Origin of the sequence: Pseudomonas chlororaphis subsp. piscium (genome assembly GCF_003850345.1) — a bacterium.
GTDB lineage: Bacteria > Pseudomonadota > Gammaproteobacteria > Pseudomonadales > Pseudomonadaceae > Aquipseudomonas > Aquipseudomonas piscium.
The window spans coordinates 6,736,082-6,790,080 of sequence record NZ_CP027707.1 but is presented as its reverse complement, the minus strand read 5'-3'; the positions used below and the strand labels follow the sequence as shown (position 1 = coordinate 6,790,080).

55 protein-coding genes and 2 pseudogenes (2 of these 57 running past the window's edge) are annotated in these 53,999 nt (G+C 62.9%); 32 read left to right on the top strand and 25 right to left on the bottom strand.

What is annotated here, in order from left to right; genetic code table 11:
• Both C4K38_RS30970 and C4K38_RS30965 read right to left on the bottom strand, forming a co-directional pair.
• On the bottom strand, positions 1 to 703 hold the 5' portion of the coding sequence (locus tag C4K38_RS30970; RefSeq protein WP_053281396.1) for a CDP-glycerol glycerophosphotransferase family protein. The gene continues 359 nt to the left of window position 1, outside the view; 703 of the gene's 1,062 nt are visible here — the first part of the coding sequence; the start codon lies at positions 701 to 703; the stop codon falls past the left edge of the window.
• A 227-nt stretch (positions 704 to 930) separates the two neighbouring features.
• Positions 931 to 1,191, bottom strand: coding sequence for an accessory factor UbiK family protein (locus C4K38_RS30965; protein ID WP_053281395.1), 261 nt, complete (start codon positions 1,189 to 1,191; stop codon positions 931 to 933).
• A gap of 416 nt (positions 1,192 to 1,607) precedes the next feature.
• Between C4K38_RS30965 and glnK the strand changes: the two genes are divergently transcribed.
• The 4 genes from glnK to sutA all read left to right on the top strand — a co-directional run bounded on the left by glnK (position 1,608) and on the right by sutA (position 4,382).
• Entirely contained in the window at positions 1,608 to 1,946 is a 339-nt protein-coding gene (glnK, locus tag C4K38_RS30960; RefSeq protein ID WP_002555808.1) for a P-II family nitrogen regulator, read from the top strand.
• A gap of 35 nt (positions 1,947 to 1,981) precedes the next feature.
• A complete protein-coding gene (locus C4K38_RS30955; protein WP_009051452.1) occupies positions 1,982 to 3,319 on the top strand; it encodes an ammonium transporter in 1,338 nt (445 codons plus the stop codon).
• A gap of 211 nt (positions 3,320 to 3,530) precedes the next feature.
• Positions 3,531 to 3,956, top strand: coding sequence for a secondary thiamine-phosphate synthase enzyme YjbQ (locus tag C4K38_RS30945; protein WP_016703180.1), 426 nt, complete (start codon positions 3,531 to 3,533; stop codon positions 3,954 to 3,956).
• Between the two features lie 102 nt (positions 3,957 to 4,058).
• The gene (gene sutA, locus C4K38_RS30940; protein ID WP_007926654.1) at positions 4,059 to 4,382 is read left to right on the top strand and encodes a dormancy-specific transcriptional regulator SutA; all 324 of its coding nucleotides are present in this window, start codon (positions 4,059 to 4,061) and stop codon (positions 4,380 to 4,382) included.
• Positions 4,383 to 4,478: 96 nt separating this feature from the next.
• Here the strand turns inward: sutA and C4K38_RS30935 are convergent, their stop codons facing one another.
• The 6 genes from C4K38_RS30935 to lptM are packed head-to-tail and all read right to left on the bottom strand — an operon-like array spanning position 4,479 to position 9,065.
• Entirely contained in the window at positions 4,479 to 5,183 is a 705-nt protein-coding gene (locus C4K38_RS30935; protein ID WP_053281394.1) for an HAD family hydrolase, read from the bottom strand.
• The gene (gene xerC, locus C4K38_RS30930) at positions 5,183 to 6,079 is read right to left on the bottom strand and encodes a tyrosine recombinase XerC (protein WP_016703181.1); all 897 of its coding nucleotides are present in this window, start codon (positions 6,077 to 6,079) and stop codon (positions 5,183 to 5,185) included. Before xerC ends, C4K38_RS30935 begins: the two co-directional genes overlap by 1 nt.
• 2 nt (positions 6,080 to 6,081) lie before the next feature.
• Complete coding sequence (locus C4K38_RS30925) at positions 6,082 to 6,807, bottom strand: DUF484 family protein (RefSeq protein ID WP_053281393.1); 726 nt, start codon at positions 6,805 to 6,807, stop codon at positions 6,082 to 6,084.
• Between the two features lie 13 nt (positions 6,808 to 6,820).
• A complete protein-coding gene (gene dapF, locus C4K38_RS30920; RefSeq protein WP_053281392.1) occupies positions 6,821 to 7,651 on the bottom strand; it encodes a diaminopimelate epimerase in 831 nt (276 codons plus the stop codon).
• 4 nt (positions 7,652 to 7,655) lie between these two features.
• Entirely contained in the window at positions 7,656 to 8,903 is a 1,248-nt protein-coding gene (lysA, locus tag C4K38_RS30915) for a diaminopimelate decarboxylase (protein WP_053281391.1), read from the bottom strand.
• Between the two features lie 9 nt (positions 8,904 to 8,912).
• Positions 8,913 to 9,065, bottom strand: coding sequence for an LPS translocon maturation chaperone LptM (gene lptM / locus C4K38_RS30910; RefSeq protein WP_007926668.1), 153 nt, complete (start codon positions 9,063 to 9,065; stop codon positions 8,913 to 8,915).
• 239 nt (positions 9,066 to 9,304) lie between these two features.
• Here lptM and cyaY point away from each other — a divergent pair, with 239 nt between their 5' ends.
• From cyaY to rnk, 3 genes are all read left to right on the top strand, one after another.
• On the top strand, positions 9,305 to 9,637 hold the full coding sequence (gene cyaY / locus C4K38_RS30905; protein WP_025807051.1) for an iron donor protein CyaY: 333 nt from the start codon (positions 9,305 to 9,307) through the stop codon (positions 9,635 to 9,637).
• A 4-nt stretch (positions 9,638 to 9,641) separates the two neighbouring features.
• Positions 9,642 to 9,875: a DUF1289 domain-containing protein gene (locus C4K38_RS30900; protein ID WP_053281390.1), complete on the top strand. Its 234-nt coding sequence runs from the start codon at positions 9,642 to 9,644 to the stop codon at positions 9,873 to 9,875.
• A gap of 147 nt (positions 9,876 to 10,022) precedes the next feature.
• Complete coding sequence (rnk, locus tag C4K38_RS30895) at positions 10,023 to 10,436, top strand: nucleoside diphosphate kinase regulator (protein WP_007926672.1); 414 nt, start codon at positions 10,023 to 10,025, stop codon at positions 10,434 to 10,436.
• Positions 10,437 to 10,453: 17 nt separating this feature from the next.
• Here rnk and C4K38_RS30890 read toward each other — a convergent pair whose 3' ends face one another.
• The 3 genes from C4K38_RS30890 to C4K38_RS30880 all read right to left on the bottom strand — a co-directional run bounded on the left by C4K38_RS30890 (position 10,454) and on the right by C4K38_RS30880 (position 14,208).
• Positions 10,454 to 13,303, bottom strand: coding sequence for a class I adenylate cyclase (locus tag C4K38_RS30890; RefSeq protein ID WP_053281389.1), 2,850 nt, complete (start codon positions 13,301 to 13,303; stop codon positions 10,454 to 10,456).
• 176 nt (positions 13,304 to 13,479) lie between these two features.
• Positions 13,480 to 13,725: a TIGR02647 family protein gene (locus C4K38_RS30885; RefSeq protein ID WP_023967863.1), complete on the bottom strand. Its 246-nt coding sequence runs from the start codon at positions 13,723 to 13,725 to the stop codon at positions 13,480 to 13,482.
• 186 nt (positions 13,726 to 13,911) lie between these two features.
• A complete protein-coding gene (locus C4K38_RS30880) occupies positions 13,912 to 14,208 on the bottom strand; it encodes a hypothetical protein (protein ID WP_025807054.1) in 297 nt (98 codons plus the stop codon).
• Between the two features lie 125 nt (positions 14,209 to 14,333).
• Between C4K38_RS30880 and C4K38_RS30875 the strand changes: the two genes are divergently transcribed.
• Positions 14,334 to 14,990 (top strand): glutathione S-transferase family protein, encoded by a 657-nt coding sequence (locus tag C4K38_RS30875; RefSeq protein ID WP_053281388.1) that lies wholly within the window; start codon positions 14,334 to 14,336, stop codon positions 14,988 to 14,990.
• Positions 14,991 to 15,059: 69 nt separating this feature from the next.
• Here the strand turns inward: C4K38_RS30875 and argH are convergent, their stop codons facing one another.
• Positions 15,060 to 16,454, bottom strand: a complete 1,395-nt coding sequence (gene argH / locus C4K38_RS30870; protein ID WP_053281387.1) for an argininosuccinate lyase — start codon at positions 16,452 to 16,454, stop codon at positions 15,060 to 15,062.
• Positions 16,455 to 16,915: 461 nt separating this feature from the next.
• On the opposite strand from argH, the pseudogene C4K38_RS33060 reads away from it, so the two are divergent.
• From C4K38_RS33060 to C4K38_RS30835, 8 genes and pseudogenes are all read left to right on the top strand, one after another.
• Positions 16,916 to 17,050, top strand: a pseudogene (locus tag C4K38_RS33060) (sensor histidine kinase); the annotation flags it as partial.
• On the top strand, positions 17,047 to 17,793 hold the full coding sequence (locus tag C4K38_RS30865; protein ID WP_053281386.1) for a LytR/AlgR family response regulator transcription factor: 747 nt from the start codon (positions 17,047 to 17,049) through the stop codon (positions 17,791 to 17,793). The pseudogene C4K38_RS33060 and the gene C4K38_RS30865, both read left to right, overlap by 4 nt.
• 141 nt (positions 17,794 to 17,934) lie before the next feature.
• Positions 17,935 to 18,876, top strand: a complete 942-nt coding sequence (gene hemC, locus C4K38_RS30860) for a hydroxymethylbilane synthase (RefSeq protein ID WP_053281385.1) — start codon at positions 17,935 to 17,937, stop codon at positions 18,874 to 18,876.
• Positions 18,873 to 19,640 carry a uroporphyrinogen-III synthase gene (locus C4K38_RS30855; protein WP_053281384.1) on the top strand — a complete coding sequence of 256 codons (768 nt, stop codon included), beginning with the start codon at positions 18,873 to 18,875 and terminating at the stop codon, positions 19,638 to 19,640. Before hemC ends, C4K38_RS30855 begins: the two co-directional genes overlap by 4 nt.
• Before the next feature lie 17 nt (positions 19,641 to 19,657).
• Complete coding sequence (locus C4K38_RS30850) at positions 19,658 to 20,797, top strand: uroporphyrinogen-III C-methyltransferase (RefSeq protein ID WP_053281383.1); 1,140 nt, start codon at positions 19,658 to 19,660, stop codon at positions 20,795 to 20,797.
• Positions 20,794 to 22,032 carry a heme biosynthesis protein HemY gene (locus tag C4K38_RS30845; protein WP_053281382.1) on the top strand — a complete coding sequence of 413 codons (1,239 nt, stop codon included), beginning with the start codon at positions 20,794 to 20,796 and terminating at the stop codon, positions 22,030 to 22,032. Before C4K38_RS30850 ends, C4K38_RS30845 begins: the two co-directional genes overlap by 4 nt.
• A gap of 162 nt (positions 22,033 to 22,194) precedes the next feature.
• Entirely contained in the window at positions 22,195 to 22,716 is a 522-nt protein-coding gene (locus C4K38_RS30840) for a disulfide bond formation protein B (RefSeq protein ID WP_053281381.1), read from the top strand.
• Between the two features lie 208 nt (positions 22,717 to 22,924).
• Positions 22,925 to 23,383 (top strand): Rsd/AlgQ family anti-sigma factor, encoded by a 459-nt coding sequence (locus tag C4K38_RS30835; RefSeq protein ID WP_025807062.1) that lies wholly within the window; start codon positions 22,925 to 22,927, stop codon positions 23,381 to 23,383.
• Between the two features lie 63 nt (positions 23,384 to 23,446).
• On the opposite strand, the pseudogene C4K38_RS30830 reads toward C4K38_RS30835, so the two are convergent.
• Positions 23,447 to 24,111, bottom strand: a pseudogene (locus C4K38_RS30830) (FKBP-type peptidyl-prolyl cis-trans isomerase).
• Between the two features lie 193 nt (positions 24,112 to 24,304).
• On the opposite strand from C4K38_RS30830, the gene C4K38_RS30825 reads away from it, so the two are divergent.
• Positions 24,305 to 25,477, top strand: coding sequence for an AlgP family protein (locus C4K38_RS30825; RefSeq protein WP_081001605.1), 1,173 nt, complete (start codon positions 24,305 to 24,307; stop codon positions 25,475 to 25,477).
• Here C4K38_RS30825 and C4K38_RS30820 read toward each other — a convergent pair.
• Positions 25,474 to 25,938 (bottom strand): TIGR02444 family protein, encoded by a 465-nt coding sequence (locus tag C4K38_RS30820; RefSeq protein WP_053281377.1) that lies wholly within the window; start codon positions 25,936 to 25,938, stop codon positions 25,474 to 25,476. The genes C4K38_RS30825 and C4K38_RS30820 overlap by 4 nt on opposite strands.
• A gap of 50 nt (positions 25,939 to 25,988) precedes the next feature.
• On the opposite strand from C4K38_RS30820, the gene C4K38_RS30815 reads away from it, so the two are divergent.
• The 5 genes from C4K38_RS30815 (at position 25,989) to C4K38_RS30795 (ending at position 31,974) form a co-directional block, all read left to right on the top strand.
• Positions 25,989 to 27,899: an ATP-binding cassette domain-containing protein gene (locus tag C4K38_RS30815; protein WP_053281376.1), complete on the top strand. Its 1,911-nt coding sequence runs from the start codon at positions 25,989 to 25,991 to the stop codon at positions 27,897 to 27,899.
• A complete protein-coding gene (locus C4K38_RS30810) occupies positions 27,899 to 28,477 on the top strand; it encodes a mechanosensitive ion channel family protein (protein WP_053281375.1) in 579 nt (192 codons plus the stop codon). The genes C4K38_RS30815 and C4K38_RS30810 overlap by 1 nt, the downstream gene beginning before the upstream one ends.
• Positions 28,478 to 28,624: 147 nt before the next feature.
• Positions 28,625 to 29,257, top strand: coding sequence for a LysE family transporter (locus C4K38_RS30805; protein WP_053281374.1), 633 nt, complete (start codon positions 28,625 to 28,627; stop codon positions 29,255 to 29,257).
• A 260-nt stretch (positions 29,258 to 29,517) separates the two neighbouring features.
• On the top strand, positions 29,518 to 31,416 hold the full coding sequence (locus tag C4K38_RS30800; RefSeq protein WP_053281373.1) for an FTR1 family protein: 1,899 nt from the start codon (positions 29,518 to 29,520) through the stop codon (positions 31,414 to 31,416).
• 102 nt (positions 31,417 to 31,518) lie between these two features.
• Positions 31,519 to 31,974: a YaiI/YqxD family protein gene (locus tag C4K38_RS30795; protein ID WP_053281372.1), complete on the top strand. Its 456-nt coding sequence runs from the start codon at positions 31,519 to 31,521 to the stop codon at positions 31,972 to 31,974.
• A 48-nt stretch (positions 31,975 to 32,022) separates the two neighbouring features.
• Here the strand turns inward: C4K38_RS30795 and elbB are convergent, their stop codons facing one another.
• Entirely contained in the window at positions 32,023 to 32,691 is a 669-nt protein-coding gene (gene elbB / locus C4K38_RS30790; RefSeq protein ID WP_053281371.1) for an isoprenoid biosynthesis glyoxalase ElbB, read from the bottom strand.
• A gap of 113 nt (positions 32,692 to 32,804) precedes the next feature.
• Between elbB and C4K38_RS30785 the strand changes: the two genes are divergently transcribed.
• Positions 32,805 to 34,040: a sterol desaturase family protein gene (locus C4K38_RS30785; protein WP_053281370.1), complete on the top strand. Its 1,236-nt coding sequence runs from the start codon at positions 32,805 to 32,807 to the stop codon at positions 34,038 to 34,040.
• Here C4K38_RS30785 and C4K38_RS30780 read toward each other — a convergent pair.
• Positions 34,021 to 34,653 carry a DedA family protein gene (locus C4K38_RS30780; protein ID WP_053281369.1) on the bottom strand — a complete coding sequence of 211 codons (633 nt, stop codon included), beginning with the start codon at positions 34,651 to 34,653 and terminating at the stop codon, positions 34,021 to 34,023. The genes C4K38_RS30785 and C4K38_RS30780 overlap by 20 nt on opposite strands.
• Positions 34,654 to 34,860: 207 nt before the next feature.
• Here C4K38_RS30780 and hemB point away from each other — a divergent pair, with 207 nt between their 5' ends.
• On the top strand, positions 34,861 to 35,874 hold the full coding sequence (hemB, locus tag C4K38_RS30775; RefSeq protein ID WP_053281368.1) for a porphobilinogen synthase: 1,014 nt from the start codon (positions 34,861 to 34,863) through the stop codon (positions 35,872 to 35,874).
• An 18-nt stretch (positions 35,875 to 35,892) separates the two neighbouring features.
• Positions 35,893 to 38,112 (top strand): polyphosphate kinase 1, encoded by a 2,220-nt coding sequence (gene ppk1, locus C4K38_RS30770; protein WP_053281367.1) that lies wholly within the window; start codon positions 35,893 to 35,895, stop codon positions 38,110 to 38,112.
• A gap of 119 nt (positions 38,113 to 38,231) precedes the next feature.
• Here ppk1 and ppx read toward each other — a convergent pair whose 3' ends face one another.
• The 5 genes from ppx to C4K38_RS30745 all read right to left on the bottom strand — a co-directional run bounded on the left by ppx (position 38,232) and on the right by C4K38_RS30745 (position 42,798).
• On the bottom strand, positions 38,232 to 39,734 hold the full coding sequence (gene ppx, locus C4K38_RS30765) for an exopolyphosphatase (protein ID WP_025807073.1): 1,503 nt from the start codon (positions 39,732 to 39,734) through the stop codon (positions 38,232 to 38,234).
• Positions 39,735 to 39,951: 217 nt separating this feature from the next.
• The gene (locus C4K38_RS30760) at positions 39,952 to 40,689 is read right to left on the bottom strand and encodes an amino acid ABC transporter ATP-binding protein (protein ID WP_025807074.1); all 738 of its coding nucleotides are present in this window, start codon (positions 40,687 to 40,689) and stop codon (positions 39,952 to 39,954) included.
• On the bottom strand, positions 40,676 to 41,326 hold the full coding sequence (locus C4K38_RS30755) for an amino acid ABC transporter permease (protein WP_053281366.1): 651 nt from the start codon (positions 41,324 to 41,326) through the stop codon (positions 40,676 to 40,678). The genes C4K38_RS30760 and C4K38_RS30755 overlap by 14 nt, the downstream gene beginning before the upstream one ends.
• Complete coding sequence (locus C4K38_RS30750; RefSeq protein ID WP_053281365.1) at positions 41,323 to 41,991, bottom strand: amino acid ABC transporter permease; 669 nt, start codon at positions 41,989 to 41,991, stop codon at positions 41,323 to 41,325. Before C4K38_RS30750 ends, C4K38_RS30755 begins: the two co-directional genes overlap by 4 nt.
• Positions 41,992 to 42,012: 21 nt before the next feature.
• Positions 42,013 to 42,798 carry a transporter substrate-binding domain-containing protein gene (locus tag C4K38_RS30745; protein WP_053281364.1) on the bottom strand — a complete coding sequence of 262 codons (786 nt, stop codon included), beginning with the start codon at positions 42,796 to 42,798 and terminating at the stop codon, positions 42,013 to 42,015.
• Between the two features lie 254 nt (positions 42,799 to 43,052).
• Here C4K38_RS30745 and C4K38_RS30740 point away from each other — a divergent pair, with 254 nt between their 5' ends.
• The 6 genes from C4K38_RS30740 to C4K38_RS30715 all read left to right on the top strand — a co-directional run bounded on the left by C4K38_RS30740 (position 43,053) and on the right by C4K38_RS30715 (position 49,150).
• Entirely contained in the window at positions 43,053 to 43,751 is a 699-nt protein-coding gene (locus C4K38_RS30740; RefSeq protein ID WP_025807078.1) for a FadR/GntR family transcriptional regulator, read from the top strand.
• Positions 43,752 to 43,877: 126 nt separating this feature from the next.
• Entirely contained in the window at positions 43,878 to 44,207 is a 330-nt protein-coding gene (gene trxA / locus C4K38_RS30735) for a thioredoxin TrxA (protein WP_003206727.1), read from the top strand.
• 247 nt (positions 44,208 to 44,454) lie between these two features.
• Complete coding sequence (gene rho, locus C4K38_RS30730) at positions 44,455 to 45,714, top strand: transcription termination factor Rho (protein ID WP_007926725.1); 1,260 nt, start codon at positions 44,455 to 44,457, stop codon at positions 45,712 to 45,714.
• A 141-nt stretch (positions 45,715 to 45,855) separates the two neighbouring features.
• Complete coding sequence (gene ubiD / locus C4K38_RS30725) at positions 45,856 to 47,322, top strand: 4-hydroxy-3-polyprenylbenzoate decarboxylase (protein WP_053263060.1); 1,467 nt, start codon at positions 45,856 to 45,858, stop codon at positions 47,320 to 47,322.
• Positions 47,322 to 48,290, top strand: coding sequence for a CDP-6-deoxy-delta-3,4-glucoseen reductase (locus C4K38_RS30720; protein WP_053281363.1), 969 nt, complete (start codon positions 47,322 to 47,324; stop codon positions 48,288 to 48,290). The genes ubiD and C4K38_RS30720 overlap by 1 nt, the downstream gene beginning before the upstream one ends.
• A 212-nt stretch (positions 48,291 to 48,502) precedes the next feature.
• Positions 48,503 to 49,150, top strand: a complete 648-nt coding sequence (locus tag C4K38_RS30715) for a gamma-glutamylcyclotransferase (RefSeq protein ID WP_023967891.1) — start codon at positions 48,503 to 48,505, stop codon at positions 49,148 to 49,150.
• Here the strand turns inward: C4K38_RS30715 and glpT are convergent.
• Both glpT and C4K38_RS30705 read right to left on the bottom strand, forming a co-directional pair.
• Positions 49,147 to 50,496, bottom strand: a complete 1,350-nt coding sequence (glpT, locus tag C4K38_RS30710; protein WP_053281362.1) for a glycerol-3-phosphate transporter — start codon at positions 50,494 to 50,496, stop codon at positions 49,147 to 49,149. The genes C4K38_RS30715 and glpT overlap by 4 nt on opposite strands.
• A gap of 249 nt (positions 50,497 to 50,745) precedes the next feature.
• Entirely contained in the window at positions 50,746 to 51,723 is a 978-nt protein-coding gene (locus C4K38_RS30705; RefSeq protein ID WP_053281361.1) for an NADPH:quinone oxidoreductase family protein, read from the bottom strand.
• 158 nt (positions 51,724 to 51,881) lie between these two features.
• Here C4K38_RS30705 and C4K38_RS30700 point away from each other — a divergent pair, with 158 nt between their 5' ends.
• Positions 51,882 to 52,289 carry a flagellar basal body-associated protein FliL gene (locus C4K38_RS30700; RefSeq protein WP_053281360.1) on the top strand — a complete coding sequence of 136 codons (408 nt, stop codon included), beginning with the start codon at positions 51,882 to 51,884 and terminating at the stop codon, positions 52,287 to 52,289.
• Positions 52,290 to 52,395: 106 nt separating this feature from the next.
• On the opposite strand, the gene C4K38_RS30695 is transcribed toward C4K38_RS30700, so the two are convergent.
• Both C4K38_RS30695 and rbbA read right to left on the bottom strand, forming a co-directional pair.
• Positions 52,396 to 53,511 carry an ABC transporter permease gene (locus C4K38_RS30695; RefSeq protein ID WP_053281359.1) on the bottom strand — a complete coding sequence of 372 codons (1,116 nt, stop codon included), beginning with the start codon at positions 53,509 to 53,511 and terminating at the stop codon, positions 52,396 to 52,398.
• Positions 53,511 to 53,999: the 3' portion of a ribosome-associated ATPase/putative transporter RbbA gene (rbbA, locus tag C4K38_RS30690; RefSeq protein ID WP_053281358.1), read on the bottom strand. 2,232 nt of this gene lie beyond the right edge of the window; the window shows 489 of its 2,721 coding nt (coding positions 2,233-2,721); the start codon falls outside the window, past its right edge — the gene reads right to left on this strand; the stop codon is at positions 53,511 to 53,513. Before rbbA ends, C4K38_RS30695 begins: the two co-directional genes overlap by 1 nt.

Sequence of the window (53,999 nt, the reverse complement as noted above, 5' to 3'; positions counted from 1 at the left end):
AGACGCGGGTAATCACCGCGGTGAACGGGTATTGCTCGAGCAGTTTCAAGGCCTCGGGATCGGCCTCGACCGACAGCGGATGGGTTTTCACGATGACGTTGTAGCGATCGCACAACCCGGCCATGGCGTCGGCGAAGCGGCTGATCGACGACAGCTCCATCCAGGTCGGCAGCCACAGCACCGTCTTTTTCGCCGGGTCCAGGCCCAGGTCCGCCGGGTGCTGGCCTTGCAGCGAGGTTTCGCGGAAGTAGGCGTCGTAGCGCGGGTAACCCATCTGGAAGGTCACCGCATCGCAGCATTCGCGCAGGCGCTCGGCCTGCCAGGGGCCGAAGCACAGAATCAGGTCGTAGTGCTGGTTCCAGCTGGAAAAGTTGTGTTTGTACTTGCCCAGGGCGTACATGAAGCGCACCTGCCGATGGCCCAGCGCCTTGATCATCGGCTGGGAGCCGTGGTCGTACATGCTGTGGTTGGAGACCACCACGTCATAGCGGTGATTGGCTTTGATCACATCCAGGCTGCCGTGGCAGCTGTAACCCAGACCACCAATGAGCTCGCGGCTTTGCGCACGCTCTTCATGGGTACCATGCAGGACCACATCGAAAGCGTCGGCCCCGAGCAGGCTCCAGACTGCCTGATAGTGATTGAGCATCTCGGCGGTATGGACGAAGAAGGCCAAGCGGCTGAAGGGTTTTGGCGCGGTCATAGGGCTACCTGGTGCAATTAAGTCGAGGCAAGCGTTCGCGTTGCTTGGTGGTGTTGCGGGGCATGACTCGCCCAGGGGTGGCCAGGATCGCAAACGCTGGACATGTTATCGGCGGAGTAGGGGGGAAATGAACGGGCGGGGCGGAAAATCTTTGCTGGCAGGGCCCGGCTCGACCGATGGCAGGTGCTGCCCGGTCGAGCCTATGCGCAGGAGCGCGGTCGAGGTGGTTATTGCTCGCTCGGATTGAGCTTGGCTTCCAGCTCGGCCACCTTCGCCTCCAGGCTTTCCAGGCGGGCGCGGGTGCGGGCCAGGACGACCATCTGGCTGTCGAATTCTTCCCGGCTGACCAGGTCCAGCTTGCTGAAGCCGCTTTGTAGCAGGGCCTTGAACTGGCTTTCGATTTCGGCGCGGGGCAGTGGGGTTTCGCCGCTGAACAGGCGGGCGGCATGGCCGCTCAGGGCGTCGAGGAGGTCTTTGGGCGCGAGCATGGGGAGTGTCCTGAAAACAATGGCGGGCAGTGTATCACGCACTGTCTATAGTCAATCGGCAGGCGGGGATGCACGCTTTTCGCGCATAGCGCCGGGCAGTGGCGCACCGTTGTTGTGCGTATCCGTGGCGATGATGGCGAAGTGGCTTCTTCAGCAGCGGCCAAGGGACTGAAATCAGTGGGTTTTCACGAGATGGCAAGGTTTCTGCTTAGTCGCTGATGACCCATGCACTGATGCAGTCGCTGTGACGAATGCAGTGCGGCAGGCGGAGCGGGGAAGTGTTTCGTCAGCAGCGGTTAGCTGGCGTCGGTCTGGTCGAGGAAGGCCGACGATGCGTTACAAAGCCAGGCACTGCGCTTAGACTTGAGTCGGGTTTGTTTTCCTGGGGCAAGTCCACCAATTCGGGAGAAAGTTTCATGAAGCTAGTCACTGCCATCATCAAGCCGTTCAAGTTGGACGACGTGCGCGAGTCGCTGTCCGAGATCGGCGTGCAGGGCATTACCGTTACTGAGGTCAAAGGCTTCGGCCGGCAGAAGGGGCACACCGAGCTGTATCGCGGCGCGGAGTACGTAGTCGACTTCCTGCCCAAGGTGAAGATCGACGTCGCCATCGACGACAAGGATCTTGACCGGGTCATCGAGGCGATAACCAAGGCCGCCAACACCGGCAAGATCGGTGACGGCAAGATCTTCGTGGTCAATCTGGAACAGGCGATTCGCATCCGTACCGGCGAAACCGATACCGACGCCATCTAAGCCGCCCCAAACCCAACGCCCCAGGAGAAAACAATATGACTCTGCGTAAAATCGCAGGGCTAGGAGCCCTGTTGTCCCTCGTAATGCCTGGCCTGGCCATGGCGGCGGACGAAGTGGCAGCCCCAGTCCTCAATTCCGGCGACACCGCCTGGATGCTGACCTCGACGGCCCTGGTGCTGTTCATGACCATTCCCGGCCTGGCGCTGTTCTACGGCGGCATGGTGCGTTCGAAAAACATTCTTTCCGTGATGATGCAGTGCTTCGCCATTACCGGTCTGATCAGCATCCTGTGGGTCATTTATGGCTACAGCATCGCGTTCGACACCACCGGCATGGAGCAGGGCGTCGTCAACTTCAACTCCTTCGTCGGTGGCATGGGCAAGGCCTTCCTGGCCGGCGTCACCCCAGCGAGCCTGACCGGCCCGGCGGCGCTGTTCCCCGAGGCGGTGTTCATCACCTTCCAGATGACCTTCGCCATCATCACCCCGGCGCTGATCGTCGGTGCCTTCGCCGAGCGGATGAAGTTCTCCGCCATGCTGATCTTCATGGCCATCTGGTTCACTCTGGTCTATGCGCCGATCGCACACATGGTCTGGTCCGGCAACGGCGGCCTGATGTGGGACTGGGGTGTGCTGGACTTCGCCGGCGGCACCGTAGTGCACATCAACGCCGGTATCGCTGGCCTGGTAGCGTGCCTGGTGCTGGGCAAGCGTAAAGGCTTCCCGACCACCCCGATGGCGCCGCACAACCTGGGTTACACCCTGATGGGCGCGGCCATGCTGTGGATCGGCTGGTTTGGCTTCAACGCCGGTTCCGCCGCCGCCGCCAACGGCACCGCCGGCATGGCGATGCTGGTGACCCAGATCGCCACCGCCGCCGCGGCGCTGGGCTGGATGTTCGCCGAGTGGCTGACCCACGGTAAGCCAAGCGCCCTGGGCATCGCCTCGGGTGTGGTTGCCGGCCTGGTGGCGATCACGCCTGCCGCTGGCACCGTAGGCCCGATGGGCGCCCTGGTGATCGGCCTGGCAGCGGGCGTGGTGTGCTTCTTCTGCGCGACCACCCTGAAACGCAAACTGGGCTACGACGACTCCCTGGACGCCTTCGGCGTGCACGGTATCGGCGGTATCCTCGGCGCGATCCTTACCGGCGTGTTCGCCGCGCCATCGCTGGGCGGCTTCGGCACCGTGACCGACATCGCCGCGCAAGTGTGGATCCAGTGCAAAGGCGTGGGCTTCACGGTGATCTACACCGCGATCGTGACCTTCATCATCCTCAAGGTGCTGGATGTGGTCATCGGGCTGCGTGTCACCGAGGAAGAAGAGTCGGTCGGCCTCGACCTGGCGCAACACAACGAGCGTGGTTACAACCTGTAATCCCGCCAGAAAAAAGTGCCCGGCTTGCCGGGCATTTTTTTGTCTGCGTTTTGTCATTGAGAGACAGCTGAAAGGTTTTTCCCAGAGCTTGTCAGCCAGTTTGATGAGCGCTTTTTTTTCGGGTCAATGACTTACAGCATTGGAGGAATATTCGGCACTTTGTTTTTTCCCTGAGCGCGCTAGAATGCGCGCCGAATGTGCGGAGAACTGTATGTGGCAACAGACTCTGATTACCCTGCGGGCAAGGCCCCGGGGCTTTCATCTGGTAACGGACGAGTTACTCGCCGGCCTGCCTGAACTGAAGGCATGTCGGGTCGGTCTGTTGCATTTGTGGCTGCAGCATACCTCGGCCTCGTTGACCATCAACGAGAATGCCGACCCTGCGGTTCGTCGTGACTTCGAGCGTTTTTTCAACACCCTGGTGCCTCAAGGCATGGCCGGGTATGAACATGACGACGAAGGGCCCGATGATCTGCCGGCGCACTTCAAGGCCAGTTTGCTAGGCTGTCAATTGAGCTTGCCGGTATCGGCGGGTCGCTTGGCGTTAGGCAGCTGGCAAGGCGTTTATCTGGGCGAGCATCGCGATCATGGCGGTGCCCGCAAAGTCCTTGCCACCTTGCACGGTGATAAGGCATAAGCCGCTGGTTATCAGTGGATGTTGATTTTTTTCCAGCGGCCTTCGACAGTCGGCTCAGCTGGGCTATAACTAATCTGCTTTTCGCAAGTCATGAGGTAGAACATGAGCGACGATGATCTGGAAAACGACGACCTCGAAGTAGGCGACGAAGACGAAACCGAAGAAGGTCTTGAAGCGGCCGCCGACGATGTGGCGGAAGACGATGGCAGTGATGTTCCTGCCCCGACCGCCAAAGGCAAGGCCAAGGCTGCCGTCTCGGTAGATGAGTTGCCGAGTGTCGAAGCCAAGAACAAAGAGCGTGATGCACTGGCGCGCGCCATGGAGGAGTTCCTGGCCCGTGGCGGTAAAGTGCAGGAAGTCGAGGCCAATGTGGTTGCCGATCCGCCCAAGAAGCCTGATAACAAGTACGGTAGCCGGCCTATCTAAGCGCCCGCCACTTGCTTGCTGAAAAAGCCCGCCGTCGCTGCGGGCTTTTTCATGGGCGTTTGTTGGGTGATGACACTGTGTTGCGGTGAGCGCGCATCAGGCGCCGTTGTGCCAGCGCGCCAGCAGTTTTGGCAGTTCGGTCAGGCTGCGGATTTCCGCGTCCGGCAGCCGCTCGGCCTCCCAGACCTTGCCGGCCGGGTTGAACCAGATGGCCCGCAAGCCAGCCTGCTGCGCCCCGGCGATGTCGTCGCCCGGGTGGTCGCCGATGTGCACGGCGGTGTCCGGTGTCGCCTCGCCCCGTTGCAGGGCCTCGTGAAACAGCCGTGAATCGGGCTTGGCGATGCCGATGTCTTCGGCGCACAGGGCGAACTTGAAGTAATCCGCCAGCCCCAGGCGGCGCACATCGGCGTTGCCGTTGGTGACCACACCCAGCGCGAAGTGGTTGGCCAGCGCTTCCAGGGTCGGCTGCACCTCGGGAAAGATGTCCAGCTGATGCCGGGCATGCAGGAACACTTCAAAGCTCTGGTCGGCCAGGGCATTGGCCTGGCCCTGGTCGTAGCCGGCTTCCTCCAGCGCATGAAACAGGACCCGCCGGCGCAGGGCGCTGATGCGGTATTTGAGCCCCGGTTCGTTGTTCAGCACCCGTTCACGGATGGCCCAGAGATGCTCCACCGGTACGCCGCCCAGCTGCGGGGCGTGGTCGGTCAGCCACTGGCGCAGCACGGCTTCGGCGCTGACGATCACGGGCGTGGTATCCCACAGCGTGTCGTCGAGGTCGAAGGTGATCAGCTTGATCGTCATTACTCACCGCCTTTGTTGCGTTTGGCCCGTGGGTGGGCGCTGTCGTAGACCGCTGCCAGGTGCTGGAAGTCCAGGTGGGTATAGATCTGCGTGGTCTTGATATCCGAGTGCCCCAGCAGTTCCTGTACGGCGCGCAGGTCCTGGGAGGACTCCAGCATGTGGCTGGCGAAGGAGTGTCGCAACATATGCGGATGCAGGTTCTGCCCCAGCTCGCGCTCGCCGGCGGCCTTGACCCGCAGTTGGATCGCCCGTGGGCCCAGGCGCCGGCCCTGCTGGCTGACGAATACCGCGTCATCCGGCGGATTGCTCAGCGCCCGTAGCGGCAGCCATAGCTGCAGCGCCTCGCGGGCCTTCTTGCCGACCGGCAGGACCCGGGTCTTGCTGCCTTTGCCGTGGACCTGCACCAGGCCATCGGCCAGGTCCAGCTGTTCGAGGTCGAGGCTGGTCAGCTCCGACAGGCGCAGCCCGGAGGAATAGAACAGCTCGAGAATCGCCTGGTCTCGATGAGCGAGGAAATCATCTTCCACCGCGCCATCGAGCAATTGCAGCGCACGATCGGTGTCCAGGGTCTTGGGAAGGCGACGCTCGCCCTTGGGCGGCGCCAGGCCGTTGGCCGGGTCGTGATTGCACAGGCCTTCGCGGTTCAGATAGTGATACAGGCCGCGTACGGCGGAGAGCAGGCGCGCCAGGCTGCGGGATGATTGGCCCTGCTGGTGCAGGCGCGCAATCATGCTGCGCAGGCCCTGGATGTCCAGGTCGGACCAGCTGGAAACCTGCTGCTTGGCACAGAAAGCCAGCACTTTTTCCAGATCACGGCGGTAGGCCTGCAGCGTATGGGGCGACACTTGGCGCTCACTGCGCAGGTGCTCGCAGTAGGCGTCCAATTGTCGTTCCATGGTCAGCGAACCGAGCGTAGCGAGTGAGTGAAGCGCGGCAGCACGCGGCCCATGACTTCGGCGATATAGCTGAGGAACAGCGTTCCCACCGAGCTTTTGTAGTGCTGCGGGTCGCGGCTGGCGATGGCCAGTACACCGTGAATGCCCTGATGGGCGATGGCGACCACGGCGCTGGAGCCGATCTGCCGGCGCTGTTCTTCGCCGAACAGGAAGTCCAGCTCATGCTCGCGCAGGCTGCCGCTGACGCTTTTGCCTTCGGTCAGCAAGCCACCGATGGCGGTCTGGGCGTCGGCGGCGGTGACCCAGCGGCCTACCGGCATGGCGCTGTCGCTGAACAGGATCAGGCTCACGAACGGCACCTGGAAGTCTTGGCGCAGGCTGTCTTCGACGCTCATCACCACGTCTTCCAGGCTGTTGGCATCCATCAGCGCGAGAATCAGGCGGCGGGTCTTCTCGAAGAGCCGGTCGTTGTCGCGGGCCACGTCCATCAACTGCGAAAGCCGGTGGCGCATCTCGATGTTGCGCTCGCGCAGGATCTTCATCTGCCGCTCCACCAGCGAGATGGTGTCACCGCGCTGATGGGGAATGCGCAACGCCGGGAGCAGTTCTTCATGCTCGACGAAGAAGTCCGGATGAGCCTCCAGATACGCGGCGATCGCCGCCGCCTCGAGGTTTTCGGAAGGAGATTCGTCGGGCTGTTCGGCTGGAACCTGAGGCTGATCAGTCATGGTTTTCGCTCATTCAAAGACGCACCTGTCCTTCGTATACGCGCACTGCCGGGCCGGTCATCTTCACCGGTTGGCCAGGGCCTGCCCACTCGATGGACAGGCGCCCGCCCGGCAGGTCGATCAATAGCGGCGAATCCATCCACCCCTGGCTGATCGCGGCCACTGCGGCGGCGCAGGCGCCGGTACCGCAGGCCTGGGTTTCCCCGGCGCCACGTTCCCAGACCCGCAACTGCGCGCGCTGACGGTCGATGACCTGGATGAAACCGACATTGACCCGGGCCGGGAAGCGCGGGTGATGTTCGATCTTCGGCCCCAGCTCATGCACCGGCGCGCTGTTGATGTCGTTGACCCGCAGCACGGCATGGGGGTTGCCCATGGACACCGCTGCCATCTCGAGGGTCTGGCCATCGACTTCGACCTGGTAACTCAAGGCCTGGGCCGGCGCCACGAACGGAATCTGCTCGGGCACCAGGCGCGGCGCGCCCATGTCGACGCCGATCTGACCGTCGTTGCGCACATCCAGTTCGATGATGCCGCTTTTGGTCTCGACGCGGATCTGGCGCTTGGTGGTCAGACGCTTGTCCAGCACGAAACGGGCGAAACAACGCGCACCGTTACCGCATTGCTCCACTTCGGAGCCGTCGGCATTGAAAATCCGGTAGCGGAAATCCACGTCCGGGTTGCTCGGCGCCTCGACGATCAGCAACTGGTCGAAACCGACACCGGTGTTGCGATCGCCCCATTGCTTGGCATGTTTGGGCAGGATGTGCGCGTGCTGGCTGACCAGGTCGAGGACCATGAAGTCATTACCCAGGCCGTGCATCTTGGTAAAACGCAGCAGCATGGTTCTACTCCGGCAGCAGGCTTTCGCCAGCAAACAACTCGGCTACCGTCTCGCGGCGACGCACTTCAACAGCCTGTTCACCATCGACCAGTACTTCAGCAGCGCGACCGCGGGTGTTGTAGTTGGAGCTCATGACGAAACCGTAGGCGCCGGCCGAATGCACGGCCAGCAGGTCGCCTTCTTCCAGCGCAAGCTGACGTTCCTTGGCCAGGAAGTCGCCGGTTTCGCAGATCGGGCCGACGATGTCGTAGGTACGGGCCTGGCCATCGCGCGGGCGTACGGCGCTGACGTCCATCCAGGCCTGGTACAGGGCCGGGCGGATCAGGTCGTTCATCGCCGCGTCGACGATGGCGAAGTCCTTGTGTTCGGTGTGCTTGAGGTACTCGACCCGGGTCAGCAGTACCCCGGCGTTGGCGACGATGAAACGGCCGGGTTCGAAGACCAGTTCCAGGTCGCGGCCATCGAGACGTTCGCGCACGGCCTTGACGTAGTCGGCGGCCAGCGGTGGCTCTTCATCGCGGTAACGCACGCCCAGGCCACCACCGAGGTCGATGTGGCGCAGGTAGATGCCGCACTCGCCCAGGCGGTCGACCAGGTCCAGCAGACGGTCGAGGGCATCGATGAAGGGGGCCAGGGTAGTCAACTGCGAGCCGATATGGCAGTCGACGCCGACCACTTCCAGGTTCGGCAGCTGTGCCGCGCGGATGTACACGTCTTCGGCATCGGCGATGGCGATACCGAACTTGTTTTCCTTCAGGCCGGTGGAAATGTACGGGTGGGTGCCTGCGTCTACATCCGGGTTGACCCGCAGCGAGACCGGCGCGCGAACCTTCAGTTCGGCGGCGACCTGTTGCAGGCGCTCCAGCTCGTCGCTGGACTCGACGTTGAAGCAGTGCACGCCGACTTCCAGGGCGCGACGCATGTCGTCACGGGTCTTGCCGACACCGGAGAAAACGATCTTGTCGGCCGCGCCGCCAGCGGCCAGGACGCGTTCCAGCTCGCCGCGGGAGACGATGTCGAAACCGGCGCCCAGACGCGCCAGGACATCCAGTACACCCAGGTTGGAGTTGGCCTTTACCGCGAAGCAGACCAGGTGCGGCATGCCGGCGAGGGCATCGGCGTACGCGTGGTACTGCGCTTCGATATGCGCTCGGGAATAGACGTAGGTCGGCGTGCCAAAGCGTTCGGCAATGGCGGACAACGCTACACCTTCCGCGAACAGCTGCCCGTCGCGGTAGTTAAAAGCGTCCATGGGGTTCCCTTAGTTGGTGTCGTGCTTGTGCGACTGCGAGTGACCTTGGTCTTCAGGGGATTTGCTGTCATCGGGAAGATACAGCGGGCCTTTTTGACCGCAGGCAGTGACAAGGCAGGCAACCGCGACGAGCGCAGCAAGGGAAGAGATCAGGCGCTTCATGGCGAAATCCTTGAGAATGCGTTAATTGCGCCCGAGTATACCGGCCACCCAGCGGCTTGCCTATGCGCTGGAATACCCGTCCGGCGGGCCTTTGCCCCGGGCGCAGGAGCCGAGCGCGGCGGCTGCGGGGATATTTTCTCTGCTGCCCGTGCCCTTGATCGGTATCCTTTGCATTCGCCCGGATGCGCCCGTATCTTGCGGCGCTTGAGCGTGAGTAGACACTTTTCGAGGTTCCCGCAATGAGTTTGACTGAAGCCCGTTTCCACGACCTGGTCGATGCCACCCAGCAGACGCTGGAGGACATTTTCGATGAGAGTGACCTGGATATCGATCTGGAGAGCTCCGCCGGTGTGCTCACCGTCAAGTTCGAAAACGGCAGCCAGGTGATCTTCAGCCGCCAGGAGCCGCTGCGTCAGCTGTGGCTGGCCGCGCGCTCCGGCGGTTTCCACTTCGACTACGACGAAGAAAGCGAGCGCTGGATGTGCGACAAGAGCGAAGAGCAGCTGGGCGAAATGCTCGAGCGCATCGTTCTTGAGCAGGCCGACATCAAGCTCGAGTTCGAAGGGCTCTGAGACTGTGACGCCAACCGCCCCGGTGCGCCCGCCCAAGCCGCTGTACAGCAATGTCAGCCCGGCCGTGGCCTCGCCCTGTATCAGCCTGTGCCGGCTGGACGAGGAAAAAGTCTGCAAGGGCTGTTTCCGGCATGTCGAAGACATTCGCGAATGGCGTTCGGCGGACGATGAGCGACGGCGAGTCATCTGTCGCCAGGCGCTGGAGCGCAGGCAGGCGGCGCCGCCGAGCACCGGCTAGCCTGGGCCCCAAAATCCGGCAGCTTGTTTATTTGTGCTGCTGTGGTAGTGTCCGGTTACGCCTCGCCACATCGAGGCCGGTGAAAACCCCGTCTTATCTGGACGGGGTTTTGCTTTTTTGTGCCGAAAAAAGGAGTCTGCCTGGATCATGAGCACCGCACCTTCCATCATTCTCACCCGCCTCGACGTGCAGCGTCTGGAGCGCCTGATCGACAGCCTGGACGACACGCTGCCTGGCGTCATTGCGTTGCAGACCGAGCTGGATCGCGCCGAAACCCTGGTGGGCCACGATGAAGTCCCGCCTGGTGTCGTGACCATGAATTCGCGCGTGCATTGCCGCGAAGAGGGCAGCGGCAAGGACTACCACCTGACTCTGGTGTATCCACAGGACGCCAACGCCGACGAAGGCCGGATCTCCATCCTGGCGCCGGTGGGCAGCGCCTTGCTCGGCTTGCAGGTCGGGCAGTACATCGACTGGCCGGCACCCGGCGGCAAGACCCTGAAGCTGACCCTGCTGGAAGTGGAATACCAACCTGAAGCGGCTGGCGACTTTCACCTCTGACTGGCGTCTCTGACCGGCTAGACCTGTTCGAGCGCGTCGTTCAAGGCGCGCTCCAGGTCGGCTTTGTAGCGCAGGTAAAGGTTGCTTGAACCATGGTGGTCGCCGAGCAGGCCGGACAGGTCCAGGTCGGTGATGTAGCAGCGATAGCGTTCGGCTTCGCGACGCTGGCCGACAATCTCCTGAGCGACCGCGGCGAACAACTGATCGCCATGCTCCAGCTCGGAAAACTCCCGTTGATTGCAATACAGGGTGACCTGCACCTGCCCCGGTGCGGCTTTGCCGATGATGCCCTGCACGTCATAAAAGGCTTTGTTCGCCGGCGTTTGTGGCGCCGGGCGCGGCTCGACCCGGCGAGCCCTTGTGCTGCCTGAAGGCAATATCTGGTAATACAAAATGTCCAGCGGCACGAGGGCCTGGGAGGTCTCCATCGGCAGTTGGGCATCGCGCCGATAGAGGATCGACTGCAGGAAGCGTTGCAACGGAACCAGCAGGCTCTGTTCGTCGTGGTAGGGCAGGCGCTGCTGCCAGAGCGCATCGAATTCATCCAGCACGTACAGCTCGGCCTGAGCCTCGACGACGCGGTAGAACACCTGGATGCAGTCAGGCTGGCCCATCGGCAGGATCAGCGCCAGGTCGTGTTCTTCCAGGGCCATCGGGTCCAGGTGCAGCGGGCTGTAGCTCGACTGTTCTTCGCCCAGGTAGTCGATCAGCGCCGGCAGGCTTGCCAGCGCCACATGATTGACCTGGCCCGGCACCAGCTCCAGCACGTGGTAATGCTGCTGCACCTGGATCAGGTAGCGGTGATTGAGCTGGCTGAGCAACAGGTTCTGCGCCGTGTCGAACAGCTCTTCGACCCGCTGGGCGATGAACTGGGCGCGGTTGTGGCAAAAGCAGCGCACGCGCAGCTTCGGCTGCTCAGGGCCGCGCGGCAGGTTGTTGAGATAGTCGCGCAGGCAGTCGAGCAGGGCATGGGCGCCGTCGTAACGGCCGACCAAGACCTCGTTCCAGCTGTTGAGCGTCACTTGGTCGAGGGTCAGCACCAGGTTTTCCCGCACTCCGGCGTAGCTCAAGGAATCGGTGCGCTCGGTGGTCATCAGGATGTTCAGGTCGCGGTGGTGCTTGAGCGGGTCGCGGCCGACGTTCACCAGGATCAGCACTTCGCTGGGCACGCTGGTGCGCAGCAGGCGTTCTTCGCTGACGGTGCCCAGGGGCAGGGCAATGGTCTGTTGCAGGCTGCCCAGCAGATTGAACAGCTCGAACTCGCTCAGGTCGCTGCTGCCCGGATGCAGCGCCAGGCGCGTGCTGCTGTCGATCACCCCGTTACGATGGCACCAGGTCAGCAGCTCCAGCAGTTCGCGGCTGCGCTTGATCGGCGCGAAATGTTCCCACTCCAGGGCGTTCAGGCTGCCGTTGTACAGGCCCCAGTGGGTTTGCCCCGGTTCTTTCTTATTGGGCGCCTGCACCAGGGTCAGGGTGTCTTCGGCCAGGTCCGGGGCGATGCCGGGGTTGATGAACTCGATCTTGCCGGCCTTGCGTTCAAAGGCCGCGTACAGGCGGCGGCCGAGGACATTCAGGTCGCGCTTGTTGATCAGGCCGAGGGTCTGCTCGGTGCGGGCGAACTGGGTCAGGAAGCGGTAGCTGTAGTTCAGCTCGTTGACCAGGGCCCGGCGTTCGGCGCTGACCTGGCGGACTTTCCACTGGCTGCGACTGTCGAGCATCGCCAACTGGCGCTGATCCCAGCCCCATTCGTGGGCCAGCCGTTCGAGCAGCGAGCGCTGCCAGCTCGGGTTGCGCGCGCCGTTGTTGCCAGTGAGCTTGCGGTTGACCTTCAGGTACAGGCTGCGACGCACCAGCTCCAGGCGCTCCGGCTCGCCGCGGGCCTTGAGGTATTCCTCGATGCGCCGGTAGACCACGATGTACGGGTCCAGCTCGTCGAGGTCCAGGCGGTTGGCGAACACTGCCTGCTTGAAGCGCAGGCTCAGGCATTCCACCCGCGGGTGTTCGCTGGCGTAGACCTCGGTCAGCAGCAGCTTGAGCACGGACTTGTACGGCGACTCGATGCCCTTGAACAGCTGCCAGAGCCCGGCGCCGATAAATTCCCCCGGTGGAATATGGGCCAGATGGCCAAGATCGAGGTTTTCATCGGCGGGAATGAAGCGCTTGGACAGCAGCGTATGGGTGTACTCGTGGTAGCGGGCTTCTTCGTATACCGGCACCAGCCACCACAGCGGCGTACGTCCGGCGAGCCAGATGGCGGTGCGATAGAACTCGTCCAGCAGCAGGTAGTGCTGGGTGGTGCCGCAATCGTCGGAACTCAGCTGGGTGTCACGATCGCCACGGATAAAGCGGCTGGGGTCGATCAGGAAGAAGTGCGCCTCGGCGCCCTGGCTGGCGGCCCAGGCTTCCAGCAGCAGGCATTTCTTGCGCAGTTCGGCGAGTTCGTTCTCGCCGAGGTTGGGCGCATGGCAGACCCACACGTCCATATCGCTCTGGTCGGCCTGGGCCAGGGTACCCAGGCTGCCCATCAGGAACAGGCCGTGGATAGGTCGCGGCGCATTGCTGGGCCGGGCCTTGTAGGAAAACGAACGGGTCAGGCGCTGGGCTTCGTTGAGCGTCGGCGTGTCGGGCTCGTAGTTCGACAGCCCGGCGGGTGTGCCGCCCGACACATAGCCCGGTAATAACGGGTGGTTGACGTGAAAGAACAGCGGCAACAGGTTGAGCACCAGTTGCTGGCGTGGCGACAACCCTTCCATGGCCCGGCCCAGGCGCCCTTCATTGAGCTTCAGAAAGCGCGCGCGCAACTGGCTGAGAACCTTGCGATCGATTCCCTCGTCCAGATCTGGGCGGATTTCATGGGTGCGGGTCATTCAAACAGGCTCGCGAAGCTTGAACGTGGGAGGTCTTATGTGAGGAGGAGTTTACAGCCAGTCGAGGGCGAGCTTTAAGCTGAATTTTATTTTTGGCGTCAGATTCCCAGCGGATGGCTGGAGCTTGCCCGCGGAATCCGACAGGCGGGGATTCCGAGGGCCGTAGGGGAGAGCGTTCAGGCGGCTTCTTTGACCGTCAGAATGGTCAGCAGGCCTTGGGCATGCTCGGCGGCATCGCGGCCCAGGCTGGTCAGGTAACCACCATCGGGCTGGGTAATGAGCTCTTTTTCGAACAGGCGTCGTGCGGCGGCGATAGCTTGGGGGGCAGCGGTCTGATGGATTTTCAGGCCTTCCTGGGAACTGTCCAGGTTGAAGAGTACAAGGATTTCCAGTTCGGCAACCAACTCAGGGGTATACGACATAAGGACTCCAGACTTTCTAGGAATTAGACGACAGCGTCCTTAAGGTGACCGCAGTTGTGCAGCCTGTCCAGTGTCCGCTGCGGACTTTTACGCCTCTGGGCGGCGGTATTTGGCCGCAGGGCGCGTACCAGTGTAGCCAAGGCCCGCAATCGCGCCGGCCAGGTGCGGGCGCGAGGCGTGGCGGGCTTATTTCTTCTCGGGCGGCAGCTCGGGCAGGGCGCGCAGCGCCGCTTCGTACCATTGGGTGTCGAACGCGCGGTCTTCTTCGAGGATCGCGTCGATTTCCACCGCCAGGACGTGAGCCATGAGGTTGAGGATTTCGTCACGCTCATAGCCAACCAGGGTCAGCTTGTTGAAGGTGGCCTTGGCCGCGGGTGGGTTGTCGCTTTCGATCTGGTTTTCGATCGCTTCGATCAGGGTGTTTTCGGCGAACGCTTCTTCGTCGTTGTCGTCTTGGTTGGCGTCGGGGATTGGCTCGCTCATGGCAGGCTCCTCAAGGAAAGGTCGTCAGTTTACCCGTATTCAGGAGCCTGATGCTGCTGGCCAGTCGGCTGTCGAGGATCTATAAGAGTGGCTGCCAACCCCGTACCCGGCCTGGAGGCTACGTGATGCTCAAGCTTTATGGATTCGCCGTCAGCAATTACTACAACATGGTGAAACTGGCGTTGCTGGAAAAAGCTCTGCCTTTCGAAGAAGTGCCGTTCTACGCCGGGCAAAGCCCTGAGGCGTTGGCCATCAGCCCACGTGGCAAGGTACCGGTGCTGGGGGTGGAGCAGGGTTTTATCAATGAAACCAGCGTGATCCTCGAATACCTCGAAAGCCAGCCCGGCCCGGCGCTGCTGCCAAGCGATCCGTTCGAGCGTGCCCAGGCGCTGGCGCTGGCCAAGGAGATCGAGCTTTACATCGAGCTGCCGGCGCGAGCCTGTTACGGCGAGGCGTTCTTCGGCACTGCAGTCCCTGAGACCATCAAGGAAAAATCCCGCAACGAGCTGGTGCTGGGCTTCGCCTCGCTGGCCAGGCACGGCAAGTTCGCCCCTTATGTGGCGGGTAGCAGCCTGAGCGTGGCGGATCTGTATTTCCTGTACAGCGTCAGCCTGGCCTGTGCGGTAGGGCAGAAGCTGTTCGGTGTGGATTTGCTGGCCGAGATGCCGGCAGCCAAGGCTTTGGTGGCGCGGCTGGAGCAGATGCCCAATGTGCAGCGGGTCGCGGCGGACAAGGACGCGGCGATGCCGCAGTTCCTGGCGATGATCGCCAGCAAGAAGTAGAAAGGGTTCAGGTCGCTGATCGCGGGCAAGCCATGCTCTTGTGGGAGCCTGGCTTGCCCGCGCTGGCTTTTAGCGGCTGCTTAGCAACGCCTGGCCGCGAACCACCGCTGCCTTGACTTGAGCCGGGGCCGTGCCGCCGATGTGGTCACGGGCATTGACCGAACCTTCCAGGGTCAGCACGGCAAACACGTCCTGATCGATCTGGTCGCTGAACTTGCGCAGTTCTTCCAGGCTCATTTCCGCCAGGTCCTTACCGGTTTCCACGCCGTACTTCACTGCGTGGCCAACGATTTCGTGGCAATCGCGGAATGGCAGGCCACGGCGTACCAGATAGTCCGCCAGGTCGGTGGCGGTGGAGAAACCGCGCAGCGCCGCTTCGCGCATCATCGCGTGCTTGGGCTTGATCGCCGGGATCATGTCGGCGAAGACTCGCAGCGAGTCGCGCAGGGTGTCGGCGGCGTCGAACAGCGGTTCCTTGTCTTCTTGGTTGTCCTTGTTGTAGGCCAGGGGCTGGCCCTTCATCAGGGTCAGCAGGCCCATCAGGGCGCCGAACACGCGGCCGCTCTTGCCACGAACCAGCTCCGGAACGTCCGGGTTTTTCTTTTGCGGCATGATCGAGCTGCCGGTGCAGAAACGGTCAGGCAGATCGATGAACTGGAACTGCGCGCTGGTCCACAGCACCAGCTCTTCGGAGAAGCGCGACAGGTGCATCATGGCCAGGCTGGCGGCGGCGCAGAACTCAATGGCGAAATCGCGATCAGACACATTGTCCAACGAGTTGCCACCGACGGCGTCGAAGCCCAGCAACTGGCAGGTCAGCTCGCGGTCGATCGGGTAGGTGGTGCCGGCCAGCGCGGCGCTGCCCAGGGGCATGCGGTTGGTGCGCTTGCGGCAATCGACCAGGCGTTCGTAGTCGCGGCTGAGCATCTCGAACCAGGCCAGCATGTGATGACCGAAGGTCACAGGCTGCGCGGTCTGCAGGTGAGTGAAGCCCGGCATGATGGTGTCGGCTTCGCGCTCGGCTTGTTCCAGCAGGCCTTTTTGCAGGCGGGTGATTTCCGCCAGGATCAGATCGATTTCGTCGCGCAGCCACAGGCGGATATCGGTGGCCACCTGGTCGTTGCGGCTACGGCCGGTGTGCAGCTTTTTGCCGGTGACGCCGATGCGGTCGGTCAGGCGTGCTTCGATGTTCATGTGCACGTCTTCCAGGTCGACGCGCCAGTCAAAGGTGCCCGCCTCGATTTCGCCCTGGATGGTTTTCAGGCCGTCGATGATGCTGTCGCGTTCGGCATCGGTCAGTACGCCGACTTTGGCCAGCATGGTGGCGTGGGCGATCGAGCCCATGATGTCGTGACGATAGAGGCGCTGGTCGAAAGTGACGGAGGCGGTGAAGCGGGCGACGAAGGCGTCGACGGGCTCACTGAAGCGGCCGCCCCAGGACTGATTGGTCTTGTCAGTGCTCATGAATTCGCTCGTGATCGGCTGGAAGGGAAATGAGGTGAAAAGTTGCCGCGGATAATAACAGGGTTGCCAATCCTGTAGCTGGCACCGGTCGGCAGGTTTTTATTTCTGCCATGGGGGCCGCGGGCGCTTGTCGCCGACCTCGGGCGCGCAGAGACTAGGCGAGCGAAGGCGGGGTGCGAGGGGTGATGTAACGATATTTATCGATAGAGCAATATCGTCTTGGCAACCGTCTACAGTTGGACTGAAGGAACAGCGCAATCTCGGATGTTTCATCGAGCCTGGTCGCTGATCACGCAACCGTTGTCGCATGCGCTCCGGTCCCGGCACCACCTCGCGATTCACGAGGGAGGCGGTCGGTGTGGAAGCGGACTATAAGAGAGGGGGTGTTTGTGTCCTGTATCAGCAGTCCCCATGACCATGTCGTGCAGTGGCGGGCCTTGAACGGTATCTGGCGGGCCCGGGTAAATAATGGTGCCCGTCGTGGGGCACTTTTTGGCCCTCGCACTAGTCTTAGCGTGGATCGCCGTGACGGACGTCACTTCACCTGTCTACGCTATCCTTGTGCGAGACTCACGCAGGAATCCAGCGCAATATGAATGTCCTGATCGTTGATGACGAACCCCTAGCCCGCGAGCGACTGAGCCGCATGGTCAGTGAGCTTGAGGGATACAGTGTCCTGGAGCCCAGCGCCACCAATGGCGAAGAGGCATTGGCCCTGATCGACAGCCTGAAACCGGATGTCGTGCTTCTCGACATCCGCATGCCGGGTCTCGATGGCCTGCAGGTTGCCGCCCGTTTGTGCGAGCGCGAGGCGCCGCCAGCCGTGGTGTTCTGTGCCGCCCCTGATGAATTCGCCCTCGAGGCTTTTGATGTCAGCGAGGTAGGTCACTTGCTCAAACCGGTGCGTTCCGAGCATCTGCTCGAGGCGCTGAAAAAGGCCGACCGCCCCAACAGGGTCCAGCTGGCGGCCCTGACCCGGCCCGCCGCCGAAAGCGGCAGCGGCCCCCGCAGCCATATCAGTGCGCGGACCCGTAAAGGTATCGAGCTGATCCCGCTGGATCAGGTCGTCTATTTCATTGCCGACCACAAATACGTGACCTTGCGCCATGAGAGCGGCGAAGTCCTGCTGGACGAACCCCTGAAGGCGCTGGAGGACGAGTTTGGCGAGCGTTTCGTTCGCATCCATCGCAACGCCCTGGTGGCCCGTGAACGCATCGAACGCCTGCAGCGTACGCCGCTGGGGCATTTCCAGCTGTTCCTCAAGGGTCTCAATGGTGATGCGCTGATCGTCAGCCGACGGCATGTGGCCGGCGTGCGCAAGATGATGCAGCAGCTCTAGATCCGGGTGGCCGGGCGGGTCATGCACCCCGCCCGCAACGTTCCTGCAGCCAGGGAGGGGCTGTAGTTCCTGATACAAGTCAAAGCTGATTTGGCTGAGCTGTTATCATCTGCCGTATTTTCTATCAGTACGGATTGATCCATGTCCTCTCGCGAAATCCGCATCGCTACCCGCAAAAGTGCCTTGGCCTTGTGGCAAGCCGAACACGTCAAAGCTCGTCTGGAAGGCGCTCACCCGGGGTTGATCGTGACGCTGGTGCCCATGGTCAGTCGCGGCGACAAGCTGCTCGACTCGCCGTTGTCGAAAATCGGCGGCAAGGGGCTGTTCGTCAAGGAGCTGGAAACCGCGCTGCTGGAAAACGAAGCGGATATCGCTGTGCATTCGATGAAAGACGTACCCATGGACTTCCCTGAAGGCCTGGGCCTGTTCTGCATCTGCGAGCGCGAAGACCCGCGCGATGCCTTTGTCTCCAATACCTATTCCAGTCTCGACGACCTGCCCGCGGGCAGCGTGGTGGGCACCTCCAGTCTGCGTCGCCAGGCGCAGCTGCTGGCTCGTCGTCCGGACCTGCAGATCCGTTTCCTGCGCGGCAACGTCAACACGCGCCTGGCCAAGCTCGACGCCGGTGAGTACGACGCCATCATCCTGGCCGCTGCCGGCTTGATCCGTCTTGGCTTCGTAGATCGCATCAGCTCTTCGATCAGCGTCGACGACAGCCTTCCGGCGGGCGGCCAGGGCGCGGTGGGCATCGAATGCCGCACGGCCGACAGCGAGATCCATAAGCTGCTGGCGCCCCTGCATCATGTCGATACGGCGGATCGGGTCACTGCCGAGCGCGCCCTCAACAAGCATCTGAATGGCGGCTGCCAGGTACCGATCGCCTGCTATGCGGTGCTCGAAGGCGATCAGCTGTGGCTGCGCGGCCTGGTCGGCGACCCGAGCGGCGGTGTGTTGCTCAGCGCCGAGGCTCGTGCTCCACGTAGCGCGGCGGCGGCGCTTGGCGTGCAGGTCGCGGAGGCTCTGCTGGCCCAGGGCGCCGACGATATTCTGCGCGCGGTCTATGGCGAGGCTGGCGAAGAGTGAGCGACTGGCGTGTGCTGCTGACCCGGCCCACGGACGAGTCGGTGCTGCTGGCTGAGGTTCTGGGCGAAGCGGGGGTGTTCAGCAGCAGCCTGCCATTGCTGGAAATCGAAGCCCTGCCTTTTGACGATACCTTGCGCGCCAGAGTGCTTGAGCTGCACCGGTACTGCGCGGTGATCGTGGTCAGCAAGCCCGCCGCGCGAATGGCCGTGCAACTGCTCGAGCAGTTCTGGCCGCAGCCACCGAGCCAGCGCTGGTTCAGTGTGGGCGCCGGCACGGCGCAGATTCTGGCCGATCACGGCCTGGATGTTTTTTTCCCCGAGCAAGGCGATGACAGTGAAGCCTTGCTTGAACTTCCCCAGTTGCGCGAGGCTATTGCACGATCCGCCCCACGGGTGCTGATCATGCGCGGGGAGGGCGGCCGCGAGCTGCTGGCTGAGCGTTTGCGCGGCCAAGGTGCTAGTGTCGACTATCTGGAGCTGTACCGCCGCGACCTGCCGCACTATGCCAACGGGGTCCTGATGCAACGCATCCAGGCGGAACGCTTGAATGGGCTGGTGGTCAGCAGTGGGCAGGGTTTCGAGTACTTGCAGCAGTTGGCCGGCGAGGCCTGGCCGCAGGTGGCGCGGCTGCCGTTGTTTGTACCGAGCCCTCGGGTCGCCGAGATGGCGCGTGCCGCCGGGGCCGAGAAAGTTGTGGATTGTCGTGGCGCCAGCGCCGCGGCCTTGCTAACGGCGTTACGGGAGCAACCCGTGCCCGTTCTCTAAACGCAAAGGATGGATACGTGAGCGAAACAGCCTTGCCTAAAGATGATGTCCAGCCGGTAATCGATGCGCCGGCTGAGCCCGCAACCCCTGCTCCGCAGCGCCGTGGCAACGGATTGGCGATCCTCGCCCTGCTGCTGGGGGCGGCCGGTGTCGCTGCCGGCGGTTGGGGTGTCTGGCAGGTGCGCAGCCTGCAGGCCAACAATCAACAGCAGCTGGGGCAGTTGCAGGCCCTGGGTGACGAGGCGCAGAGCCTGAAGCTCAACGAGCAGCGCCTGACTGCGCGCCTGGAGCAGTTGCCGGCGGCCGATGAACTGGAAGAGCGCCGCCGTCTGGTGGCGCAACTGCAGGGCGATCAGCAGCGACTCAATCAGAAGCTGGAGAGCGTTCTGGGTGCCAGCCGCAAGGACTGGCGTCTGGCCGAGGCGGAGCATCTGTTGCGTCTGGCCAGCCTGCGTCTTTCGGCCTTGCAGGACATCAGCAGCGCCCAGGCCCTGGTGCAGGGTGCCGACGAGATCCTGCGCGAGCAGAACGATCCCGGCTCTTTCGCCGCGCGCGAACAGCTGGCCAAGAGCCTCGCGGCCCTGCGCAGCACCGAACAGCCGGATCGCACCGGGCTGTTCCTGCAGCTGGGCGCATTGCGCGACCAGGTAGCCGAACTCACCGAGCTGGCCCCCGAATATCGCGACCGTGGCGATTCGCTGCTGGGCCTGACCGCCGACGGCGATGGCGCCAGCCGCTGGGCGCAATGGTGGGACCAGATCTCGCGTTACATTCGTATCGACTTCAACGCGGACAAGAACGTGCGGCCGCTGCTCGCCGGGCAAAGCCTGACGCAGGTGCGCCTGGCCTTGAGCCTGGCCCTGGAGCAGGCGCAGTGGGCGGCGTTGAACGGCCAGGCGCCGGTGTACACCCAGGCGCTGGTGGAAGCCCGCGATGTATTGAAGGGCAACTTCAATCAGGACAACCCGCAGAGCAAGCTCATGCTGGAGCGCGTGTCCGAACTGAGCAAACAGCCGGTCACCGTGCAGACGCCGGACCTGGCCAAGACCCTGGGCGCGGTTCAGGCCTACCTGGAGCGGCGTAACCTGAGTGCTGAAGAGTCGGTGAAACCACTGGCCAAGCCTGCTGCGAATGCCCCGCAGGAGACCAGCCCATGAAGCGCCTGTATGTGATTCTGTTTCTGGTGATCGCCGCCTCGGGATTGCTGGGGCTGGCGATCGCCGAGCATTCCGGGTACATCCTGATTGCCTACGACAGCTTCCGTTATGAGTCGAGCCTGTGGGCGACTCTGGCGCTGGTCGCGGTGATCTGGCTGGTGATCTGGGGTATCAAGACATTGATCGAACTGGTGATGACCTCCAGCGGCGTGGTCAATCCCTGGTCGCGGCGCAACCGCAGCCGTCGCGTACAGATCGCCATCGAGCAAGGCCAGATGGATCTTGCCGAAGGTCGCTGGGCCAGCGCCCAGAAGCACTTGCATCGTGCCGCGGAAGCCGAGCGTCAGCCTCTTCTGTACTACCTCGGCGCGGCGCGGGCGGCGAACGAGCTGGGGAATTACGAGCAGTGCGACAGCCTTCTGGAGCGTGCCCTCGAGCGGCAGCCCCAGGCCGAGTTGGCGGTGGCCTTGAGTCATGCCCAACTGCAGACCGATCGCGGCGATACCGAAGGCGCCCTGAGTACCCTGCAAGCCATGCACGAGCGTCACCCCCACAGTGTCCAGGTGCTGCGGCAGTTGCAGCGTCTGCAACAACAGCGGGGCGATTGGTCGGCAGTGATTCGCCTGCTGCCCGAACTGCGCAAGGACAAGGTCCTGCCCGCCAACGAACTGGCCGAGCTGGAGCGTCGGGCCTGGGGCGAGAACCTGACCCTCGCGGCGCATCGCGAAGAAGAGGGTACGGTCGGCCTGCAATCGCTCAATCGTGCCTGGCAGCAACTGACCGCGGCTCAGCGTCAGGAACCGCAGCTGGTGCTGGCCTACGCCGAACAACTGCGGCAATTGGGCGCCGGGGCCGAGGCCGAAGAAGTGCTGCGCGTCGCTCTCAAGCGCAAGTACGACAGCCATCTGGCGCGGCTTTACGGCTTGCTGCGGGGCAGTGACCCGGCGCGGCAGCTGCAATTCGCCGAGCAGTGGCTCAAAGACCATCCGAACGACCCGAGCCTGCTGCTGACCCTGGGTCGTCTGTGCCTGCAAACCAGCCTCTGGGGCAAGGCGCGGGACTATCTGGAAAGCAGCCTGCGCATCCAGCGCAACCCCGAAGCCTGCGCCGAGCTGGCCCGCCTGCTGGCGCAGTTGGGCGATACCGAACGCAGCAACCAGCTGTTCCAGGAAGGCCTGGGGCTGTTGGACGAGCGCTTGCTGGCGTCGCCGTTGCCGGTGCCCGCCAGGGTATAAACCGCAGGGCCGGGCCGTCCCTGGAGGGGCGGCCCGGCCCGCGAACCTCCCCGATCTGGCCACTGTGCCCGTTTGCCGCGCTCGATCTTGTCATGGCGCGCCTTGAAAGGGCCGAGCGCTTTCTCTACCGTGGCAGCCTGTTTCTTCCGTTGTGGATACTCCATGTCGCTGGCCGGCTCACGCTTGCTGTTCTCCCTTGTGTTCTTTACCGGTGCCTTGGCCCTGTGGGCTTCGTTTCACCTGGAGTACGGGATTGGGCTCGAGCCTTGTCTGCTGTGGGTGTTGCAACGTTTCTTCGCGCTGCTGTTGACTTCGATCAGCCTGGTCGCGGCCCTGCAAGGTCCACAATACCCGGCGAGTGCCCTGTATTGGTCGCTGGAGCTGCTCTGCAGCCTGGCGGGTGTCGTCACGGCAGGGCGCCATGTGCTGCTGCAGAACATTCCTTCGGATCAGTTGCTGGCGTGCTTGCCGGACATGCCGTTCATGCTTGGCAACCTGTCCTGGGGGCGTGCCTTGCAGCTGGTTTTCACCGGGACTGCGCAGTGCGCGGAGGTCACCTGGACGCTGCTGGACATGAGTGCCGCGGAGTGGAGCCTGCTGTTTTTCATCGCTGTGATGATTTTGAGTGCTTATCGCCTGGCGCGGCTTCTACCACGGGGCCGGCGCAGGGCGGCCGCGACCTGAATCGTCGTTTCGCGACGGGGCTAAAGATTAAACACTTGTATGAACTTTATCTCCTGCGTACCTTGAAGCGGCTGTCGAGCGGGCATAATCTGGCCCGCACGTGTCACCGCAATTACGTTGCTCGATGCTGTTCTGCCTGGCCGGATGCTGATGTTCAGTCCAGTGACGGATTCAGAGCGGCATGACCCATAAGGGAAGAGAGATCGCCATGCTCGAAAGTTGTCAGAATGCTCAGGAACGCTGGGGTGGAGTGCATCTGCTGATCGATCGCTGGTTGCAGGAGCGTCACGAACTGGTTCGGGCCTATGATGCTCTCGGCGCGGAGCCTGAGACGCTGGCTGAAAACCGACAGCCGCTGCAGGAATTCTGCGCAATCCTGGTCGATTACGTTTCCGCCGGCCACTTTGAAATCTACGAACAGCTGACCGGTGAGGCCAGGGCTTTCAACGACAAGCGTGGGCTCGAGCTGGCCGAAACCATTTATCCTCGGATCGATGTCATCACTGAAAAGCTGCTGGCGTTCAACGATCTGTGCGACGAAGGAAAATGCGTGGCGGAGAAGTTCAAGGAGCTGGGTGGTCTTCTGCATGAGCGCTTCGAGCTGGAAGATTGCCTGATCGAAGTGCTGCACAACGCTCACAAGGAAGAGGCCGCCGTTCAGGCCTGACTTGCAGCGAAAGCCTTACCGAAACGGTGCGCACTGCGCACCGTTTTTCGTTTCTGCGCCACCCTAACCGGTAGCCCCCAGCAGCTCGATTTCAAACACCAGGGGCGTGTAAGGCGCGATCAGGTCGCCTGCGCCGTCAGCGCCGTAAGCCTGGGCCGAAGGAATCACCAGGCGCCACTTCGCCCCTGTCGGCATCTGCTGCAACGCGCTGCGCCATCCGGCAATCACACTGTCCAGGCGAAACCACTGCGGCTGCTGATTCTGATCGAACACCGTACCGTCAGGCAGGCGTCCGGTGTAGCGAACCTGTACCGAACCATTGGCTCCCGGCCGTACTCCGTTGCCGGGTGCCAGCTCGGTCAGCAGGATGCCGTTCTCCAGTTCGCGTACGCCCGGCTTGGCTTTTTCGGCCGAGAGAAAACGCTGTTCGTTTTCCAGTGCCACTTCGATTCGCGGCTTGTCCGTTTGCTCGCCGACCTGTGCTTCATGCTGGGCGAGGATCTGTTCGATGCGCTCGTCCTTGAGTGCCAGAGGCTTGCCTTGGTAGGCCTGTTTCAAGCCTTCCACCAATGCCTGGATCTGCAGGTCCGGCACCTCTTGGCGCAGGCGTTCACCGAGGCTGGCACCCAGGCTGTAGGCGAGATCGTGGGCATCGTTTTTCTGCGAATCTTCGGCGGCCTGAGCCAGTGGCAACAACACACACAAGGATAAAAAAGGTAACGCGACATGGGCGTTCTCCGGCCTGAGACGAGGTGGATTATGCCAGTGTGGATGTGGCGGCTGGTGAGTAACTTTCTTGTGCGCGAAGAACATTTTCAATCCTCTGCAACGCATGGCATTCGATACTGTCAACATGCCCTAGCGGCGGTAGCAGCAGAGGTCTAGTATGAGCCGCAACTCACGTCAGCCAGGAGGTAAACCATGTCGGCCAATAAGAAGCCTGTAAATACTCCGTTGCATTTGCTCCAACAGCTTTCGGGCAGCCTGCTCGAACATTTGGAAAACGCTTGTTCCCAAGCCTTGGCTGATGCTGAAAAACTGCTCGCCAAACTGGAAAAGCAACGCGGTAAGGCACAGGAAAAACTGCACAAATCGCGCACCAAATTGCAGGACGCCGCGGCGGCCGGCAAGGCCAAGGCACAAGCCAAAGCCAAGGACGCAGTGAAAGAACTTGAGGACCTGCTCGATGCACTCAAGACACGTCAATCCGAAACCCGCGCCTACATTCTGCAACTCAAGCGCGACGCTCAGGAAAGCCTGAAACTGGCCCAGGGCGTAGGTCGTGTGAAAGAAGCCGTCGCCAAGGTGCTGAGCACTCGCTCCGCCAAACCGGCAGCTGCTCCAGCACAGAAAGCCGCAGCCAAGCCGGCGGCAAAAGCCCCTGCCAAAGCTGCCGCCAAGGCACCGGTAAAAGCTGCCAGCAAACCGGCCGCCAAACCTGCTGCCAAGCCAGTGGCAAAAACCGCCGCAGCCAAACCTGCAGCTGCCAAGCCAGCGGCTAAACCGGCTGCTGCCAAGCCTGTTGCGAAAGCAGCGGCTGCCAAACCGGCTGCAGCGAAACCCGCTGCCAAGCCAGCAGCAAAACCTGCGGCCAAACCCGCCGCCAAGCCAGTGGCTAAAACCGCGGCGGCCAAGCCTGCTGCGGCCAAGCCAGCGGCTAAACCCGTAGCGGCAAAACCTGCTGCGAAGCCGGCCGCCAAACCGGCTGCGGCAAAAGCTCCGGTGAAGGCCGCAGCTAAACCTGCAGCCAAACCAGCGGCCAAGCCCGCTGCCAAACCTGCAGCAGCCAAGCCGGCGGCTTCCACTGCCGCCAAGCCAGCAGCCGCTAAACCGGCTGCAGCAAAACCAGCCGCCAAGCCTGCGGCAAAACCTGCTGCCAAGCCTGCTGCAAAACCCGCTGCGAAGAAACCAGTCGCAGCCAAGCCTGCAGCTGCCAAACCGGCCACCGCTCCAGCGGCCGCCAAGCCAGCCACCCCGGCGACTCCGGCTGCCAAGCCTGCGGCACCGGTATCTTCGCCAGCTCCAGCGGCGACTGCTGCACCAGCTCCGGCTCCGGCCGCTCCTGCCAGCACCACGCCAACCAGCGCTTCCTAAGCGCCGGTCACCGCGACGCGCAGCGCCTGCAGCGCGTCGCGGTTGAGGTTGGCGGCTTCGGCCGCCAGTCCTTCCAGCCAGTTCGTCAGATCCTGCGTTTCATCCTCCGACCATTCCCCTGCCAGTGCTTCCAGGCGCAGCAGCAGTTGCCGTTCGGCCTCCAGTTCCAATGCCTTGACCTGTTCGCGCAAGACCGCCAGTTCCGGATCCGCGCTCGCGGCCGGGCGCCATTGCGTGCGCAGCTGGCGCAGCGGCCTGACGACTTCGTCGTGCCAGGGCTGACCCAGGGTTTGCAGTTGTTGCAGGCGCTGGGCGGTACAGGCCACCCCGCGTGCGCCGAGCCAGGCCGCGCAGAGTAGAAGGCAGACATTGGCCCCGGCCGCCTGAAGGTTCAGGCAGGCTTGTTCGACGCCCGGGCGGGCGTAGGTCTTGAGGGTGAAGCTCCACAGGTCAGAGGACATATTGCTACTCGCGCCAGTTGCGAACGAAGCTGGTAGACTCCGCCGCCATTATGATTCGACTTCAGAACCTGACTTTACAGCGTGGTCCGCAACGTCTGCTAGAAGACGCCGAGCTGACCCTGCACGCCGGCCAGAAAGCCGGCCTGATCGGTGCCAACGGCGCCGGCAAATCCAGCCTGTTCGCCTTGCTGCGTGGCGAGTTGCACCCGGATTCGGGTGACTGCTTCCTGCCCGCCGACTGGCGTATTGCCCATATGCGCCAGGAGGTCGACACCCTCGAGCGGCTGGCGGTCGACTACGTGCTCGATGGCGACCTGCGCCTGCGTCAGGTGCAGCGTGAGCTGGCCACCGCCGAAGCGGCCCATGACGGTGCGGCCCTGGCGCGTTTGCATGCCGAGCTGGACAGCGCCGACGGTTATACCGCCGACGCCCGGGCGCGCAAGCTGCTGGCTGGCCTGGGCTTTAGCAACGAGCAGATGGACCGTCAGGTCGGCGACTTCTCCGGTGGCTGGCGGATGCGCCTGAACCTGGCGCAGGCACTGATGTGCCCGTCGGACCTGCTGTTGCTCGACGAACCGACCAACCACTTGGACCTCGATGCGATCCTCTGGCTGGAAGACTGGCTCAAGGGCTACCCCGGCACCTTGCTGCTGATTTCCCATGACCGCGATTTCCTCGATGCCGTGGTCGACCATGTGGCTCACGTCGATCAGCGCAAGATCACCCTCTATCGCGGTGGCTACAGCGCCTTCGAGCGCGCCCGTGCCGAACGCCTGGCGCAACAGCAGCAAGCCTACGAGAAGCAGCAGGCGCAACGCGCGCACATGGAAAAGTACATTGCGCGCTTCAAGGCCCAGGCCACCAAGGCCCGCCAGGCCCAGAGCCGGATCAAGGCCCTGGAGCGGATGGAAGAGTTGTCCGCCGCCCATGTCGACTCGCCGTTCGACTTCGTTTTCCGCGAGTCGGAAAAGATCTCCAGCCCGCTCCTCGACCTGTCCGATGCCCGCCTGGGTTACGGCGAGAAGACCGTGCTGGAGAAGGTCAAGCTGCAACTGACCCCGGGTGCGCGCATCGGTCTGCTCGGCCCCAACGGCGCCGGCAAGTCGACCCTGATCAAGAACCTCTCCGGCGAACTGTCGCCGCTGAGCGGCCGCCTGACCCGCGGCGAGAACACCGTGGTCGGCTACTTTGCCCAGCACCAGCTGGACTCACTCGATGCCAAGGCCAGCCCGTTGCTGCATTTGCAGCGCCTGGCGCCGACCGAGCGCGAGCAGACTTTGCGCGATTTTCTCGGCGGCTTCGACTTCCGCGGCGCGCGTATCGACGAGCCGGTGCTGAACTTCTCCGGTGGCGAAAAGGCGCGCCTGGCCCTGGCCCTGATCGCCTGGGACCGCCCGAACCTGCTGCTGCTCGACGAACCGACCAACCACCTGGACCTGGAGATGCGCCTGGCCCTGACCATGGCCCTGCAAGAGTTCAGCGGCGCGGTACTGGTGGTCTCCCACGACCGTCACCTGCTGAAAAGCACCACCGACAACTTCTTCCTGGTGGCCGACGGCAAGGTCGAGGAGTTCGACGGCGACCTGGACGACTACGCACGCTGGCTGGTGGACTACCGCCAGCGCAACGCGCCGGTCAGCACAACCACGGTCAACCCGGACAAGACCGACAAGAAGGCCCAGCGCCAGGCTGCCGCGGCCCTGCGCCAGCAGTTGGCGCCGCACAAGCGCGAAGCCGACAAGCTGGAAACCGAACTGGGCAAGGTCCACGAGCGGCTGGCGAAAATCGAAGCCAACCTCGGCGACAGTGGCATCTACGAAGCGGCCCGCAAGGACGAGTTGCGTGATCTGCTGGCTGAGCAGGCCAAGCTGAAGGTGCGCGAAGGCGAGCTGGAAGAGGCCTGGATGGAAGCCCTGGAACTGCTGGAAAGCATGCAGGCGGAACTGGAAGCCTTGTCCTGATGGAAGCGTTCAAGCTGCCTTTGCCGACCATGTGGATCGAGCCGCTGTGGGTCACAGTACAAATCCTGCTGATCCTCCTGGCTGGCTACATCACCCAGCGTTTTGTCGCGCGCTGCCTGACACGCCTGGGTGAGCGTTACCCGTTCCCGCCGCAGCTGCTGATGCCGCTGCGCGGCGGCTTGCGCTGGCTGATCATGGGCAGCGCGCTGATTTTCGTGCTGGAGCGGCTCGGGGTGTCGGCGACGGTACTCTGGACCGCCCTGTCCGGTTTTGTCGCGGTGGCGGCGGTGGCCTTCTTCGCCATGTGGAGCGTGCTGTCCAACCTGCTCTGCGCCATCCTGATCTTTACCGTGGGCCCGTTCCGCATCGGCGATGTGGTCGAGTTGGTGGACACCCTCGACAAGCCGGGTATCAAGGGGCGGGTGGTGGCAATCAACCTGCTGTACACCTCGCTGATCGAGGCCGAGGAAGCCGGCACTGGCGGTGTTATGGTGCAAGTGCCCAACAGCCTGTTCTTCCAGCGCTCCGTACGCCGTTGGCGTGGTTCCGATACGCTGCCATTCTCCAGCGAGAAGTAGACCTTTCTGGTCCTTGGGGGTTGGCCGTGCGTCCAGCCCTCGCTCGTTTCGCTCCTGCGGGCGCTTCTGTCCGACAAAAATCTATGGTCATCCGCCCGCTGGCGCATTAGCTTAGGCGTCTACGACGAATTCGAGCTGAGGTGTGCGATGGTTCTTGAGACATGGCTGGCGTTTTTTGCCGCTTGCTGGGTGATCAGCCTTTCTCCGGGGGCCGGCGCGATTGCATCGATGTCCTGCGGTCTGCAATACGGTTTCTGGCGCGGTTACTGGAACGCCCTGGGCCTGCAGCTGGGCCTGGCCATGCAGATCGCGATTGTCGCGGCCGGCGTGGGGGCTATTCTCGCGGCATCCTCGACCGCCTTTTACGCGATCAAATGGTTCGGCGTGGCTTACCTGGTCTACCTCGCGGTCAAGCAGTGGCGCGCGCTGCCCAGCGACCTGAGCGACGACGCCGCGATCCGGCCGATCGGTAAACCCCTGGCGCTGGTGTTCCGCGGTTTCCTGGTCAACATCAGCAACCCCAAGGCGCTGGTGTTCATGCTGGCGGTCTTGCCGCAGTTCATCGATCCCCACGCGCCGCTGGTGAAGCAATACCTGATCCTCGGCGCGACCATGATTACCGTCGACCTGATTGTCATGGCCGGCTACACCGGCCTGGCTTCCAAGGTCCTGCGCCTGCTGCGCACGCCCGCCCAGCAATGCCGGATGAACCGCACCTTCGCCGGTCTGTTTCTCGGCGCCGCCGGGTTGCTGGCGACCATTCGTAAAGCGCCGGTCTAAGAGGCTGGCCACACAAAAAGGCGCCCCTCGAGGGCGCCTTTTTCATGCCTGTGTCTCGGGGGGGGGCGTGAGCATGAGCGGGTCCCGGCCGCGCCCGGATTTATTTCATCTTTGTTCAGGAAACCCCGGACCCCAGGTGATTCAAGGCTTTGGCCCGGCATCAGGAACCACGGCGCCTGGGTGTCTGCATGACAGAGCTTGAGTGAAACTCATTGGAAGTGAACAATGTGTTACTTCGTATTTCCATTTGAGATTCGTTCATGACTGCCCCCTCCCGTTTCCTGGCGTGGCTCGTGCTGCCGGTATTGGCCCTGTGCAGCGCCAACCTGCTGGCGGACACCGTAGAAGGCGCGCCCAAGGCGCTGCACCTGCTCGACTACATTGGCGCGGACTACCCACCGACGGTCGAGGCGGGCAAGGTCATTGACGACTCCGAGTACCGTGAGCAGGTCGAGTTCCTCGGCGTGTTGCAGGGGCTGGTCGCCGATTTGCCGGCCAAGCCGGAGAAGGCCGAGCTGGAGCAGGGCATCGCCAGCCTGAACGAGGCAGTCAAGGCCAAGGCGGATGGTGCCCTTGTCGCCCGTCAGGCGCGGCAGCTGGGCGCCAAGCTGGCGGTGGCCTATGAGGTCAGCCAGGCCCCGATCATCACCCCGGACCCGAGCCGTGGCGTGCCTTTGTATGCCCAGCACTGTTCGGTATGTCATGGCGACACCGGCGCCGGCGATGGCCCGGCCGGCGTCGGCCTGACGCCGCCACCGGCCAACCTGCGGGATGCGGCGCGCACGGATCACCTGAGCCTCTACGCGATCTACAACACCCTCGGCCTGGGTGTCGAAGGCACCGACATGCCGTCGTTCGCCGATCAACTGGACGACCGCCAGCGCTGGGACCTGGCGACCTATATCGCCGGTTTCACTGCCGACCCGGCCGCGGCGAAGGGCGACAAGAGCTACAACCTCGCCGACCTGGCCCGCCAGACCCCAAGCGAAGTGCAGGCCGCCGAAGGCCCGCAGGCCGCGGCCACCTTCCGTGCCCAGCGCGCCCTGCCGCCACAGGTCAAGCGCGGCCCGGCGCAACTGCTCGACTACACCGCCTCGACCCTGGACAAGAGCCTGGCCGCCTACCGCGCCGGTGACCACGAACAGGCCTACGACCTGTCGGTGGCGGCTTACCTGGAGGGCTTCGAGCTGGTGGAAAGCTCCCTCGACAACGTCGACGCCAACGTGCGCAAGGACACCGAGAAAGCCCTGATGGCCTACCGTCAGGCACTGCAGGACGGTTTGCCGGCAGAGCAGGCCGAGCAGCGTCTGGATGCCGCCAAGGCCAAGCTGAAGGAGTCGGCGGGCCTGTTGGGCAGCGATGGCTTGAGTTGGTCCCTGAGCTACATCTCCGGCTTGCTGATCCTGCTGCGCGAGGGCCTGGAAGCGATCCTGGTGCTGGCGGCGATCCTGGCCTTCCTGCGCAATACCGGCCAGCAATCGGCGGTGCGCAGCGTCAACGTCGGTTGGGGCCTGGCCTTGCTGGCCGGCCTGGGTACCTGGGCACTGGCGGCGTATGTGATCGACGTCAGCGGCTCCCAGCGCGAGTTGCTGGAAGGCGCCACGGCCCTGTTCGCCAGTGTCATGGTGCTGTGGCTCGGCGTGTGGATGCACGATCGCCGGCACGCGGCGGCCTGGCAGGACTACATCAAGAGCAGCCTGGTGGGCGGTGGCGGCCGTTTCGGCTTTGCGGTGCTGGCGTTCTTTTCGGTCTATCGCGAGCTGTTCGAGGTGATCCTGTTCTACGAAACCCTGTGGCTGCAGGCCGGCCCGGCGGGCCACAACGCAGTGCTGGCTGGCGGCGCCACGGCGCTGGTGCTGTTGTTCGGCCTGGCCTGGGTGATCCTGCGCGGTTCGGCCAAGCTGCCGCTGGCCCTGTTCTTCGGCATCAACGCGGCATTGCTGTGCGCCTTGTCGGTGGTGTTTGCCGGGCATGGCGTCAAGGCGCTGCAGGAGGCCGGAGTCTTCGGTACGCGGCCAGTGGCGTTCTTCGACTTCGACTGGCTGGGGATTCACGCCGATGCCTACTCGCTGACGGCACAGGCGGTGGCGATCGTGGCGATCATCGTGCTCTACAGTCGCAGCCGCATCACCGAGAAACGGCGGACCCAGGTTTCCTGAGGCATCCACTTCGCGCATTATCGCGGGCAAGCCGCGCTCCCACAGTTCATCGAGATCTGTAGGAGCGAGGCTTGCCCGCGATGCTTTCAGAGGAATAACGCAATGCGTGTGTGGATCGATGCCGACGCCTGCCCCAAGGCGGCGAAGGATCAGGTGGTGAGGTTTGCCCTCAAGCGCCAGTTCGAGCTGTTGCTGGTGGCGGGGCAGCCGCAGATCAAGCCGGCCTTTGCCTGCGTCAAGCTGATCGTGGTGCCCAGCGGCCCGGATGCGGCCGATGATTATCTGGTGGAACACGCGGTGCCGGGCGAACTGGTGATCTGCAGCGACGTGCCCCTGGCCGATCGGCTGGTGAAGAAGGGCGTTGCCGCCCTCGACCCACGGGGCAAGGAGTTCGATGCGCAGAACATGGGTGAGCGGCTGGCGGTGCGTAACCTGTTTACCGATCTGCGCGAGCAGGGGCAGGTCGGTGGCGGGCCGGGCGCTTATGGGGATCGCGAGAAGCAGGCCTTCGCCAACGCCCTGGACCGCATCCTGACGCGGCTGGCGCGTCAGGCCTGACGGGGGCCGTAAGGCGAGGGCGCTTGCCGGCTCGCCACGGTGCTGGGGTTATTCGTCGTTTTCGTGGGTCAGTTCCAGCACCCGATCCACCAGCTTATTGATTCCGGCCGCTGCTTCGCTGATGGACTGCGCGAGCATGTAGGCCGGGGTGCTGACTAGCTTGCGCGCCTTGTCCTCGATGATGTCGCCGACGGCGCATTCTGCGTGGGTCGCGCCCATCTTGCTCACGGCGGCCGCGGTGTCGGCATCGTTGCCGATGGTGCAGGTGACGCCCGGGCCGTAGATCTTCGCCGCCAATGCCGGCGAGATGCAGATCAGGCCCACCGGCTTGCCGGCTTCGGCGAAGGCTTCGGTCAGTGCCAGGACATCCGGCTGGACCGTGCAGCCGGCCCCTTCCACGGCGAAGTTGGAGAGGTTTTTCGCCGCGCCAAAGCCGCCCGGCACGATCAGCGCGTCGAAGTCTTCGGCGTCGGCGTCGCGGATGTCTTTCACCTGGCCACGGGCGATGCGCGCCGACTCCACCAGGACATTGCGCGACTCGGGCATCTCTGCGCCGGTCAGGTGGTTGATCACATGCAACTGGGCGATGTTCGGGGCGAAGCACTGTACCTGGGCGCCACGCTGGTCCAGACGCAGCAGGGTGATGACGCTTTCATGGATCTCGGCACCGTCGTAGACGCCACAGCCGGAAAGGATCACTGCAACTTTTTTGCTCATGGTTTTTTCTCCAGATTCATGGCGTTAAATGTCCACTAATTTGTCGCCCGTTGCCATAGGGTTATCCCGCCGCTCGACCTAATCTTCGATCAGGATTCCGATCAGGTCGTGTCATGAATTTCATTCTTTATGCGGTGCCGTTCTTCTTTGTGCTGATAACCCTCGAACTGCTGGTCGACCGCTGGCGGGGGGTGAATAACTATCGGGTCGCGGACGCCATCAACAGCCTCAGTACCGGGGCCCTGTCGACCACCACCGGGCTGCTGACCAAGGGCGTTGGCCTGGTGACCTACGCCTATGCCCTGGAGCACCTGGGGCTCTTTACCCTGTCGGCCGAGAGCGCCTGGGTCTGGGTGTTCGCCTTTGTCCTCTACGACTTCTGCTACTACTGGCTGCACCGCATGGGCCATGAGCGCAACATTCTCTGGGCGGCGCATTCGGTGCATCACCAGAGCGAGGACTACAACCTCTCCACGGCGCTGCGCCAGACCAGCACCGGCTTCCTGCTGAGCTGGATTTTCTACCTGCCGATGGCCGTGCTGGGGGTGCCGCTGCTGGTGTTTGTCAGCGTGGGGGCGCTGAACCTGCTGTATCAGTTCTGGGTGCACACCCGGCATATTCCCAAGCTGGGCTGGTTCGAATGGTTTTTCGTCTCGCCGTCCAATCATCGGGCCCACCATGCGCAGAACGCTCTCTACATGGATCGCAACTACGGCGGCGTGTTCATTATTTGGGACCGGCTGTTCGGCACCTTTCAGGAGGAGGACGACAACGAGCCGGTGGTCTTCGGCGTCACCACGCCCCTGGCCAGTTGGAACCCGGTGTGGGCCAACCTGCAGTTCTATGCCCAGTTGCTGGACGATGCGCGGCGTACCGAGCGCTTGTGGGACAAGCTGCGGATCTGGTTCATGCGCACCGGCTGGCGCCCGGCGGATGTGGCGGCCAAGTACCCGCTGCGCAAGCCGGACCTGAGCCAGTTCCGCAAGTTCGAGGTGCCGCTGGATGCCTGGCAGCAGGGGTATGTGGTGTTGCAGTTCGCGGCGTACGCGGCCTTTGGCAGCTACCTGATGAACCTGGGCGACAGCCTGCCGGTCGCGGCCCTGGTGCTGGGCTGGAGCGCCATGGCCTTCGGTCTGTTCGTGCTGGGGGTGGCGCTGGAGAATCGCCCGTGGGCGCTGAAGATGGAGTTGCTACGGCTGGCGTCGAACCTGCCGCTGGTGTGGCTGGCGCCCCTGGTCGGGCTGTGGCCGGCCAGCGCCTTGGGCTGGGTCGGCCTGATCAGTTACAGCCTGCTCAGTGGCATCGCGCTTTACTGCTGCCGGGGCCGCCTTACTCGACTGGCGTCTTAGACTTGCAGCAATCGCTCTGTTCGTTCTGCTTGACCTGTTCGGCTTCGTAGACCGCCTTGGCCAGCCGCGCATTCTTGAAGCGGCGGCGCAGCCACAGGACAAAGCCCAGGACCAGCAAGGCGCCGAGCACCCACAGTTCGTATTTCTTGATGCTGCCCAGCATGCCTTCGAGCACGGCGCCGAAGTGGTAGGCCGCGGCGGCCAGGGCGGCGGCCCAGATCGCGGCGCCAATGCCGTTGAGCAACAGATAACGTCCCGGTGGGTACCCCGACAAGCCGATGGCCACCGGCATCACGGTACGCAGGCCGTAGACGAAGCGGAAGCTCAGCACCCAGATGTCCGGATGCTTGCGGATATGCTCCAGCGCCCGATCGCCCATCAATTGCCAGCGCGGCTTGCGCGCCAAGAGCTTGCGCCCGTGCTTGCGTCCCAGGAAGTACCACAGCTGATCGCCGGCATAGCTGCCGAAGAAGGCCACGACCACCACCAGGTTGATGTCCATGTATCCACGGAACGCCAGGAAGCCTGCGAGTACCAGAATGGTTTCGCCTTCGAAGAACGTGCCGAGAAAGAGGGCAAAGTAGCCGAAGTCATGCAGAAATTGTTGGAGCATTGTCTGGGTGCTGGCGAAATGAACGCGCAGCCTAACCCTTCGAGCCCATGGAGGAAAGTATCCAAATGTGTCTCGACGTGAACAAATGCTGGCTGGACAATAGCTGCGACTACCGGTCACAGGGTTAAGCACAACTGTCATCCGTTCGTCATAATGGCCGCTTATAACTGTCACGCTCGCCCGCCTGTGCGGGCTCAGGAGTCTGTCGTGAGCTTTACCCCAGCCAACCGTTTGTTTCCTGCCACTCGCCTGCGCCGCAATCGCCGTGATGATTTTTCTCGTCGTCTGGTTCGTGAAAACGTCCTGACCACCGATGACCTGATCCTGCCGGTATTCGTGCTCGACGGTGAGAATCGCCGGGAAGCGGTGGCGTCGATGCCGGGCGTCGAGCGCCTGACCATCGACCTGCTGCTGGAGGAAGCGGCGAAGTGGGTCGAGCTGGGGATTCCCGCGCTGGCGTTGTTCCCGGTGACCCCGTCGCAGCTCAAGTCGCTGGACGCCGCCGAAGCCTGGAACCCGAACGGCATTGCCCAGCGCGCTACCCGCGCGCTGCGTGAGCGTTTCCCAGAGCTGGGGGTGATCACCGACGTCGCGCTCGACCCGTTCACCACCCACGGCCAGGACGGCATCCTCGACGAAGAAGGCTATGTGCAGAACGACATCACCGTCGATGCGCTGGTCAAGCAAGCCCTGTCCCATGCCGAAGCCGGCGCCCAGGTGGTCGCGCCTTCGGACATGATGGACGGCCGCATCCAGGCGATCCGCGAAGCCCTGGAGCTGGCCGGGCACGTCAACGTGCGGATCATGGCCTATTCGGCCAAGTACGCCAGCGCCTATTACGGCCCGTTCCGCGATGCGGTCGGCTCGGCGCTGAACCTGGGCAAGGCCAACAAGGCCTCCTACCAGATGGACCCGGCCAACAGCCACGAAGCCCTGCATGAAGTGGCCGCCGACCTCGCCGAAGGCGCGGACATGGTCATGGTCAAGCCGGGCATGCCGTACCTGGACATCCTTTTGCGGGTCAAAGATGAATTCAAGGTGCCGACCTTTGTCTATCAGGTCAGCGGCGAATACGCCATGCACATGGCGGCGATCCAGAATGGCTGGTTGAGCGAAGGGGTTATTCTCGAATCCTTGACCGCCTTTAAACGCGCGGGTGCCGATGGCATCCTGACTTACTTTGCCGTTCGTGCTGCTCAATTGTTACGAGAGCAAAAATAGCCCTCCCAGGAACACGCGATGAATACCGAAGGACTCACTGAAGTTGCCGTAAAAGAAGCTCAACCCGTGGTCGAGCAGGTCGTTGAAACACCACCGGAGCTGGAAGCCCCGCCGGTGCAAGCGGACGCACCGCATGTGGCGATGCCGACCCTGGTCATCCCGAGCCTGGATGACAGCAGCCTGTATATCCATCGCGAGCTGTCGCAACTGCAGTTCAACATCCGCGTGCTGGAGCAGGCGCTGGATGAGTCCTACCCGTTGCTGGAGCGCCTGAAGTTCCTGCTGATCTTCTCCAGCAACCTGGACGAGTTCTTCGAGATCCGCGTCGCCGGCCTGAAGAAGCAGATCACCTTCGCCCGTGAGCAGGCCGGTGCCGATGGCCTGCAGCCGCACCAGGCCCTGGCGCGCATCAGCGACCTGGTGCACGGTCATGTCGACCGCCAGTACGCGATCCTCAACGACATCCTGTTGCCGGAGCTGGAGAAGCATCAGGTCCGCTTCATCCGTCGCCGTTACTGGACCGCCAAGCTCAAGACCTGGGTTCGTCGTTACTTTCGCGACGAGATCGCGCCGATCATCACCCCGATCGGCCTCGATCCGACACACCCGTTCCCGCTGCTGGTGAACAAGAGCCTGAACTTCATCGTCGAACTCGAAGGGATCGACGCCTTCGGTCGCGATTCCGGCCTGGCGATCATCCCGGCGCCGCGCCTGTTGCCGCGGATCATCAAGGTGCCGGAAGAAGTCGGCGGCCCTGGCGACAACTATGTATTCCTCTCGTCGATGATCCACGCCCACGCCGACGACCTGTTCCAGGGCATGAAGGTAAAGGGCTGCTATCAGTTCCGCCTGACCCGGAACGCCGACCTGGCGGTGGACACCGAGGACGTCGAAGACCTGGCCCGCGCCCTGCGCGGCGAGCTGTTCTCCCGTCGTTACGGCGACGCGGTGCGTCTGGAAGTGGCCGACACTTGCCCGAAACACCTGTCCGACTACCTGCTCAAGCAGTTCAACCTGAGCGAGACCGAGCTGTACCAGGTCAACGGTCCGGTGAACCTGACGCGCCTGTTCAGCATCACTGGCCTGGACAGCCATCCGGAGCTGCAATACACGCCGTTCACCCCGCAGATTCCCAAACTGCTGCAGAACAGCGAGAACATCTTCAGCGTGATCAGCAAGCAGGACATCCTGCTGCTGCACCCGTTCGAGTCCTTCACTCCGGTGGTCGACCTGCTGCGTCAGGCGGCCAAGGATCCGCACGTGCTGGCGGTGCGCCAGACCCTGTACCGCAGTGGCGCGAACTCGGAAATCGTTGATGCGCTGGTGGATGCGGCACGTAACGGCAAGGAAGTCACTGCGGTGATCGAGCTGCGCGCGCGCTTCGACGAAGAGTCCAACCTGCAACTGGCCAGCCGCCTGCAAGCGGCCGGCGCGGTGGTGATCTACGGCGTGGTCGGTTTCAAGACCCACGCCAAGATGATGCTGATCCTGCGTCGCGAAGCCGGCGAGATCGTGCGCTACGCCCACCTGGGCACCGGCAACTACCACGCCGGCAACGCCCGCCTGTACACCGACTACAGCCTGCTGACGTCCGACGACGCCTTGTGCGAAGACGTCGGCAAGCTCTTCAGCCAGTTGATCGGCATGGGCAAGACCCTGCGCATGAAGAAGCTGCTGCACGCGCCCTTCACCCTGAAGAAGGGCATGCTCGACATGATCGCCCGGGAGACCCAGTTCGCCCTGGACGGCAAGCCGGCGCACATCATCGCCAAGTTCAACTCGCTGACCGATCCGAAGATCATCCGCGCGCTGTACAAGGCCAGCCAGTCGGGCGTGCGTATCGACCTGGTGGTGCGGGGCATGTGCTGCCTGCGTCCGGGGATCGCCGGCGTGTCGCACAACATCCATGTGCGTTCGATCATCGGCCGCTTCCTGGAGCACACCCGGGTGTTCTACTTCCTCAATGGCGGCGAGGAGCAGATGTTCCTGTCCAGCGCCGACTGGATGGAGCGCAACCTCGACAAGCGCGTCGAGACCTGCTTCCCGGTCGAGGGTAAGAAGCTGATTCTGCGGGTCAAGAAGGAGCTGGAAAGTTATCTCACCGATAACACCCACAGCTGGAGCCTGCAGTCGGACGGTCGCTACATCCGCAACACGCCGACCGGCAACCAGAACCCGCGCAGCGCCCAGGCCACATTGCTGGAGCGCCTGAGCAATCCGGTGCTGGCGGTGCGCTAAGCACCTCAGGTGCCGCCAACAAAAAAGGCCAGCCCGAGTATCGGGCTGGCCTTTTTATTTGGTGTCGCGGCTGGCGAGGATGGTAGGGGCCGGCTTGCCGGCTGGCTCCTACGCAGGGATCAGCGCACGTTGAGGATGATGCCGACCCGGGTCAGCCACTCCGCTTCCAGGGCGAAGTCGGCCTGGGTCAGCTGGTTCTCGTCCAGCCAGTTTGCCGGGAACATCACCTCCAGGCTGTCGCCGGCGGCGTGCAGCTTCACCTGGGGCATTTCCTGGGTGCCGCGGATGTGATGGAACAGGATGGCGAAACGAAGCAGCACGCACAGGCGAATCAGCTTGCTGCCTTCCTCGCCGAATTCGGCGAACTTGTCCTTGGGAATGTTGCGGCGGTGGCCGCGTACCAGCAGCGCGAGCATTTGCTGGTCTTCGCGGGAGAAACCGGCGAGGTCGGAGTGCTCGATCAGGTAGGCGCCGTGCTTGTGGTACTGGTAGTGGGCGATATCCAGCCCCACTTCATGGACCTTGGCGGCCCAGCCCAGCAGTTCGCGCCAGACACCGTCCTCCAGGTCCCAGTCCTCGGCCACCTGGTCGAAGGCGTGGAGCGCCTTGCGCTCGACCCGGGCGGCCTGTTCCAGGTCGACGTGATAACGCTCCATCAGCGAGCCAAGGGTGCGTTCACGCACGTCTTCGTGGTGATGGCGGCCCAGCAGGTCGTAGAGCACGCCTTCGCGCAGGGCGCCTTCGCAGTGGTCCATGCGCTGCAGTTCGAGGGCGTCGAAGATGGCTTCGAGAATCGCCAGGCCGGCGGGGAAGATCGCCCGGCGATCCGGCTTGATGCCTTCGAAGTCGATTTTCTCCACGTCGCCCAGCTTGAACAGCCGGCGCTTGAGCCAGGCCAGGCCTTCGGCGTTGACTTCGCCACTGCCCTGGCCGCCGGCCTTGAGCGCCAGGCCGATGGCGCGGATGGTGCCCGAGGAGCCGATGGCTTCATCCCAGGTCAGGCGATGCAGGGCGTGTTCGATGCTCATGATTTCCAGGCGCGCCGCGGTGTAGGCCTGGGCGTAGCGTGCCGGGGTGATCTTGCCGTCGCGGAAATAACGCTGGGTGAAGCTGACGCAGCCCATCTGCAGACTCTCGCGCAGCAGCGGTTCGAAGCGCTGGCCGATGATGAATTCGGTACTGCCGCCGCCGATGTCGGCGACCAGGCGCTTGCCCGGGGTGTCGGCGAGGGTATGGGACACGCCCAGGTAGATGAGGCGGGCCTCTTCACGGCCGGAGATGACTTCCACCGGGTGGCCGAGGATCTCTTCGGCGCGGCGGATGAATTCGCCGCGGTTGCGGGCTTCGCGCAGGGCGTTGGTGCCGACGATGCGCACCGCGCCCAGGGGCATGCCGTTGATCAGTTGGGCGAAGCGCTTCAGGCAATCGAGCCCGCGCTGCATGGATTCTTCGTTGAGTTGACGGTCTTCGTCGATCCCGGCGGCCAACTGCACTTTTTCACCGAGCCGCTCGAGAATGCGGATTTCATTATGGTGAGCCTTGGCCACGACCATGTGAAAGCTGTTGGAGCCCAGGTCGATGGCGGCGATCAGGGACAGATTCTTGGCTTGGGATTGCGGCATGGTTTGGGGGTCTCGGTCGATAACCTTGCCATCCTGCCACGATCAATCGCTCGCGCCAACGCGCAGCAGTGGCCGAAGACGCGATCCTTGATGCAACGCAGGCAAAAGCGCCGAACGCTTTGCGCCAGATCGCGGGCAAGCTCGCTCCTACAGGGGCATACGGCCTTTTATAGGAGCGAGCGTATTCACGAAATAATCTGGCAGGCGCCGCGGAGTCTCAGCCTACTGCCTCATTGGTCCCGATAAAATTCGCCAGCTCCGGCGTCTGCGGGTTGGCGAACAGCACTTTCGGGTCGCCCACTTCATGCACCTTGCCCTGGTGCATGAACACCAGTTTGTCGCCCACTTCCCGGGCAAAACGCATCTCGTGGGTCACCATGATCAGGGTCATGCCGTCCTTGGCCAGCTGACGCACCACGCTCAGGACTTCGTTGACCAGTTCCGGGTCCAGGGCCGAGGTGATCTCGTCGCACAGCAGCACCTTGGGCGACATGGCCAGCGCCCGGGCAATCGCCACCCGCTGCTGCTGGCCGCCGGACAGGCGGTCGGGGAAGGCGTCGAACTTCTCCTCCAGGCCGACCCGTTTCAGCATCTCCCGCGCCAGTTCGGCGGCCCTGGCCTTGGGCACCTTCTGCACCACTTGCGGGGCGAGCATGACATTCTCGCCGACGGTCAGGTGCGGGAACAGGTTGAACTGCTGGAACACCATGCCGACCTTCTGCCGCAGGCTGCGCAGGTCGGCGCGGGCGGCGTCGAGGTATTCGCCATCGACTTCGATGACCCCGTCGTTGATCGATTCCAGGCCGTTGAGGGTGCGCAGCAAGGTGCTCTTGCCCGAGCCGCTGCGGCCGATGATCGCCACCACCTGGCCTTCCTCGATACTGAGGTCGATGCCCTTGAGCACATGATGGTCGCCGTAATATTTATGCAGGGCGGAAATTCTAAGCAGAGGCATGCAGTCTCCTTTCCAGGTAGCGCGCACTGAGGGACAGGGGGTAGCACAGCAGGAAGTAACCGAGCGCCACCAGGCCGTAGACCATGAAGGGCTCGAAGGTGGCGTTGGCGAGCATGCCGCCGGTCTTGGTCAGCTCGGTGAAGCCGATGATCGAGGTCACCGCGGTGCCTTTGACCACCTGCACCGAAAAGCCCACGGTGGGCGCCACGGCGATCCGCAGCGCCTGCGGCAGGATCACATGGCGCAGCTGTTCATAAGGGTTGAGCGCCAGGCTGGACGACGCCTCCCACTGGCCGTTGGGGATCGAGTCGACGCAGCCGCGCCAGATCTCCGCCAGGTAGGCGCTGGTGAACAGCGTCAGGGCGATGGCCGCCGCCAGCCAGGGCGAGATATCCACCCCCAGCAGGGCGATGCCGAAGAACACCAGGAACAGCTGCATCAACAGCGGCGTGCCCTGGAACAGCTCGATATACAGGCGGGCGAAATGGCTGGGGAAAGCCTTCTTGGAAATGCGCAGGGTCATGACCAGCAAACCGATCAGCCCGCCGCCGACAAAGGCCACCAGCGACAGCAGCAGGGTCCATTGCAGGCCGGTCAGCAGGTTGCGCACGATGTCCCAGAAGCTGAAATCACTCATTGGCTGCTCCTCGCGATATAGCGGCGCCCGACCCAGTTCAGCAGCTGCCGGATCAGCAGGGCCATGCACAGGTAGATCAGCGTGGTCAGGGCATAGGTTTCAAAGGCGCGGAAGTTGCGCGACTGAATGAAGTTGGCGGCGAAGCTCAGCTCCTCGGTGGCGATCTGCGAACACACCGCCGAACCGAGCATGACGATGATGATCTGGCTGCTCAGGGCCGGCCACACCTTGCCCAGCGCCGGCAGCAACACCACGTGGCGGAAGGCTTCCATGCGGGTCATGGCCAGGGCCGCCGCGGCTTCCAGTTGGCCGCGGGGGATGGCCTGGATGCCGGCGCGGATGATTTCCGTGGAGTAGGCGCCCAGGTTGATCACCATCGCCAGCACCGCCGCCTGCCACTCGGAGATCTGCAGCCCCAGGGACGGCAGGCCGAAGAAGATGAAGAACAGCTGCACCAGGAACGGGGTGTTGCGGATCAGCTCGACGTAGACGCCGAAGATGGCCGAGAAGGGCTGGATCTTCCAGGCCCGCACCAGCGCGCCGACTATGCCCAGGCCGACCCCGAGCAATGTGCCGATGGCGGTCAGCTCAAGGGTGAACAGGGCGCCGCGCAGCAGCAGGCCGGTGTTTTCCAGCACCGGTAGAAAGTCGAACTGATAAGCCATGGATAACCTCCGCGACCGCGATCAGAGGCCAGCCGGCAACGGCTGCTTGAGCCACAGCTGGGCGTTCTTTTCCAGGCTGCCGTCGGCCTTGGCGGTGGTGAGGATCTGGTTGACCTTGTCCAGCAGCTCCGGCTGGTTCTTGTTCACGCCGACATAGACCGGGGAATCCTTGAGCTTGACCTTCATCGCCGGGATGCGTTTCGGGTTGCGCTCGCTGATGGCGACCATCACCACGTTGCCGCTGGCGATCAGGTCGACCTGGCCGGCCAGGTAGGCGGCGATGGTCGAGTTGTTGTCCTCGAAGCGCTTGATGGTCGCGCCTTGCGGGGCCACGGCGGTCAGCTCGATGTCTTCGATGGCGCCGCGGGTGACGCTGATGGTCTTGCCCTTGAGGTCGTCGAGGCTGGCGACCGGCGATTCGGGTGGGCCGAAAACCGCCAAATAGAAGGGCGCGTAGGCCTGGGAGAAATCGATGACCTTCTCGCGCTCCGGGTTCTTGCCGAGGCTGGAGATCACCAGGTCGACCTTGCCGGTGGTCAGGAACGGAATGCGGTTGGTGCTGTTGACCGGGGTCAGTTCAAGCTTGACCTTGAGCTGGTCGGCCAGCAGTTTCGCGGTGTCGATATCCAGGCCGCGGGGTTTCATGTCCGGACCGACCGAGCCAAAGGGTGGGAAATCCTGGGGCACGGCCACCTTGAGGGTGCCACGGGCGACGACATCGTCCAGGCCGCTGGCGTGGGCGGGCGTCTGACTCAGCATCAGACTGGCAAACAGGGCAGAGAGCAGGGCGCTGAAACGCTTGGTCATGGCAAATCTCCGGATTCACGGGAAGTGATTTCTGCGCAGCGACACAGCACAGGCCGTGCCAAACGCCGGAAAAAGCCCTGGAGCGCTGGGTTTTGTTGGTTTTGTTCGGTCTTACTGGTCTGAACAGTTGGTGGCTTGCCTGCCCCCTTATCGAGCGTCCGGCAATGCGCCCGAACCCCCTTGGGGCACGACTTGCCGGGCTTGGCAAATAGCTTTACAACTAGCTTTTTCCTGGACCGGCCAGCCTGAATTTTATGAACTCGATCTCCCGCGCCGTACCCGAGGTGGCGCTGCAAGCCATCCGCCAATTGATCACCGAGCGCGGCTTCGGCCCGGGCGATGCGCTGCCGTCGCAGCGCGATCTGGCCGTGCAGCTGGGGGTCAGCCGGGCCTCGTTGCGCGAGGCGCTGTCATCCTTGAGCGCCTTGGGCGTGATCAGCGTGCAGCCCGGCAAGGGCGTTTTCGTGCAGGCCGCGGAGTCGCCGGTCAATGGCGTGGGGCTGAGCTGGCCGTTCGCGGCTCAGGCCTCGCCGACGGACATCTTTCAGCTGCGTTACGCCCTAGAAGGTTTTGCTGCGGGACTGGCGGCCGTGACGTTGACCGCCGATGAGCTGGATGCGCTGCAGGATAATGTCGAGGCAATGCGCAACGAGCTGCGGGCGGCGGATTTCGAGGCGGCGGCGCGGCTGGATTTCGAGTTTCACCAGAAGATCCTGCAGGCCAGCGGGAATCAGGCAATGGTGAGCATTCTCAGCACCAGCGCCGAGATCTTCCTGGAGAGCCAGAAACTACCGTTCATCCGGCCCGAGCGGGCCATGGAGACCTGGCAGGAGCATCGCAAGATCCTGCGCGGGCTGGCCCGGCATGCCTCCGGGGCGGCACAGAAGGCCATGCAGGAGCATGTGCGTGGCGCGGCGTTGCGCACCGGAATCGCCTTCGTCACCCCCGCATAGTTTCCAGTTGAGCTATACCCAAACTCATCGGGCACCATAGCGAGAGTCAATCAACTCCGGCTTCCTGAACGCGGGAAGGGCGGCTATGATGGGCCACGTTTTTTTGCTTACAACCTGGAGACTTCCATGAGCAGCGATCTTATCAAACACGTTAGCGACGCTAGCTTCGAGGCTGACGTACTCAAGGCCGAAGGCGCTGTACTGGTCGACTACTGGGCTGAGTGGTGCGGCCCATGCAAAATGATTGCTCCGGTCCTGGACGAAATCGCTGAAACCTACAAAGGCAAGCTGACTGTTGCCAAGCTGAACATCGACGAAAACCAGGAAACCCCGGCCAAGCACGGCGTGCGCGGTATCCCGACGCTGATGCTGTTCAAGAACGGCAACGTCGAAGCCACCAAGGTCGGCGCACTGTCCAAGTCGCAACTGGCTGCTTTCCTCGACGCCAACATCTAAGCGTCGTTGTAAATGGCATCAAAAAAGCCCCGTAAATAGCGGGGCTTTTTCATTATTCAGGGCTAGACGCTCAGAAACTCAGGTGTTACATTCGGCCCCGCACTGGTTTCTCCTCTGCCCCCTGCAAGCCGTCGCCGACGCTCTCCTTTTCGAATAAGTACGCGATCCTGTCGCCTTCTCCGCGGCGCGGCATCATTAAGCCAAAAGCTTAATTTCCCCCCTCCATAAATGATTACGTCATTCCTATATGAATCTGACTGAACTCAAGCAAAAGCCGATTACCGAACTGCTCGAATTGGCCGAACAGATGGGCATAGAAAATATGGCCCGTTCGCGCAAGCAGGACGTGATTTTCTCCCTGCTGAAAAAGCACGCTAAAAGCGGCGAGGAAATCTCCGGTGATGGCGTGCTGGAGATCCTCCAGGACGGCTTCGGCTTTCTTCGCTCCTCCGACGCCTCCTATCTGGCCGGCCCAGACGATATCTACGTCTCCCCGAGCCAGATCCGTCGTTTCAACTTGCGCACCGGTGACACCATCGTTGGCAAGATCCGCCCTCCAAAGGAAGGCGAGCGTTACTTCGCACTGCTGAAGGTCGACACGATCAACTACGATCGTCCCGAGAACGCGAAGAACAAGATCCTGTTCGAAAACCTGACGCCGCTGTTCCCGACCGTGCGCATGAAGATGGAAGCCGGCAACGGTTCCACCGAAGACCTGACCGGTCGTGTCATCGACCTGTGCGCCCCGATCGGTAAAGGCCAGCGCGGTCTGATCGTTGCTCCGCCGAAAGCGGGCAAGACCATCATGCTGCAGAACATCGCGTCGAACATCACCCGTAACAACCCTGAAGTTCATCTGATCGTGCTGCTGATCGACGAACGTCCGGAAGAAGTGACCGAGATGCAGCGCACCGTGCGCGGCGAAGTGGTCGCCTCCACCTTCGACGAACCGCCAACCCGCCACGTGCAGGTTGCCGAAATGGTGATCGAGAAGGCCAAGCGCCTGGTCGAACACAAGAAGGACGTGGTGATCCTGCTCGACTCCATCACCCGTCTGGCCCGTGCCTACAACACCGTGATCCCGAGCTCCGGCAAGGTGCTGACCGGTGGTGTCGATGCCCACGCCCTGGAAAAACCGAAGCGTTTCTTCGGTGCCGCGCGGAACATCGAAGAAGGCGGCTCGCTGACCATCATCGCCACCGCGCTGGTTGAAACCGGCTCGAAGATGGACGAAGTGATCTACGAAGAGTTCAAGGGCACCGGCAACATGGAGCTGCCTCTGGACCGCAAGATCGCCGAGAAGCGTGTATTCCCGGCCATCAACATCAACCGTTCCGGCACCCGCCGCGAAGAGTTGCTGACCGCCGACGACGAGCTGCAGCGCATGTGGATCCTGCGCAAGCTGCTGCATCCCATGGATGAAGTCGCCGCCATCGAGTTCCTGGTCGACAAGCTGAAACAGACCAAGACCAACGATGAGTTCTTCCTGTCGATGAAACGCAAGTAAGTCGAGCGGGACCGCAAAAAGCCGGGGAAACCCGGCTTTTTGCTATCTGATTATTGATGAACGGCAGTTCACTGTTCTGAACAGTCGGGTTCGGCGCTAAACTGCCAGCCCCGAACGCCACGGCCAAAACGAGGCTCACGCATGCAGTATCGCGACTTGCGCGACTTTATCAGCGGTCTGGAACAGCGCGGCGAACTCAAGCGCATCCAGGTTCCGGTGTCCCCAGTGCTGGAAATGACCGAGGTCTGCGATCGCACCTTGCGTGCCAAAGGTCCGGCCCTGCTGTTTGAAAACCCCACCGGCTACGATATTCCGGTGCTGGGCAACCTGTTCGGCACCCCGGAGCGCGTGGCGCTGGGCATGGGCGCCGAAGCGGTCAGCGAACTGCGGGAAATCGGCAAGCTGCTGGCCTTCCTCAAGGAGCCCGAGCCGCCCAAGGGGCTGAAGGATGCCTGGTCCAAGCTGCCGATCTTTCGCAAGATCATTTCCATGGCGCCGAAAGTCGTCAAGGACGCGATCTGCCAGGAAGTGGTCATCGAAGGCGATGACGTCGACCTGGCGATGCTGCCGGTGCAGACCTGCTGGCCGGGCGATGTCGGCCCGCTGATCACCTGGGGCCTGACCGTCACCAAGGGCCCGAACAAGGACCGGCAGAACCTCGGTATCTATCGCCAGCAGGTGATCGGTCGCAACAAGGTGATCATGCGCTGGTTGAGCCACCGTGGCGGCGCGCTGGATTACCGCGAATGGTGCGAGAAGCACCCGGGCCAGCCGTTCCCGGTATCCGTGGCCCTGGGGGCCGACCCGGCGACCATTCTCGGCGCCGTGACGCCGGTGCCGGACAGCCTTTCCGAATACGCTTTCGCCGGCCTGCTGCGGGGCAACCGCACCGAGCTGGTGAAATGCCGCGGCAACGACCTGCAAGTGCCGGCCACCGCGGAAATCATCCTGGAAGGGGTGATCCACCCGGGCGAGATGGCCGACGAAGGCCCGTATGGCGACCACACTGGCTACTACAACGAAGTCGACAGCTTCCCGGTGTTCACCGTCGAGCGCATCACCCACCGGATCAAGCCGATCTACCACAGCACCTACACCGGTCGTCCGCCAGATGAGCCGGCGATTCTCGGCGTGGCGCTGAACGAAGTATTCGTGCCTATCCTGCAGAAGCAGTTCCCGGAAATCACCGACTTCTACCTGCCGCCCGAAGGCTGCTCGTACCGCATGGCGGTGGTGACCATGAAGAAGCAGTACCCCGGCCACGCCAAGCGGGTAATGCTGGGTGTTTGGTCGTTTTTGCGACAGTTCATGTACACCAAGTTCGTTATCGTCACTGACGACGATATCAACGCGCGCGACTGGAACGACGTGATCTGGGCCATCACCACGCGCATGGACCCCAAGCGCGACACGGTGATGATCGATAACACGCCGATCGACTACCTCGACTTCGCCTCGCCGGTCTCCGGCCTGGGTTCGAAGATGGGGCTCGATGCCACGCATAAATGGCCTGGTGAAACCACCCGCGAGTGGGGCCGGGTGATCGTCAAGGATGAGGCGGTGACCCGCCGGATCGATGCCATCTGGAATCAGTTAGGAATAGATTGATGCGTGTAACCTTGCAGCCCTCCGGAGCGGTGCTTGAGACGCTGCCCGGCGAGCGGATTCTCGATGCGGCGCGGCGCCTGGGCTATGAATGCCCGCAAAGCTGCCGCAATGGCAACTGTCATGTGTGCTGCGCTCTGCTGGTGGAGGGCAGGGTCCTGCAAACCGGTGAGGTGCGCGATCACGGCGAGTTCTACACTTGCATTGCAGAGCCGCTGGAAGACTGCATCGTGCTGTGGGATGGCGTCCTTGCGCTGGGAGAGCTGCCAGTGCGCAGTCTGTCGTGTCAGGTCACCGAGTGTCTGGAAGTCGGCGGCGATGTCTGGCGGGTCCGCCTGCGGGCGCCAGCCGGCAAGCCGCCGCGTTATCACGCCGGCCAGTACCTGATGCTCGAACGGGAGAATGGCGAGAAGTCGGCGTTCTCCCTGGCCTCGGCGCCGCACTCCGGGCGCGAGCTGGAACTGCACGTACTGGTGCGCGAAAGCAGTGCGCAAAGCCTGATCGAACAGCTGCAGCGCAATGGCAACGTGCGCGTCGAGCTGCCGTTTGGCGATACCCACCTGGCCGAGCTGCCGGACGGGCCGCTGGTGCTGATCGCCGCCGGCACCGGCATGGCGCAGATGCACAGCCTGATCGAGCATTGCCGGGCCAAGGGCTTCAAATACCCGGTGCACCTGTACTGGGGCGTGCGCCGGCCGGACGACTTCTATCAGATCGAACACTGGGACGAATGGAAGAAGCTGCCCAACCTGTTCCTGCACAAGGTGGTCAGCGATCTCTGTGGCTGGGAAGGGCGCTGCGGCATGCTGCACGAAGCGGTGAGCGAGGACATCGCCGACCTGTCGGCGGTGCATGTCTACGCCAGCGGCTCGCCGGCGATGATCTACGCGACTCTGGACGCGCTGGTCGAAGCGGGCATGGATGCGCACCAGATGCGCGCCGATGTATTTGCCTACGCCCCTCGGTCCTGAGTTCTCGGGACTGTCCCTCGTTATAACTTCCTATATAGCCTATCGGTATTTATTTAATTAGATAAATACCGGTAGGTTATATGTCACGCATTATTGAAAGTTAAAACTCTTCGATGGCACCTAACTTGCCTTGAAACATATGTGTCTTGGAGTTACAGCCGTGCGTTCTATTAAGTAATTCTTTATACGCGGGGAGCCGAACGCTATTCGCCATGACAGCCATTGAATCCAGTTTTTTGAATCTGGCTTACCCGCCGCGGCTCGACCTGGGGCCGCAGCTCACCCACGAACAGCTCCTCAGCTCGATGCAATCCACCATGGCGCGCCACAAGGGCGGGCCGGTCTGGTTATTCGCCTACGGTTCGCTGATCTGGCGCCCTGAATGTTCGGCGGTCGAGCGCATGCGCGGGCGGGTGCATGGCTACCATCGCGGTTTGTACCTGTGGTCCCATGAACACCGTGGCACGCCGGAGAAGCCGGGGCTGGTCTTTGGCCTGGATCGTGGCGGTTCCTGCAGCGGCTTCGCCTACCGCTTGCCGGAAGAACAGCTGGAAACCTCGCTGTATGCGCTGTGGCAGCGCGAGATGCCATACCCGTCCTATCGCCCGCACTGGCTCAACTGCCGTCTTGAGGACGGTAGCCGGGTTCAGGCCTTGGGGTTCGTTCTGGAGCGACACCTGCCCAGCTATGCCGGCAACCTGCCGGACCATGTGCTGAGCCAGGTATTTGAAAACGCCTGCGGGCGCTACGGCACCACTCGCGATTATGTCGAGCAGACCGTGCACGCCCTGCGTAGCCACGCCATGCCAGACCGTAATCTGGAGGCGCGGCTTAAGCGCTGTAAGTCAGCCACTCACTAGGCGACGGCTTCGCGACTCTGGCTGGCGACCTGTTTGTGCCACAGGGTCGGGGCCAGGAAGGCCATCGACAGCAGGCAGGCGCCTACCAGCAGGACAAAACCGCCGTCCCAGCCGAAGTGGTCCACGGTGTAGCCCATTGCCGCGCTGGCCGCGACCGAGCCACCCAGGTAGCCGAACAGCCCGGTAAAGCCCGCGGCGGTGCCGGCGGCTTTCTTCGGTGCCAGTTCCAGGGCCTGCAGGCCGATCAGCATCACCGGGCCGTAGATCAGGAAACCGATGGAGAACAGCGCGATCATGTCAATGGTCGGGTTGCCGGCCGGGTTCAGCCAGTACACCAGGGTCGCCACGGTCACCAGGGCCATGAACACCATGCCGGTTAGGCCACGGTTGCCACGGAAGATCTTGTCCGACATCCAGCCGCACAGCAGCGTGCCCGGAATCCCCGCCCACTCGTAGAAGAAGTACGCCCACGAGGTTTTATCCACGGTGAAGTGCTTGGCTTCCTTGAGGTAGGTCGGCGCCCAGTCCAGTACGCCGTAGCGCAGCAGGTAGACGAAGACGTTGGCCATGGCGATGTACCAGAGCATTTTGTTGCGCAGCACGTATTTGACGAAGATTTCCTTGGCGCTGAATTCTTCTTCATGGCTGGCGTCGTAGCCTTCCGGGTAGTCGTTCTTGTACTTCTCGATCGGCGGCAGGCCGACCGATTGCGGGGTGTCGCGCATGGTGACGAAGGCGAACAGCGCCACCATCAAGGCCACGGCGGCCGGGACGTAGAACGCCGCGTGCCAGTCGTTGAACCAGCCCATGCCGAGCAGGAATAGCGGGCCGATCAGGCCGCCGCCGACATTATGCGCAACGTTCCATACCGAAACCACGCCGCCGCGTTCCTTCTGCGACCACCAGTGCACCATGGTCCGCCCACTTGGCGGCCAGCCCATGCCCTGGGCCCAGCCGTTGATGAACAGCAGGATGAACATCATGGTCACGCTGGACGTGGCCCAGGGTGCGAAACCGAAAATGAACATCACTCCGGCCGATACCAGCAGGCCGAAGGGCAGGAAATAGCGCGGGTTGGAGCGATCGGACACCAGGCCCATGAGGAACTTGGACAGGCCGTAGGCGATGGCGATCGCCGACATGGCCAAGCCCAGCTGACCGCGGGTGTAACCCTCTTCGATCAGGTACGGCATGGCCAGGGAGAAGTTCTTGCGCAGCAGGTAGTAGCCGGCGTAACCGATGAAGATCCCGGCGAAGATCTGCCAGCGCAGGCGGCGGTAGGTACTGTCTATTTTTTCGTCAGGCAGGGGCGCCTGATGTGCGGCAGGTCGAAAGAAAGCAAACATTCAAGAGCTCCAAATTTCTTGTTTTGACTGCGGATGCGAATGTTACAGTTTCGTTACCGAAAATAGCACTGCATCTTATCTGGGAGCACACAACACAGGAGCATTTGCATGTTCTTTTACGAACATGTCGCTTAAAGACAAGTAGGGGGCGTTTCTGGTGCCGGCGGCTGCGGCGGGGGAGAAGAGCTTGCTCGCGATAAGCAGTTTTATCCCGTTATCGCGAGCAGGCTCCGGTAGAGCGCAAGGGATTCAGCGAACCTGAACCACCACCTTGCCCACCGCCTTGCGTTGGCCAAGATCGTTGATGGCGCTGGCGGCGTTGCCCAGCGGGTAGACCTGCGAGACCAGCGGCTTCAACTTGCCTTCGGCAAACCAGCCGAACAACTGCTGGAAGTTCGCCGCGTTGTCCTGGGGCTGGCGCTGGGCGAACGAGCCCCAGAACACGCCCACCACCGCGGCGCCCTTGAGCAGCGCCAGGTTGACTGGCAGCTCGGGAATGCGTCCGCTGGCAAAACCCACCACCAGCAGCCGGCCGTTCCAGGCGATGGCGCGGATGGCCTGGTCGAACAGGTCGCCGCCGACCGGGTCGTAGATCACATCGGCGCCCTGGCCCTCGGTCAGGCGCTTGACCTCGTCCTTCAGGCTGGTTTCGCTGTAGTTGATCAACTCGTCGGCGCCGGCGGCCTTGGCCACCGCGAGTTTCTCGGCGCTGCTGGCGGCGGCGATGACTCGCGCGCCCATGGCCTTGCCGATTTCCACCGCTGCCAGGCCGACACCGCCGGAAGCGCCGAGCACCAACAGGGTTTCACCCGGCTGCAGGTTGCCGCGCTGCTTGAGGGCGTGCATCGAGGTGCCGTAGGTCATGCTGAAGGCGGCAGCGGTATTGAAGTCCATCGAGGGTGGAATCGGCAGGACGTTGTAGCCCGGCACCGCCACTTCCTCGGCGAAGCTGCCCCAGCCGGTCAGTGCCATGACCCGGTCGCCGACCTTGAGGTGGCCGACCTTCTCGCCGATGGCGCCGACCACCCCCGCGGCCTCGCCACCGGGCGAGAACGGGAAGGGTGGCTTGAACTGGTATTTGCCCTCGATGATCAGCGTGTCCGGGAAGTTCACCCCGGCCGCATGCACCTGCAGCAGGATTTCGTTCTTCTTCGGTACAGGACTCGCGACGTCTTCCAGCACCAGCGTTTCGGCGGGGCCGAAGGCTTTGCACAGCACGGCTTTCATCAGGACTATTCCTTTGGGAGTGATGGCCGATAAGTGTAGGTGGGTGAATAACGCGGTCAACGAGCATGCCCCGGCCTGATAGCCAGCCATAAGCTTTGTGCTTGGGCACGGGCGCAGGGGCCTTTATGCTAGACCGCCTACCGGATAAGGAGCGAATTGTGAAAGCGTGGATCATGTTGATGCTGGCCCTGTCTCTGCCCATGGCAGCCATGGCCGAGGAAACCAAAGAAGGCGCAGCACCGAAAGTCAGTTACATCAGCCTGAACCCGCCGTTCGTAGGTAACTACGGTCTGGATGGCGGCCCGAAGCTCAAGGTCTACAAGGCTGACGTCGCCCTGCGGGTGACCGGCGACGCCGCCGCCCAGGCGGTGAGGGCCAACGAGCCGTTGATCCGCAACCAGCTGGTGGCGCTGTTCGCCCAGCAGACCACGGAAACCATGAACAACGTCGAAGCCAAGGAAAAGCTGCGCCAGGAAGCCCTGAAGCAGACCCAGCAGGTGATGAACGACGAAACCGGCAAGCCGGTGGTGGAAGACCTGTTGTTCAACAACCTGATCATCCAGTAACGCTGGATCCGTAGGAGCGAGGCTTGCCCACGATAGCGATATCGCGGACCCCGCCAAATTCCAGCCTGACGGCTGATCGCGAGCAAACTTCGCTCCTACCAGTCGCTCAGGACGCCAGGCTCTTGCGAAACCTCGCCAGGGCGATGCCGAAGAACAGCAAGCCGATCACCGCCAGGGCCAGCAGGTCTGGCCAGACGACCCTGATGCCGGCGTCGCGAAACAGGATCGCGGCGCTGAGGCTGACGAAGTGGGTCGACGGCGAGCCCTGCATCACCCATTGCAGCCACTGGGGCATGCTGTCCAGCGGGGTGCTGCCGCCCGACAGCAGCAACATCGGGATGATCACCGGAATCGCCAGCAGGCCGAATTGCGGGGTCGAACGCGCCAGCGTGGCGAGAAAGATCCCCAGCGCGGTGCTGGCGAACAGGTAAAGCGCGGTCACCGCGAGGAACAGCGCCAGCGAGCCGGCCAGCGGCACGCCCAGCACACCTTTGACGATCACCTCCAGCGACACCCAGGTGCAGAGCACCACCACCAGCATGTTGCTCCAGATCTTCGCCAGCATGATTTCCAGGGCGGTCAGCGGCAGCACCAGCAGATGGTCGAGGGTGCCGTGCTCGCGCTCGCGCAGCAGCGCCGTGCCGGTCAGGACAATGGCCAGGATGGTGATGTTGTTGACGATCTGGATCACCGCCAGAAACCAGCCGCCCTGCAGATTGGTGTTGAACAGCGCGCGACTGGTCAGTTTGGCGGGCATCCTGCTCGCCGGGTCGGTCTGGCTGTAGTTCGACAGTTCACGCTGGAAAATCCGCCCGATATAACCGGCGCCCATGAAGGCCTGGCTCATGGCCGTGGCGTCGACATTCACTTGCACGCTGGGTTGGCGCCCGGCCAGCAGGTCGTTCTGGAAGTTGGCCGGCACATTGATGACGAAGGTGAACTGGCCGCTGTCCATGACCTGGTCCAGCTGGTCGTAGGGCAAGGGCACCGGGCTCTGGAACTCCGGTGGTTGCAGGGCCTCGGCCAGCTGGCGCGAGAGCTGGCTGTGGTCCTCGTCCACCAGCGCGACGCTGGCGTTGTGCACGCCGATCACCGAACCGGCCGCGGGCATGTAGATGGCCACGGTAAAGGCGTACAGCAGAAACAGCAGCAACACGCTGTCGTGTCGCAGGCTGGTGAGCTCCTTGAGACCCAGGCGCAGGATGTGGCTGAACCGGTGCATCAGGCCTCCTGCTTTTTCAGCATCGCCAGGCTCAGCCCGGTGAACCCGAGGAAGAACCCGAACAGCGCCAGGCACTGTGGCCACAGCTGGCGCAGGTCCAGGGCCTTGGTGAAGGTGCCGACGGCAATGTCGAGGAAGTAACCGGCGGGGAACAGTTGCCCCATCAGCGCCGCGGCGCCGTCCAGCGACGAGCGTGGCACGATCAGCCCGGAGAACTGGATGGTCGGCAGGCTGGTGATGATCATGGTGCCGAGGATCGCCGCGATCTGGGTGCGGGTGAAGGCGGAGATCAGCAGGCCCAGGCTGGTGGTGGCCAGCACGTACAGCAGTCCGCCGAAGGCCAGGGTCAGGCCACTGCCCTTGAAGGGCACGCCGAACAGCCAGCGGTTCATGGCCACCAGTAGCGCCAGGTTGATCAGGCTCAGGCCCAGATAAGGCGCCTGTTTGCCCAGGAGAAACTCCAGGCGCTTGAGCGGCGTGGCGTAGAA

What these genes read in the sequence shown, in the direction of transcription:
- C4K38_RS30965 (WP_053281395.1), bottom strand. Translation starts at nt 1,191, where the DNA reads ATGCTCGCGCCCAAAGACCTCCTCGACGCCCTGAGCGGCCATGCCGCC.
- glnK (WP_002555808.1), top strand. Translation starts at nt 1,608, where the DNA reads ATGAAGCTAGTCACTGCCATCATCAAGCCGTTCAAGTTGGACGACGTG.
- C4K38_RS30955 (WP_009051452.1), top strand. Translation starts at nt 1,982, where the DNA reads ATGACTCTGCGTAAAATCGCAGGGCTAGGAGCCCTGTTGTCCCTCGTA.
- C4K38_RS30945 (WP_016703180.1), top strand. Translation starts at nt 3,531, where the DNA reads ATGTGGCAACAGACTCTGATTACCCTGCGGGCAAGGCCCCGGGGCTTT.
- sutA (WP_007926654.1), top strand. Translation starts at nt 4,059, where the DNA reads ATGAGCGACGATGATCTGGAAAACGACGACCTCGAAGTAGGCGACGAA.
- C4K38_RS30935 (WP_053281394.1), bottom strand. Translation starts at nt 5,183, where the DNA reads ATGACGATCAAGCTGATCACCTTCGACCTCGACGACACGCTGTGGGAT.
- xerC (WP_016703181.1), bottom strand. Translation starts at nt 6,079, where the DNA reads ATGGAACGACAATTGGACGCCTACTGCGAGCACCTGCGCAGTGAGCGC.
- C4K38_RS30925 (WP_053281393.1), bottom strand. Translation starts at nt 6,807, where the DNA reads ATGACTGATCAGCCTCAGGTTCCAGCCGAACAGCCCGACGAATCTCCT.
- dapF (WP_053281392.1), bottom strand. Translation starts at nt 7,651, where the DNA reads ATGCTGCTGCGTTTTACCAAGATGCACGGCCTGGGTAATGACTTCATG.
- lysA (WP_053281391.1), bottom strand. Translation starts at nt 8,903, where the DNA reads ATGGACGCTTTTAACTACCGCGACGGGCAGCTGTTCGCGGAAGGTGTA.
- lptM (WP_007926668.1), bottom strand. Translation starts at nt 9,065, where the DNA reads ATGAAGCGCCTGATCTCTTCCCTTGCTGCGCTCGTCGCGGTTGCCTGC.
- cyaY (WP_025807051.1), top strand. Translation starts at nt 9,305, where the DNA reads ATGAGTTTGACTGAAGCCCGTTTCCACGACCTGGTCGATGCCACCCAG.
- rnk (WP_007926672.1), top strand. Translation starts at nt 10,023, where the DNA reads ATGAGCACCGCACCTTCCATCATTCTCACCCGCCTCGACGTGCAGCGT.
- C4K38_RS30890 (WP_053281389.1), bottom strand. Translation starts at nt 13,303, where the DNA reads ATGACCCGCACCCATGAAATCCGCCCAGATCTGGACGAGGGAATCGAT.
- C4K38_RS30885 (WP_023967863.1), bottom strand. Translation starts at nt 13,725, where the DNA reads ATGTCGTATACCCCTGAGTTGGTTGCCGAACTGGAAATCCTTGTACTC.
- C4K38_RS30880 (WP_025807054.1), bottom strand. Translation starts at nt 14,208, where the DNA reads ATGAGCGAGCCAATCCCCGACGCCAACCAAGACGACAACGACGAAGAA.
- C4K38_RS30875 (WP_053281388.1), top strand. Translation starts at nt 14,334, where the DNA reads ATGCTCAAGCTTTATGGATTCGCCGTCAGCAATTACTACAACATGGTG.
- argH (WP_053281387.1), bottom strand. Translation starts at nt 16,454, where the DNA reads ATGAGCACTGACAAGACCAATCAGTCCTGGGGCGGCCGCTTCAGTGAG.
- C4K38_RS30865 (WP_053281386.1), top strand. Translation starts at nt 17,047, where the DNA reads ATGAATGTCCTGATCGTTGATGACGAACCCCTAGCCCGCGAGCGACTG.
- hemC (WP_053281385.1), top strand. Translation starts at nt 17,935, where the DNA reads ATGTCCTCTCGCGAAATCCGCATCGCTACCCGCAAAAGTGCCTTGGCC.
- C4K38_RS30845 (WP_053281382.1), top strand. Translation starts at nt 20,794, where the DNA reads ATGAAGCGCCTGTATGTGATTCTGTTTCTGGTGATCGCCGCCTCGGGA.
- C4K38_RS30840 (WP_053281381.1), top strand. Translation starts at nt 22,195, where the DNA reads ATGTCGCTGGCCGGCTCACGCTTGCTGTTCTCCCTTGTGTTCTTTACC.
- C4K38_RS30835 (WP_025807062.1), top strand. Translation starts at nt 22,925, where the DNA reads ATGCTCGAAAGTTGTCAGAATGCTCAGGAACGCTGGGGTGGAGTGCAT.
- C4K38_RS30825 (WP_081001605.1), top strand. Translation starts at nt 24,305, where the DNA reads ATGTCGGCCAATAAGAAGCCTGTAAATACTCCGTTGCATTTGCTCCAA.
- C4K38_RS30820 (WP_053281377.1), bottom strand. Translation starts at nt 25,938, where the DNA reads ATGTCCTCTGACCTGTGGAGCTTCACCCTCAAGACCTACGCCCGCCCG.
- C4K38_RS30815 (WP_053281376.1), top strand. Translation starts at nt 25,989, where the DNA reads ATGATTCGACTTCAGAACCTGACTTTACAGCGTGGTCCGCAACGTCTG.
- C4K38_RS30810 (WP_053281375.1), top strand. Translation starts at nt 27,899, where the DNA reads ATGGAAGCGTTCAAGCTGCCTTTGCCGACCATGTGGATCGAGCCGCTG.
- C4K38_RS30805 (WP_053281374.1), top strand. Translation starts at nt 28,625, where the DNA reads ATGGTTCTTGAGACATGGCTGGCGTTTTTTGCCGCTTGCTGGGTGATC.
- C4K38_RS30800 (WP_053281373.1), top strand. Translation starts at nt 29,518, where the DNA reads ATGACTGCCCCCTCCCGTTTCCTGGCGTGGCTCGTGCTGCCGGTATTG.
- C4K38_RS30795 (WP_053281372.1), top strand. Translation starts at nt 31,519, where the DNA reads ATGCGTGTGTGGATCGATGCCGACGCCTGCCCCAAGGCGGCGAAGGAT.
- elbB (WP_053281371.1), bottom strand. Translation starts at nt 32,691, where the DNA reads ATGAGCAAAAAAGTTGCAGTGATCCTTTCCGGCTGTGGCGTCTACGAC.
- C4K38_RS30785 (WP_053281370.1), top strand. Translation starts at nt 32,805, where the DNA reads ATGAATTTCATTCTTTATGCGGTGCCGTTCTTCTTTGTGCTGATAACC.
- C4K38_RS30780 (WP_053281369.1), bottom strand. Translation starts at nt 34,653, where the DNA reads ATGCTCCAACAATTTCTGCATGACTTCGGCTACTTTGCCCTCTTTCTC.
- ppk1 (WP_053281367.1), top strand. Translation starts at nt 35,893, where the DNA reads ATGAATACCGAAGGACTCACTGAAGTTGCCGTAAAAGAAGCTCAACCC.
- ppx (WP_025807073.1), bottom strand. Translation starts at nt 39,734, where the DNA reads ATGCCGCAATCCCAAGCCAAGAATCTGTCCCTGATCGCCGCCATCGAC.
- C4K38_RS30760 (WP_025807074.1), bottom strand. Translation starts at nt 40,689, where the DNA reads ATGCCTCTGCTTAGAATTTCCGCCCTGCATAAATATTACGGCGACCAT.
- C4K38_RS30755 (WP_053281366.1), bottom strand. Translation starts at nt 41,326, where the DNA reads ATGAGTGATTTCAGCTTCTGGGACATCGTGCGCAACCTGCTGACCGGC.
- C4K38_RS30750 (WP_053281365.1), bottom strand. Translation starts at nt 41,991, where the DNA reads ATGGCTTATCAGTTCGACTTTCTACCGGTGCTGGAAAACACCGGCCTG.
- C4K38_RS30745 (WP_053281364.1), bottom strand. Translation starts at nt 42,798, where the DNA reads ATGACCAAGCGTTTCAGCGCCCTGCTCTCTGCCCTGTTTGCCAGTCTG.
- C4K38_RS30740 (WP_025807078.1), top strand. Translation starts at nt 43,053, where the DNA reads ATGAACTCGATCTCCCGCGCCGTACCCGAGGTGGCGCTGCAAGCCATC.
- trxA (WP_003206727.1), top strand. Translation starts at nt 43,878, where the DNA reads ATGAGCAGCGATCTTATCAAACACGTTAGCGACGCTAGCTTCGAGGCT.
- rho (WP_007926725.1), top strand. Translation starts at nt 44,455, where the DNA reads ATGAATCTGACTGAACTCAAGCAAAAGCCGATTACCGAACTGCTCGAA.
- ubiD (WP_053263060.1), top strand. Translation starts at nt 45,856, where the DNA reads ATGCAGTATCGCGACTTGCGCGACTTTATCAGCGGTCTGGAACAGCGC.
- C4K38_RS30720 (WP_053281363.1), top strand. Translation starts at nt 47,322, where the DNA reads ATGCGTGTAACCTTGCAGCCCTCCGGAGCGGTGCTTGAGACGCTGCCC.
- C4K38_RS30715 (WP_023967891.1), top strand. Translation starts at nt 48,503, where the DNA reads ATGACAGCCATTGAATCCAGTTTTTTGAATCTGGCTTACCCGCCGCGG.
- glpT (WP_053281362.1), bottom strand. Translation starts at nt 50,496, where the DNA reads ATGTTTGCTTTCTTTCGACCTGCCGCACATCAGGCGCCCCTGCCTGAC.
- C4K38_RS30705 (WP_053281361.1), bottom strand. Translation starts at nt 51,723, where the DNA reads ATGAAAGCCGTGCTGTGCAAAGCCTTCGGCCCCGCCGAAACGCTGGTG.
- C4K38_RS30695 (WP_053281359.1), bottom strand. Translation starts at nt 53,511, where the DNA reads ATGCACCGGTTCAGCCACATCCTGCGCCTGGGTCTCAAGGAGCTCACC.